Origin of the sequence: Aeromicrobium sp. WCS2018Hpa-31, assembly GCF_031843905.1 — a bacterium.
Lineage (GTDB): Bacteria > Actinomycetota > Actinomycetes > Propionibacteriales > Nocardioidaceae > Aeromicrobium.
In genome coordinates this window covers 278,549-320,098 of record NZ_JAVTJF010000004.1, presented here as the reverse complement: position 1 = coordinate 320,098, position 41,550 = coordinate 278,549, and the positions used below count along the sequence as shown (strand labels likewise).

Below are 41,550 nucleotides of genomic sequence, written 5' to 3'. Positions count from 1 at the left end.
CACGACGGCACCGGGTGGGTGTCGAGTGCGGCGACGCTCATGCTTCCTCCTGCTGGACTACCCCCATTCTAGAGGCAGGATTAGACAAGAAACAAGCATATGTTCGAATACGTGACGAAGGGCCTCGACCGCCGGGACCTCGGTCCCGACGCGCGTCCGCAGCGGAGTGGGCGTACGGTGCCACTGGTCCATCTCGTTGCGGAGATGAACCATGAAAGGGGGAGTGGTGCACGCACTCGCAGGACCGTCCTTGGCGGCCGCGGACGGATCGTTCCGGCTCGACGCGGACTTCTTCGACTACACGATCGTGGCGATCTACTTCGCCGTCGTGCTCGGCATCGGGGTGCTGGCGCGGCGCCAGGTCTCGACGAGCATCGACTTCTTCCTCTCCGGCAGGTCGCTGCCCGCCTGGGTGACGGGGCTCGCGTTCATCGCGGCCAACCTCGGCGCGGTCGAGATCATGGGCATGAGCGCCAACGGCGCCGAGTACGGCATGGCGACCGTGCACTACTTCTGGATCGGCGCCGTGCCCGCGATGCTCTTCCTCGGCGTGGTGATGATGCCGTTCTACTACGGCTCCGGCGTGCGCAGCGTCCCCGAGTTCATGCGTCGACGCTTCGGCACGGGTGCCCACCTGGTCAATGCGCTGAGCTTCTCGATCGCCCAGCTGCTGATCGCCGGCATCAACCTCTACCTCCTGGCCACCATCGTGAACCGGCTGCTCGGCTGGCCGTTGTGGGTCTCGCTCGTCGCGGCAGCCGCCGTCGTGCTCAGCTACACCGCGCTCGGCGGCCTCTCTGCGGCGATCTACAACGAGGTCCTGCAGTTCTTCGTCATCGTCGCGGCGCTCGTGCCGCTGACGATCATCGCGCTGCACAAGGTGGGTGGCTGGCAGGGCATCGTCGACCAGGTGCAGCCCGGCCCGGAGCAGCTGTCGTCGTGGCCCGGCACCGACCTCACCGGCATCGACGACCCGTTCTGGTCGGTCGTCGGCCTGGTGCTCGGGCTCGGCTTCGTGCTGTCCTTCGGCTACTGGACCACGAACTTCGTGGAGGTCCAGCGCGCGATGGCCTCGTCGTCGATGTCAGCCGCACGGCGGGCACCGATCATCGGCGCCTTCCCGAAGATGTTCATCCCGTTCATCGTCATCATCCCGGGCATCATCGCGGCGATCGTGGTCCCCGAGCTGGCTTCGCTGAAGTCCGGAGGAGACGCCCAGGGCGCCACCTACAACGACGCGATCCTCCTGCTGATGCGCGACCTGCTGCCCAACGGCATGCTCGGCGTCGCGCTCGCAGGCCTGCTCGCGTCGTTCATGGCGGGCATGGCGGCCAACATCTCGGCCTTCAACACGGTCTTCAGCTACGACCTGTGGCAGCAGTACGTGGTGAAGGACCGTGAGGACGGCTACTACTTGAAGGTCGGCCGGCTGGCCACGGTCGGCGCGACGGTCACTGCCATCGGCACCGCGCTGATCGCCTCGAACTACGACAACCTGATGGACTACCTGCAGACCCTCTTCGGGTTCTTCAACGCCCCGCTGTTCGCCACGTTCATCCTCGGCATGTTCTGGAAGCGGATGTCCGCGGCGGCCGGCTGGTCCGGACTGGTGGCCGGCACGGCTGCAGCGGTGCTGGTGGCCGTTCTCAGCGAGGACGCCCTCGGGCCGATGAGCCTCGGCGTGATCGGGCTGTCGGGCCAGGGAGCGTCCTTCGTGGCGGCCGGAGCGGCGTTCGCCGTCGACATCGCGGTCAGCGTGGCCGTGACCATGGTGACCGCGGCCAAGCCCGAGAAGGAGCTGGTGGGCCTCGTCTACTCGCTGACGCCGAAGGAGGACCTCGTCGACCCCGACGAGGGCGTGCTTCCCTGGTACCAGTCGCCGGTCAAGCTGGCGGGCATCGGGCTCGCCATCGTCGTCGTCCTCAACGTGGTCTTCCGGTAGGAGCGAAGCATGAGCGAGAAGCACACCGCGGGCGCGTTCGACGTCCGGACCCTCATCGGCGGCCTGCTGGGCGTCTACGGGCTGATCCTCACCTGTCTCGGTCTGTTCCGGGCGACGGAGGAGGAGCTGGCCAAGGGCGACGGGCTCAACATCAACCTCTGGGCCGGGATCGGCATGCTGGTGGTCGCGGCGATCTTCCTCGCCTGGGTGCGCCTCAAGCCGCTCGTGGTCCCGACGCCCGCCGACGAGTCCGCCGGCACCTCCGACGGGTCGTAGGGCCTACTCCTCGCGCAGGCGCGGGACGGTGGCGTCGGCGGGCTTGATGCCGAGCTTGTCGGCGTAGAAGGCACGCACGAGGTCCATGTCGGCCTTCACGTCGCCGCTCGGGCTGAACGTCGGGCCGTAGCCCATCGTCTTCGTCGGCGGGTCGAAGAACGCGAGCGTGATCGGCAGGCCGGTCTGCTGCGAGAGACGGTAGAACCCCGACTTCCAGTACTCGCTCTTGGAGCGGGTTCCCTCGGCCGCGATCACGAGCCGGAAGGGTTCGCCCGACGTGGCCTCGGCGGCCAGGTCGGAGACGACCGTGGCGGCGTTGTCGCGGTCGAGCGCGACACCGCCCAGACGGCGGAGCAGCCAGCCGAGCGGGCCCTTGAACAGCTCCTTCTTGACCAGGACGCGCGGGTGGGCGCCGTCGTGCCACATGACGAGCAGCATCGTGACGAAGTCCCAGTTCGAGGTGTGCGGGGCGCCGACCAGGATCCCCGAGGGCGGTGTCTTCCCCTTCATCGTGTAACCCATGCGACGGATCACGAAGCGGGCGAGGCGTTGACGCATGCGGTGAGCGTAGCGACCGTGCCGGGCAGTGCCGCGACGAGGAAGGCCGCGGGTGCCCACCCCTGGTGGTGGCACCCGCGGCCTCGCCGACGTCGTTCGTGCTCGATGCTCAGTAGCCCGAGCGCCGCCAGTCCGAGATCGCCGTGCTCGTCCCCGGACCCGGGGCGATGAACTGCGTGTAGCGCGTGTCGTCGTCGACCCAGCGCTTCAGCCAGGCGATGGAGTACTTCGCGATGGTGGTGTTGCTGGTGTTCGGCGCGAAGTGGCTCGCCCCCCGCAGCTCGAGGTAGGCCTTCGGCGTGCTCGTCGGGATCCCGGAGTAGAGCGGGATCGCGTGCGACCGAGTGGAGGCCACGCTGTCGTTCTCGGCTCCGACGACCATCGTCGGTGTGCTCACGCGCGACCAGGTCTTGGTCAGGTGCCAGGGCGTCAGCGCGACGGCGGCCTTGAGGCTCGGGTCGTCGCTGGCGGCCTCGATCGCTCCACCGCCGCCCATCGAGTGGCCCATGACGGCGAGCCGCGAGGCGTCCACGCGGGAACGCACGGTGCTGCTCTCGGTCAGGTAGTCCAGGGCGGCCGCCAGCTGGTCGGCCCGGCTGCCGGGCTGGTCGTAGCGGCTGTTGGTGTCGATGGTGAAGACGACGAAGCCCTGGGACGCCAGTCGTGGTCCGAGCCACGAGATCGAGCTCTGTGCGGCGGTGTAGCCGGGCGAGACGGCCACGGCGCCGAACGTGCCGTCCGCCGTCGAGGTCGGGTAGTAGATCGTCCCGCCGCCGAAGCCGCGGGCGGCGAACGACGAGACGGTCGTGCTGGACGTCGCGTACGGACCGCGAGCGGCCTCGATGGACGCGGTGGTCGGCGCAGGCCCCCGCTCGTACGGGTTCTCGGCCGCCGTGGCGGTCGTGGGCGTGGCCAGCAGGCCTGCCAGGACGGCGAGGAGTGCGACGACGGTCGCGACCGCACCCCTGCGTGGACGGACGTGCTCCATGGTGGTTTCCTTCCCCCGATGAGCGCCTAGTTGCACTCTGTGTGCAGAAAGAATGCCCACCCCGTGACCGCGGCGTCAAGAGGTCCGCCTCGGCCGGGACCGTCGACGAGTCGACGTGGCCCGCGCGGCGGCGGGCTCGGGTGCCGGGCCGTGGGCGGTGCGTCGGTAGCATCGTCCGGTGAGCACCACCGACCGCCCATCGACGTCCAGTCCCGTGACGTCGCACCGCTACACCGCCGAGCTGGCCGCCGAGATCGAGGCACGCTGGCAGGAGCGGTGGGCCGACGACGGCACCTTCGACGCGCCCAACCCGGTCGGCGACCTGGCCGGGGAGACGACGGTCTCGGAGTCCACCTACTACCTGATGGACATGTTCCCGTACCCCTCCGGCGCGGGCCTGCACGTGGGACACCCGCTCGGCTACATCGCCACCGACGTCGTGGGCCGGCACCAGCGGATGAAGGGCCGCAACGTGCTGCACACGCTCGGGTACGACGCCTTCGGCCTGCCGGCCGAGCTGCACGCCATCCAGACCGGTGAGCACCCGCGGGCCAACACGCTCGCGAACATCGCGAACATGCGACGTCAGCTGCGTCGGCTCGGGCTCGCCCACGACTCCCGCCGGTCGTTCGCCACGATCGACCCGGACTTCGTGCGCTGGACGCAGTGGATCTTCCTCCAGATCTTCGACTCCTGGTACGACGAGGAGGCCGGGCGGGCGCGGCCGATCTCCGAGCTGCGCGAGAAGCTGGGCACCGACGACCCGGCCGTCATCGATCCCCACCGTCTGGCGTACGTCAGCGAGTCGCCGGTCAACTGGTGCCCGGCACTCGGGACCGTGCTCTCCAACGAGGAGGTCACGGCCGAGGGCCGCAGCGAGCGCGGCAACTTCCCGGTCTTCCAGCGCAACCTGCGCCAGTGGCAGATGCGCATCACGGCGTACGCCGACCGCCTCGTCGACGACCTCGAGCGCGTCGACTGGCCGGAGCCGGTCAAGCTCATGCAGCGCAACTGGATCGGTCGTTCGCACGGCGCCGAGGTCGACTTCGACGTCCCCGCGGTCGACAACGCCACGATCCGGGTGTTCACGACCCGGCCGGACACCCTGTTCGGCGCCACCTACATGGTGCTGGCGCCGGAGCACGAGCTGGTCGACGCGATCCTGACCGACGAGTGGCCCGACGGCACCGACCCCCGGTGGACCGCCGGCGCGGCGTCCCCGTCGGAGGCCGTGGCGGCGTACCGCCACGCGGCGGCCCGCAAGACCGACGTCGAGCGCCAGGAGAACAAGGACAAGACGGGCGTCTTCACCGGCGCCTTCGCGGTCAACCCGGTGAACGGCGAGCGTGTGCCGGTCTTCGTGGCCGACTACGTGCTCGTGGGCTACGGCACCGGCGCCATCATGGCCGTCCCGGCGCACGACGAGCGCGACTTCGAGTTCGCGACGGCGTTCGGCCTGCCGACCCCTCGGGTCGTCACCGGCGGGGACGACCTGCCCTGGACCGGCGACGGGGTCGCCACGGCCTCGGCCAACGACGAGGTCAGCCTCGACGGGCTGGGCGTCGCGGAGGCGAAGTCGCGCATCATCGCCTGGCTGGAGGAGAAGGGGCGAGGCACGGGCACCACCACCTACCGGTTGCGCGACTGGCTGTTCTCGCGCCAGCGCTACTGGGGCGAGCCCTTCCCGATCGTCTTCGACGAGGACGGCCACCCGCACGCCGTGCCCGACCACCTCCTGCCCGTCGAGCTGCCCGACGTGCCCGACTACTCGCCGCGCACGTTCGAGCCCGACGACGTCACGAGCGAGCCCGAGCCCCCGCTCGGCCGCGCGCACGACTGGCTCGACGTCGAGCTCGACCTGGGCGACGGACCGCGCCGGTACCGCCGCGACACCAACACCATGCCCAACTGGGCCGGCTCCAGCTGGTACCAGCTGCGCTACCTCGACCCACACAACGCCGACGCCCTCGTCGACCCGGCCAACGAGGCCTACTGGATGGGTCCCACGGACGCCAAGTCCACCGGCGGCGTCGACCTCTACGTCGGCGGGGTCGAGCACGCGGTGCTGCACCTGCTCTACGCCCGGTTCTGGCACAAGGTGCTGTTCGACCTGGGGCACGTGAGCAGCGAGGAGCCGTTCCACCGGCTGTTCAACCAGGGCTACATCCAGGCGTACGCCTTCACCGACGCGCGCGGGACCTACGTGCCGGCCGACGCGGTGGTCGAGCACGTGGCCGACGACGGCACCACCACCTACACGTACGAGGGCAGCCCGGTCTCCCGCGAGTACGGGAAGATGGGCAAGAGCCTGAAGAACGTCGTCACGCCCGACGAGATGTACGACGAGTTCGGCGCCGACACGTTCCGGGTCTACGAGATGAGCATGGGCCCGCTCGACCAGTCGCGACCGTGGGAGACGCGCGCCGTCGTCGGCTCGCAGCGGTTCCTCCAGCGGGTGTGGCGCCTGGTCGTCGAGGAGGAGTCCGGTGACGTCAAGGTCGACGACGTCGAGCCGGACCGCGACACCCTGCGCGTGCTGCACCGCACCATCGACGGCGTCTCGGCCGACATGGACGCGCTGCGCTTCAACACGGCGATCGCCAAGCTGATCGAGCTGACCAACCACCTGACCAAGGCCTCGGTGACGAGCCGGTCGGCGCTGGAGCCGCTCGTGCTCATGCTCGCCCCGTTCGCGCCGCACGTGGCCGAGGAGCTGTGGTCGCTGCTGGGCCACGACACGTCGCTCACGCGTGCCGCCTTCCCCCAGGCCGACCCCGCGCTCCTCGTCGCGGACACCGTCACGTGCGTCGTGCAGGTGCAGGGCAAGGTGCGGGCCAAGCTCGCCGTCTCGCCCGACGTCACCGACGACGAGCTCACCGCACTGGCGCTGGCCGAGGAGAACGTGCAGCGCTCGATCGACGGGCGCGAGGTGCGCAAGGTGATCGTGCGCGCCCCCAAGCTCGTGAACGTGGTCGTATGAGCGGCGCTGCCGGGAGCCGGCGTCGCATCGCGGTGGTGACCGACTCCACCGCCTCGCTCGACCCCGTCGACGCGGAGCGCGAGGGCATCACGGTGGTGCCGCTCAAGCTGGTCATCGGCGCGTCCACGTTCACCGAGGGTGTCGACGCGACGTCCGACGACGTCGCCTCCGCGCTCAAGGACTTCGTGCCGGTCAGCACCTCGCGGCCCAACCCCGAGGAGTTCGGCGCCGTGTACGAGCGGCTCGCGGACGAGGGCTATGACGCCGTCGTGTCGGTGCACCTCAGCGCGGAGATCTCCGGCACGTTCGACTCGGCGCAGCTCGCCGCGCGCGAGGCGTCGATCCCGGTCATGTGCGTCGACAGCCGCCAGGTGGGGATCGCCACGGGCTTCGCCGCCGGTCGGGCGGCGCGCGTCGTCCGCGAGGGCGGCGACGAGGCCGCGGCGGTCGGTGCCGCGCTGGCTGCGGGGGAGAGCTCGACCGTGCTCATGTACGTCGACACCCTGGAGTACCTGCGTCGCGGCGGTCGGGTCGGGGCGGCGGCCGCCCTCATCGGATCGGCGCTCGCGGTCAAGCCCCTGCTCACCCTGCGCGACGGCATGGTCGAGCCGCTCGAGCGGGTCCGGACCACCAGCAAGGCGGTGGCTCGGCTCGAGGTGCTCACCGTCCAGGCCGCCGAGAAGGCGCAGGACGGGTTCGACATCGGCGTGCAGCACCTGGCCAACCCCGAGCTCGCGCAGCAGGTGGCCGACCGCCTGGCTGCCTCGCTCGGTCGCGAGCAGGTCCCCGTCAACGAGGTCGGTGCCGTCATCGGAGCCCACGTCGGCCCCGGGATGCTCGCCGTCACCGTCACGCCCCGCTGAGACCACCGGTCCGCTCCGCGGCGCCGGGTGTCCGTCCACAGGGTCTCTCGACCCACGTGACGGCTTGTCCACAGTGCTGTGCCGACGGGTGCCGGGCGGCCGCGACGCTGCCTACCGTCGAGGAGTGAGCACACCACGTCCAGCACCGCCCCAGGAGACCCGGGCCGAGGTCGCCCGACGTCGGCTCGCCCAGCTCACCGCATCGTTCGAGGCGACCCACCCGGACGACCCGTTCGACCGGCTCGTGGGTGGCTCCGCCCCGGTGGACCACGACGAGCCGTCCGAGACCACGGCCGCGCCCAGAGGCGGCGGCCGGCGACGAGCCGCCGCGCCGCGCCGTCCGCGCGGGCTGCACGGCAGCCACCTGCGGATGGCCACCACCGCCGCCGTGGCGGCCGGGGTGCTGCTGACCTGGTGGCTGGTGGCCGAACGCCCCCGCACGTCCGACGTCGATCGTCCGCTCCAGGTCTCGGCGCGCGCGGACGCGACCGGCGACGCCCCCGCCGAGGGAGCGGCGTCCGCAGCCTCGGCCGAGGTGGTCGTCGACGTCGCGGGCAAGGTCCGTGACCCCGGGATCGTCACCCTGCCTGCCGGGTCCAGGGTGTTCGAGGCGATCGAGAAGGCGGGCGGCATCGAGGGCACGCTGGAGGAGCCCACGATCAACCTGGCCCGACAGCTCGTCGACGGCGAGCAGATCCTCGTCGGCGTCGAGCCCGCCGACCCGGCTGCCGCCGGTGCCACCGCAGGCACGGGCGGGACCGGCGGGGGAGTGGTCGACCTCAACAGCGCCACCCTCGAGCAGCTCGACGCGCTGCCTGGGGTCGGCCCGGTGACCGCGCAGTCGATCCTCGACTGGCGTCAGGAGAACGGCCGGTTCACCTCCGTCGACGACCTCCTCGACGTGTCCGGCATCGGCGAGAAGACCCTCGAGGACCTGCGCGACCGCGTGACGGTGTGAGCGGCCGGGCCGGGCAGGACCACCGGGTCCGCTGATGGACCTGAGGCTGGTGCCGGCCGCCGTGGCCGTGTGGGCCGTGGCGGCCTGGGCCGTCGGTGCAGGACCGGGGGCCGTCCTGGTCGTCGCGGTCGTCTCGGTGGTCGTGGGCGGGGCAGCCGTAGGTCGGTTCCGCGCGCTCGCCCTGGTGGCGGTCGTGGTGGCGGCGGCGGCCGCGTCGACCGCGTGGCGCCTGGGTGACGTGCAGGCCACCCCGGTGGCCGAGCTCGCGGCGTCGCGCGAGCGGGTGACGGTGCAGGCCCAGGTGGTGCGCGACGGTCGGGTCTTCGAGTCGGTCGGGAGCCAGGGGACGGTCGTGGGGCTCCTGGTGCTGCGGGTCGAGGACCGACATGGTCGGGTGCACGGGGTCCGGGACCCGGTCACGGCGTTCCTGCGTGACGCGCACGAGGACCTCGTCGTCGGTCGTCGGCTCGTGCTGCAGGGCCGTCTCGGACCACCCGGCGACCACCGCGACACGGCCACGCTCCAGGTGACGCGGCGGTCGGCGGTCCAGGGCGCGGCATGGTGGTGGTCGGCGTCGGAGCGGGTCCGCGCCGGCGTGCGGTCGTCGGTCGACCACGCGCCGCCGGCTCCGTCGGCGCTCGTCCCTGCGCTCGTCGTCGGCGACGACGCCGCACTGCCCGATCGGGTCGAGGAGGAGTTCCGACGCACCGGCCTCACGCACCTGCTCGCCGTCTCCGGCACCAACCTGACGATCGTGCTGGCCATGGTGCTGGCCGTCGCTCGTGCCGGGCGTGCGCCGCCACGGTTGCTCCTGGTGATCGGGCTGCTGGGCGTGGTCGGCTTCGTGCTGCTTGCCAGGCCGGAGCCCAGCGTGCTGCGGGCGGCGGGGATGGGCGTCGTCGGGCTCGCCGCGCTGGGCCTGGGGTCGCGAGGCGGGATCCGGGCGTTGTGCGTCGCGGTCGTCGCGCTGCTGTTCTGCGACCCGTGGCTGTCGAGGGCCGTCGGCTTCGTGCTCTCGGTGTGCGCGACCGCGGGCATCCTGCTGCTGGCGCCACCCTTCGTGCGCGCGCTGGAGCGCTGGCTGCCGCGGTGGGCGGCGATCGCCGTCGCCGTGCCGCTGGCGGCCCAGGCGGCCTGCACCCCGGTCATCGCGGCCATCTCGGCCGAGGTCTCGATCGTGGCCGTGGTGGCGAACGTGCTGGCGGCGCCCGTGGTCGCGCCGGCGACGGTCCTCGGGCTGCTGGCCGGTCTCGTGGACCTGGTGTCTCCGGCCGCCGCGTCGCTGCTCGGCACGGGTGCGGCGGCGTGCGCGGGATGGATCGTGCTGGTCGCGCACCACGCCGCGTCGCTCCCTGGGGCGAGCCTGGTCTGGTCACGCCCGTGGTGGTCGCTGCTCGTCCTGGTGCCGGTCGCCCTGTGGTGGGGGTGGCGTGCTGCGCCTCACCCGGTGCTGGTGGTCGGGCTGTGCCTCGGGCTCGTGGTGGCCATGGTCCGCCCACCGAGCCCGGGCTGGCCGCCGCCGGGCTGGGTGATGGTGGCGTGCGACGTGGGTCAGGGGGACGCGACGGTGATCCGGTCCGGTGACGACGAGGCGGTGGTGGTCGACGCCGGCATGGAGCCGGCCGACGTGGACCGGTGCCTGCGCGGCCTCGGGGTGCGGCGGGTGCCGGCGCTGGTGCTCACCCACGGGGACGCCGACCACGTGGGTGGCCGCTCCGGCGTCGTTGCCGGACGCGACGTCGGCGTGGTGCTCGTGGGACGTCCGGGGGTCGCGGTGGACGGGGTGCCGACGCGCACGCTCGCCCGCGGCGACCGGTTCACGGTGGGGGACGTCACGGCCGACGTCCTGTGGCCGCGTGCCGCGCCTGCCGGCAGCGCCCGCGCTCGGGCTGATCTCGACCGCAACGGCGCGAGCGTGGTGCTGCGGGTGCGGGTGCAGGGCGTGGTGCTCATGCTCACGGGCGACGTGGGGGAGGTCGAGCAGGACCGTCTCGCCCGGTCGGGCACCGACCTGCGTGCCGACGTGCTCAAGGTCGCCCACCACGGGAGCGCGGACACGTCGTCCCGGTTCACCGAGGCGGTCGGTGCCTCGGTGGCGACGATCTCCGTCGGGGCCGACAACGACTACGGCCATCCCACCCCCACCGCCCTGCGGATGCTGCGCGACGTCGGCACGCAAGCCCATCGCACCGACGAGGAGGGCGACGTCGCCGTGGTCGTGCGCGACGGCAGGCTGTCGGTGGTCGCGCGGGGGAGCGGTCAGCGGTCGAGGTAGCGGGCCCGGGCCAGGCACCAGACGCCGTAGAGGCCGATCCCGACGGCGATGAGACCGAGCAGCCAGGGTCCGAACGGCTGCTCCAGGACGGTGCGCAGCGCCTCGTCGAGCCCTCCGGAGCGGTCGGCATCGCGGGTGAGGGCAGCGAAGCAGAACAGCGCGCCCACGATCGCGATCGAGACGCCCTTGGCCAGGTGTCCGGCCGTGCCGAGGCGCACGAGCACGTCGCCGGAGGTTCCGCTGAGCCCCTCCGGCTTCAGGTGGTCGCGGTGCTGGTGGCTGAGCCCGCGCCAGGCGGTCCAGCCCCCGTAGCCGATGACCGCCAGGCCCACGATCCCGACGAGCACCGCGCCGGCGGGCAGCGAGAGCAGGCGAGCCGTCCACGTCTCGTTGCCCGAGCCACCCGAGCTCGACCCCGAGCCGGTGACGACCTGCACCGCACTCCAGCCCACGACGCCGTAGATCACCGCCTTGAGCAGGTCGGCGGCACGGTGCGCCCAGAGCGTGGCGCCGTCGTCCTGACGGTGGTCGAGCGCCGCCTCGAGCACGCGCCACAGCACCAGCACCGCCATCCCTGCGGCGACCAGCCACAGGATCGTGCGACCGAACGGCTGCTGGGCCAGCTCGGCCAGCGCCCCCTTGGTGTCGGCCTTGCCGCTCGGGTCGCCCAGGGCCAGCTGGAGGGCGAGGAAGGCCACGACGAGGTGCACGAGCCCGTAGGCCACGAAGCCGAAGCGGACCAGGTTGTCCACCCAGTCGTCGTCGACGTGGGAGGCGACGTCGTCGGCGTCGATCGGCATGGCCGGAGCCTACGCCCACGTGGGCTCCCCGGCCTGTCGGAGACGGACACTAGGGTGGTCCCGTGGCGTCGCCGTTCGGGAAGATCCTGCTCATCACGGGCAGCGCGGAGTACCTGTCCGACCGCACCCGTGCGCGAGCCGTGGCCGCGATCAAGGCCGAGGACCCGCAGTGCGACGTCGCGACCGCCACGTCCGGCGGGTTGGCCGCGGGCGAGATCGCGGGGCTCACCAGCCCGTCGTTGTTCAGCAGCGTCAGCGGGCTCGTGCTCACCGAGCTGCAGGACCTGCCCGACGTCGCCCAGGGCGAGCTGCTCGCGTACGCCGCCGACCCGAGCCCCGACGTCGCGGTCGTCCTCGTCCACGGCGGTGGTCAGAAGGGCAAGGGCCTGCTCGACAAGCTGCGCGCCCAGTCGTCGGTGCACGAGGTCAAGCACGAGGCTCCCAAGTACGAGCGCGACCATGCCCGCTGGGTGGCCACCGAGCTGCGCGAGCTGGGCACCCGCATCGACGAGGAGGCGGCCACGCTCCTCGTCGCGGCCGTCGGGCAGGACCTGCGGGCCTTGGCCGGCGCAGCCGACCAGCTCGCCGCCACGCTCGACTCCGGCACCGAGGTCACCGTCGAGGTCGTGCGGCGCTACTTCGGCGGTCGGGCCGACGTCCGCGGCTACGAGATCGCCGACGCCGCCATCGACGGACGCATCAACGTGGCTCTCGAGCAAGCGCGGTGGGCCGAGACCGCCAAGGTCGCCCCGGTGCTGGTCACCAGTGCGCTCGCCACCGGGCTCCGCCAGCTCGCCCGCCTCGCCGACGCCCCGCCGCGTCTGGGCGAGGGAGAGCTCGCACGCCACGTCGGCGCGCCCCCGTTCAAGATCCGCGTGCTGCGCCGTCAGCTGCAGGGGTGGGACCCGGCCGGCCTGGCCCGCGCTCTCGACGCGGTCGCGCAGGCCGACCTCGACGTCAAGGGTGGCGCGGCCGAGCCCGCGTACGCGGTCGAGCGCATGGTGCTGCAGGTCGCCGCGTCGCGTCGCCGCTGACCCGGGGCGGTCGGCGGGTCGTCCGGGCGGGTCAGAGGTAGGTGACGCACCGAACGACATGGCCAGCGGTAGGTGTGACACCTTTCGAAGTCGCTGATGGGTGCCAGGCCTACCTCTGACGACCGGCATCCGCAGGGTCGAGGTGCCGCAGAGACGACGAAGGCCCCCGGGTCACCGGGGGCCTTCGTGCGAGCTGTGGGGCTACGTCAGAGCGACGCGGCCTTCTTGGCGATCGACGACTTGCGGTTCGCCGCCTGGTTCTTGTGGATGACGCCCTTGCTGGCGGCCTTGTCGAGCTTCTTGCCGGCGTCGGCGGCGAGGACCTTCGCCTGCTCGGCGTCGCCGGACTCGACCGCAGCGTGGAAGCGGCGCACGGCCGTCTTGAGGGCGGAGCGGACCGACTTGTTGCGCTCGCGAGCGGCCTCGTTCTGACGGTTCCGCTTGATCTGCGACTTGATGTTCGCCACGTGGCTGACCTGTTCTCTCGTGCGTGAAGGGCGTGGTGCAAGTGTGAGGGCGCACCGGTAGGCACGCGACCGCTCACACTACCAGCGTCGGGCAGCCGCACCCAAATCGCCCGTGCGTGCTCGTGCCGAGGAGACGCAGGTCGAAGACGAGCCGACCGCGAACCCTTACGATCCGAGTCATGCAGACGCTCTACAACGTGCTCGTGGTGCTCCACATCATCAGCTGGGTCGTGGCCCTCGTCAGCTACGCGTCGGTCGCCCGTCGGCCGCAGATCACGCCCTGGATCGCCCACGGCGTCGGCGCTGCGTTCGTCCTCGGCATCGCCCTCACCGGCATCGCCTCGGCCAGCGACGCCGTCGCGGACCCGAACAACGCCAAGGTCGGCGTGAAGCTCCTGATTGCCCTCGTCGCCGTCGGCCTGGCCCACGGCACGCGTCGGCGGCCGTCGCCGAACCCCGTGGCACACGTCGTCGCCGCGCTCATCGTCGTGAACGTCGCGATCGCCTACCTCTGGACGTGAGCCGCCTCGGTCGACCGAGCCGGGCGGCCGCTCCGACGGGTGTGGTCGGCGGGCTGGCCGCAGATGGGAGGATGGACCCACCATGACGAGCTCCACGACGCCGGGCACGGCGCCCAAGCCGGGATCGACCGACCCGGCCCTCCTGCGCAACTTCTGCATCATCGCGCACATCGACCACGGCAAGTCGACCCTGGCCGACCGCATGCTGCAGATCACGGGGGTCGTCGACGAGCGTGCAGCGCGCGCCCAGTACCTCGACCGCATGGACATCGAGCGCGAGCGTGGCATCACGATCAAGAGCCAGGCCGTGCGCATGCCGTTCACCAAGTCCGACGGCGACGACGCCGGTCGCCACTACGTGCTGAACATGATCGACACGCCGGGCCACGTGGACTTCACCTACGAGGTCAGCCGCTCGTTGGAGGCCTGCGAGGGCGCGATCCTCCTGGTCGACGCCGCCCAGGGCATCGAGGCGCAGACGCTGGCGAACCTCTACCTGGCCATGGACGCCGACCTGCACATCATCCCGGTCCTCAACAAGATCGACCTGCCCGGCGCGCAGCCGGAGAAGTACGCCGAGGAGATCGCCGGGATCATCGGCGGCGACCCCGACGACGTGCTCCGGGTCTCGGCCAAGACCGGGCAGGGCGTCGAGGCCCTGCTCAACCTCATCGTCGACGAGGTGCCGCCGCCCGTCGGTGACGCCGACGGCCCCCCGCGTGCCCTGATCTTCGACTCCGTCTACGACACGTACCGCGGCGTCATCACCTATGTCCGCGTGGTCGACGGCAAGCTCAGCCACCGCGACAAGATCAAGATGATGTCCACCGGCGCGGTGCACGAGATGCTCGAGGTGGGCGTCATCAGCCCCGAGGCCGTGAAGGCCGACCACCTCGGCGTCGGCGAGGTCGGCTACCTGATCACGGGCGTGAAGGAGGTTCGGCAGTCGCGGGTGGGCGACACCGTGACGTCGAACAGCCACGGTGCCGAGGAGCCCCTCGGCGGCTACGCACACCCGAACCCCATGGTCTTCTCGGGCCTGTACCCGATCGACGGCGACGACTTCTCGACGCTGCGCGAGGCCCTCGAGAAGCTGCAGCTCAACGACGCCGCGCTCGTGTACGAGCCGGAGTCCTCGGGTGCGCTCGGCTTCGGGTTCCGCATCGGCTTCCTCGGCCTGCTGCACCTGGAGATCGTCCGCGAGCGTCTGGAGCGCGAGTTCGACCTCGACCTGATCTCGACGGCCCCCAACGTCGTCTACCGCGTGGTGATGGAGGACGGTCGCGAGATCGTCGTGACCAACCCGAGCGAGTACCCGGCGGACGGCAAGATCGCGTCGGTGCACGAGCCGGTGGTCTCGGCCACGATCCTGGCGCCGAGCGAGTACATCGGCGTCATCATGGAGCTGTGCCAGGCCCGTCGCGGCCAGCTCGGCGGCATGGACTACCTGTCCGAGGACCGCGTGGAGATCCGCTACACGCTGCCCATGGGCGAGATCATGTTCGACTTCTTCGACGCCCTCAAGAGCCGCACGAAGGGCTACGCGTCGCTGAACTACGAGGTGTCCGGCGAGCAGAAGGCCGACCTCGTGAAGGTCGACATCATGCTGCAGGGCGAGATCGTCGACGCCTTCAGCGCGATCGTCCACCGCGACTCCGCCTACGCGTACGGCGTGATGCTGGCCGGCAAGCTCAAGGAGCTCATCCCGCGCCAGCAGTTCGAGGTGCCCATCCAGGCCGCGATCGGCGCCCGCATCATCGCCCGCGAGAACATCCGCGCCATGCGCAAGGACGTGCTCGCCAAGTGCTACGGCGGCGACATCAGCCGCAAGCGGAAGCTGCTGGAGAAGCAGAAGGAGGGCAAGAAGCGGATGAAGAACATCGGCCGCGTCGAGGTCCCCCAGGAGGCGTTCATCGCCGCCCTCTCCACCGGTGACTCCACCCCGAAGTAGTCCGCCGGTCCCTTCGGATCAGCGCGCGCCGAGGGCCGCGGCCACCTCGTCGGCGGCTCGCGTGCCGGAGGTCAGCGCCCCCTGGATGGAGGGTGTCTCGCGGTGGTCGCCGCAGACGAAGACGCCGCCGCCGACGTCGGCGGGTCGCCGCAGCTGCAGGGGCGCGAGGGCCCTCGGCAGCGCCCGGCCGACGTCGTGACGCACCAGCAGGTCCCACGCGCCGACGTCGGTGCCCCAGAGGCGGGCCGCCTGCGCCAGTGCCGCCGCGTCGGAGAGACCCGCCCCGGCCAGCGCCGTCACCTGCACCAGGTCGCGCCCCGGCGGTGCGTAGCCGGGCGCGGCCGCCGAGACGACGGCTGTGTTGACCACCGGCCCCCGCTCGCCGTCGACGACCAGCAGACGGTCCTGGGGCATGCCGGTGGGCGCACTGAACCACCACGTCACGAGCCCGCCCACGGGGGGCACCTCCGGCACCGCTTCCAGACCGGCCGCGTCGTGGACGTCGGTGGCGACGACGGCGGCGCGGGCCTCGATCGACCCGGACCCCGTGCGGACCGTGGTGCCCTGCGGGCTGCGGTCGACGCCCACCACCCGCACGCCCGTCTCGGCCGGACGTTGCAGTCCGGCGGCGAGCTGGGCGGGCAGGGCGCGCATGCCGTCGCCCGGCACGGCGGGGGTGCCGAGCAGGAACCACCGGACCAGCAGCCGTGCGTACCGGGACGAGGTGGCGCCGGTGTCGTCGGCCAGGACACCGGCCAGGAAGGGCTCCAGCACCTGCCGGCGCAGAGGCCCGCGCACCCCGGCGGAGTCGAAGGACTCCGCCAGGGTGTCGTCGGCCCGGCTCATGATGCGCTTCTCGCCGCCCAGGATCGGGGCCGCCCAGCGCGCGAGGGCCGCCAGCTCTCGCGGACGCAGCAGACCACTGCGCAGGGTGGAGGCGAGGAGGCCGGGCTCGCGACGCGGGTCGCCGATGGTCGCCACCGAGGATCCGCGGCGGACGCGCACCCCGGCTGCGAACGGCTTCAGGTCCAGCGCCTCGAGGTCGACCAGGTCGCGCAGAGCAGGGTAGGCCGGGTTGAGCAGCTGGAAGCCGACGTCGCAGAGGTGGCCGTCGACGACGTCGGTGCGCACGCGGCCGCCCACGTCGTCCGCGGCCTCCAGCAGGCGCGCGTCGATGCCCCTGCGCTGCAGCCGCGCCGCGCACGCCAGTCCGGCGAGTCCCGCTCCTACGACCACCACGTCAGTCCGCTCTGCCATGGACCCACGATCCCATCCCTGCTCGGGTCCGGCAGGGTTCGTCGCCTGGCCCGCTCTGCCGCTAGCCTCCCTCCCGTGGCAGCGCACCTCCTGTCGGTCAACGTGGGCCGGGTCGTCGACGTCCCGTGGGGGAAGCTCGGGCGGTCGGGGATCGACAAGCGTCCCGTCGTCGGGCCCGTCCAGGTCCACCGCCTCGGGCTCGAGGGTGACGAGATCGCCGACACCAAGCACCACGGCGGTCCGGACCAGGCGGTCTACGCCTACGCCGCCGAGGACCTCGAGCGCTGGTCCGAGCTGGCCGGTCGCACGTTCGTGGCCGGACAGTTCGGCGAGAACCTCACCACGCGCGGGCTGGACGTGCAGCACGCGCGGCTGGGGGAGCGGTGGGCGGTCGGCTCGACGCTCCTCGAGGTGTGCGACGTGCGCATCCCCTGTGCGGTCTTCCAGGGGTTCGTCGACGAGCCTCGTTGGGTGAGGCGCTTCGCCGAGCACGGGGTCGTCGGTGCGTACCTCAGGGTCGTGCAGGAGGGCGTCGTCCAGGCGGGCGACCCGGTGCGGGTCGTCGAACGTCGCGACCACGACCTCACCGTCGGGGCGGCCTTCCGTGCCCTCACGACGGATCGGGCGAGACTGCCGTCGTTCCAGGCCGAACCGAGGGTCTCGGCCAAGATCGCCCGGCAGATCGATGAGGTGCGCAACCACTCGTCCGGTGCCCCGAGAAGCGACCGACCAGTAGGTTAGGGTGAGCGGCACCACATTCCCCCGGAACGTCGTGTGAGGACATCCATGCCTGTGACCGCCACCCCCGAGCAGCTCAAGATCGTCGAGGACCGTGCGCCCAACGTGGCCCGCATGTTCTACGACCGTGTGGAGCAGACCCCGAACCGGGAGGCCTACCGCTACCCCGACGAGAACGAGGTCTGGCACTCGCTGACCTGGGCCCAGACCGGCGAGCAGGTGACGGCGCTCGCGGCCGGCCTGCTGGCGCTCGGCATCGGCCCGGAGGAGCGCGTGGCCATCGCGTCCGGCACCCGTGTGGAGTGGATCTTCTCCGACCTCGCCGTGCTGGCTGCCGGTGCCGCCACCACCACCGTCTACCCGACCACGATGGCCAGCGACGTCGCCTACATCCTGGCCGACTCCGACAGCCGCATCGTCTTCGCCGAGGACGACGAGCAGGTCGCCAAGCTGCGCGAGAAGCACTCCGAGCTCCCCTCCGTCACGAAGGTCGTCGTCTACGACGGCACGCCCGACGGCGACTGGGTCATCGGCTTCGACGACCTCGAGCAGCTCGGCCGCGACCACCTCGCCGCCAACCCGGACGCCGTCAAGGACCGGGTCGCGGCCATCACGCCGCAGTCGCTCGCGACGCTCATCTACACGTCCGGCACGACCGGCCGTCCGAAGGGCGTGCGCCTCCTGCACGACGGCTGGACCTACGAGGGCGCCTGCATCGCCGCAGGCGGCTACCTGACCGCCGACGACCTGCAGTTCCTCTGGCTGCCGATGGCGCACTCCTTCGGCAAGGTGCTCCTCTCGACGCAGCTGCAGATCGGCTTCGCCACGGCCATCGACGGGCGCGTGCCGAAGATCGTCGACAACCTGGCGATCGTCAAGCCCACGTTCATGGGTGCGGCGCCCCGCATCTTCGAGAAGGCCTACGGCCGCATCGTCGGCATGACAGAGGCCGAGGGCGGCGCGAAGCTCAAGATCTTCAAGTGGGCCGAGAAGGTGGGCATCGAGCACTCCCGCGCGGTGCGCGCCGGCAAGCCGATCTCGCCGGTCCTCAAGGCCAAGCACGGTGTGGCCGACAAGCTGGTGTTCTCCAAGGTGCGCGACCGCTTCGGCGGCCGCGTGCGGTTCTTCATCTCCGGTGCCGCGGCGCTCTCGCCCGACATCGCCGAGTGGTTCCACGCCGCCGGCGTCCTCATCCTCGAGGGCTACGGGCTCACCGAGAACTCCGCCGGTGCCACGGTCAACCACCCGACCGACTTCAAGCTCGGCTCGGTGGGCATCCCGATGCCCGGCAGCGAGATCCGCATCGCCGAGGACGGCGAGGTCCTCGTCAAGGGCCCGCACGTCATGCAGGGCTACCACAACCTCGACTCCGAGAGCGCCTCGTCGCTCACCGAGGACGGGTGGCTGCACACCGGCGACGAGGGCCGGCTCGACGAGGACGGCTTCCTCTACATCACGGGCCGCAAGAAGGAGCTCTTCAAGACCTCCGGCGGCAAGTACGTGGCTCCGCCGCACATCGAGGGCATCTTCAAGGGCATCAGCTCGCTGACCAGCCAGATCGTGGTGCACGGCAACGAGCGAAACTTCTGCTCCGCGCTCATCACGCTCGATCCCGACGCGGTCGCCGAGTGGGCCACGGCGCATGGCATGGAGGGCAAGTCCTACTCCGAGGTCGTCTCCTCGCCGCAGATGCACGAGGTGATCTCCGGCCAGATCGACGAGCTCAACTCCAAGATCAACCGCTGGGAGACGATCAAGAAGTTCGCCATCCTGGACCACGACCTGTCGATCGAGTCCGGCGAGATCACGCCGAGCATGAAGGTCAAGCGCAACGTGGTGGAGTCGAACTACAAGCACATCCTGGACGGCTTCTACGCTTAGTCCATGACCTCGACCGAACGGCCCGCTCCCGACACCGGGGGCGGGCCGTTCGGCGTTTACGTCCACGTCCCGTTCTGCTCGGTCCGCTGCGGCTACTGCGACTTCAACACCTACACCGCCGACGAGCTCGGTGAGGGTGCCACCCGCGCGACGTACGCCTCCTCGGCCCTGCACGAGGTGCGCCGCATGGCCGACGCCGTCGGGCCCCGGCCGGTCGAGACGGTCTTCTTCGGGGGAGGCACCCCCACCCAGCTCCCCGCCGACGACCTCGTCGGCGTCCTCAGGTCGATCGACGAGCACCTCGGGCTGCGCCCGGGTGCCGAGGTGACCACGGAGGCCAACCCCGACAGCGTCACGCCGGCGTCGCTGGCACGCCTGCGCGAGGGCGGCTTCACCCGCATCTCCTTCGGGGTGCAGTCCGCCGTGCCGCACGTGCTCGCCACGCTGGACCGGACGCACGACCCCGCCCGTGTCCCCGACGCGGTGCGCTGGGCCCGGGAGGCCGGGTTCGAGCAGGTGAGCCTCGACCTCATCTACGGCACGCCGGGTGAGTCGATGGACGACTGGCGGACGAGCCTGGAGCAGGCGGTCTCCCTCGAGCCCGACCACGTCAGCGCCTACGCGCTCATCGTGGAGGACGGGACGGCCTTCGCGCGCAAGGTCCGGCGCGGCGAGGTGGTCATGCCCGACGACGACGAGACCGCCGACAAGTACCTGCTCGCCGACGCGACCCTCACCGCAGCGGGCCTGGGTTGGTACGAGCTGTCGAACTGGGCTCGCGACGAGGCCGCGCAGTGCCGCCACAACCTGCTGTACTGGCACGGCGCCGAGTGGTGGGGCGTGGGTCCGGGCGCGCACTCCTACGTCGACCGGCGGCGCTGGTGGAACGTCAAGCATCCTGCCGCCTACGCACAGCGACTGGCTGCGGGCGAGCCTGTCGAGGCCGACGGTGAGGACATCGACGCCCCCACGGCCGCCCTCGAACGGATCATGCTGGAGATCCGGCTGAGGTCCGGCCTGCCCGTGGCGGCGCTCGACCCCTCGGTGCGGGCGCAGGTGCCGGTGCTCGCCGCGCGCGGTCTGCTCGACGTCGTGGACGAGCGTCTCGTGCTCACCCTGGAGGGCCGCCTGCTCGCCGACGCCGTGGTCCGGGACCTCACGGACTAGGACGCCCGCCCCAGTCCGAAGGGACTTTCGTCATTCGGATGGCATGACCTAGGACACGGTCCTACGGTGCTCCTGGGAGCAAGGAACAAACTCGGGGGAGTTGGCGAGGGAGCAATGCGCATCGCGCATTGGCCAGCTCTGATCAGCATGCTGATCGGCATGGCCATCATCAGTGTGCCGACGTCTGCGGACGCGGCACCACGCACCGTGCTGTGCACGGGGTACAAGCAGTGCGCCGCCAAGGGGTACACCCACGGCGGCTACGCGTCGGTCCGGTCGCGGTCGTACTGGAACATGACGCCCGGTCGCAGCTGCACGAACTACGTCGCGTACCGACTCACCAAGAACCGACTGGTCGCGCGACCGCCCGGCACCGACGCCGCCCTCACGTGGGGCGCGGCCGCGCGAGCCGCCGGACTGCGGGTCAGCACGTCGGCACCACGCCGCGGCGACGTGGCCTGGTGGAAGGCCAACCGAGCACTCGCCGGCAAGAAGGGGCACGTCGCCGTCGTGGAGCGGGTCCGTGCGGACGGTTCCATCGTCGTCTCCGAGGACAACATGAACCGGACCTTCATGTGGCGCACCGTGCGACGAGGGTCGGGGTGGCCGTCCGGCTTCATCCGCTACCCCACGTCAGACGGGTCGCCGTCGGGCGTCCTGGAGTCGCTCGAGGCGACGGACGGCATGGTGGCGGTGCGCGGTGCGGCGAGCGAGCCCGACCGCTGGGGACGCCCGGTCGCCTACACGGTCGCGCTGGGGGCGCCGCTGGACCGGGCGCCGGCGGAGACCTTCACGTTCTCCTCCGCCTACTTCCGGTTCTCGTGGCGACGCACCGTCCAGGTGCGCGGCGAGCTGCGCGCCTACCTGTACGCCCACAACGCCTCCGGCACCAGGGGCAAGGACGTGCTGCTCGGCGTGGCCGACCTGGAGGTGCGGGACGACGGAACCACTCGGGGCGTCGCCGTGCCACGAGCGGACTGGCTCGACGACGTGGTCGCCCCGGTGCTCGGGCCGGTGGTCGGGCCGGGCTGACGGTCCCCGTCGGTGGGCCTCGGGAGACGCCGTGCCGCTCAGGGAGCGGTGACGAAGTCGATGAGCTCCTCGACCCGGCCCAGGAACTCCGGCTCCAGGTCGGTCCACGACCGGACGCGCGAGAGGATGTGCTGCCACGCGCGAGCGATGTCGGCCTGCTCGGCGTGCGGCCAGCCGAAGGCCGCGCAGATCCCACGCTTCCACTCGATGCTGCGCGGGACCACGGGCCAGGCGTCCACGCCGAGACGTCCCGGCTTCACGGCCTGCCACACGTCGACGTAGGGATGCCCGACGACGAGCACGTGGTCGCGGTCCGAGAGCCTCGCGGCGATGCGCGACTCCTTGGACCCCGGGACGAGGTGGTCGACGAGGATGCCGAGGCGACGGTCGGGACCGGGGTCGAAGTCGTCGACGACCCCGACGAGGTCGTCGACGCCGTGCAGCATCTCCACGGCCACGCCCTCCACCCGAAGGTCGTCGCCCCACACCTTCTCGACGAGCTCGGCGTCGTGCTTGCCCTCGACGAGGATCCGGCTGGGCAGGGCGACCCGTGCACGCTGTCCGGTGACCGCACGCGACCCGGACGCGGTGCGGGCCACGGCCTTGGGTGCCGCCGCGACCGGAGCGACGAGCACGACCGGCTTTCCCTCCAGGAGGAAGCCCGGTCCGAGCGGGAACGACTTGCGGCGCAGGTGGCGGTCCTCCAGCATCACCATGCCGAGGTCGCGCTCCACGCGGACGACCTCGCCGACCCACCCCGAGGTGACCTCCTCGACCACGATGCCGAGGTCGGCGGGGGCCTCGGTGGAGCGACCGCGCGGGGGAGCCTTCCAGTCGCCGGCCAGCACGTCCTGTCCGTAACGCCCCGGGTGCCTGGCCTCAGCCATGCAGCACCCCGAGCAGCGTCTGGTGGAAGTCCTCCAGGTCCTCGCGGGTGATGGGTCCGCTGCTGGTGAGGATGCGGGTCGACGGGCGGGTGAGCCCGACGGCGAGGTCCACGGCGGCCGGCCAGCTGGGCGTGACGGCCGACGGGACCGCGTCGAGCGGGGGAACGAGGTCGCCGAGCGCCACCACGTCGCCGTCGGGGACGACGAGCACCAGCTCGCCGCCCAGGGGGCCGTGGCCCAGGTGAACCACCTCGACGAACAGGTCGCCGAGGTCGGCGGCCCAGACCGAGCTGAGGGTGCCGCCGCGCGACTCGTGCATGAGGAAGGTGCCGTCGGAGAGGGTGACCCGACGAGGTCGGTAGGTGAGGGTACGCGTGGTGCCCGTGACCGAGACGACCTCTCCCTCGCTCCCGATTGCTCCCACCTCGTTAGACTGGCACTTGCCCTGGGTGAGTGCCAAAGCGCCACGCCGCGTCGTCGTGCCCCGTCTGCGCGCCCCGGGGCCGTCACGACCCAGCAGGCCCGATCAGCAGAGAGGAGACCGCCGTGCCGGAGGACCGAAGACTCGCCTCTGACGACCGTCGCCTCGAGGTGCTGCGCGCCATCGTCGAGGACTACGTCGAGACCCAGGAGCCCGTGGGCTCCCGGGCGCTCGTGGAGCGGCACCAGCTCGGTGTCTCGCCGGCGACCATCCGCAACGACATGGCGGCCCTGGAGGACGACGGCTACATCGCGCAGCCGCACACGAGCGCGGGCCGGGTGCCCACCGACAAGGGCTACCGGCTGTTCGTCGACCGGCTGTCCCAGGTGAAGGCGCTCTCGACGCCCGAGCGACGCGCCATCGAGACCTTCCTCGGGGGAGCGGTCGACGTCGACGACGTCGTGCAGCGCAGCGTCAAGGTGCTGGCCCAGCTGACCAACCAGGTCGCGATCGTGCAGTACCCGTCGCTGACCCGCTCCACCGTGCGCCACGTCGAGGTCGTCGCGCTCGAGCACGCACGCGTGCTGCTCGTGGTGATCACCAGCAGCGGCCGGGTGGAGCAGCGTGTCGTCGAGCTCGAGTCCACGCCGGGCGACGTGCTGCTGTCCGACGTGCGCTCCCGCATCATGACCGCCACCATCGGGCAGCGGCTGCCCGAGGCGTCGTTGCGCCTGGCCGAGGTGATCGGCACGTTCGCCGAGACCGACCGGCCTCTCGTCACGTCGGTGGTCACGACGCTCACGCACGTGTTCTCCGACGAGCGGTCCGACGAGCGCATCGCCGTGGGCGGCACCGCCAACCTGGCGCGCTTCGGCCGCGACTTCGACTCCTCGATCCGCCCCGTCCTCGAGGCGCTCGAGGAGCAGGTCGTGCTCCTGAAGCTCCTCGGCGAGGCGACCACCGACCCCACCGTGCGCATCGGCCTCGAGACCGGTAGCGAGGGACTGGCGGGCACCGCCGTCGTCTCCTCGGCGTACGGCACCCCCGAGCAGGCGCTCGCCACGTTGGGCACGCTCGGACCCACCCGCATGGACTATCCAGGAACCATGGCCGCCGTCGGCGCGGTCGCCCGCTACGTCGGGCGACAGCTGGCGGACGGCTGAACAGGACGAAGGACCAATGGCACAGGACTACTACGAGCTGCTGGGCGTGTCCCGGTCGGCGACGCCCGAGGAGCTCAAGAAGGCGTACCGCCGGCTCGCGCGCCAGCTGCACCCCGACGTGAACGACGCACCCGACGCGGCCGACCGCTTCAAGGAGGTCACGACCGCCTACGAGGTGCTCTCCGACCCGCAGAAGAAGTCGGTCTACGACCGCGGCGGCAACCCGCTCGGCGGCGGGGGCGGCGCGGGGGGCTTCGCCGGCGGCGGCTTCAGCTTCGACGACATCATGGACGCGTTCTTCGGCGGCGGGGGCAACACCCGCGGGCCGCGCTCGCGCGTCCAGCGTGGCCAGGACGCGTTGCTCCGCCTGCAGGTCGACCTCGCTGAGGCCGCGTTCGGCGTCACCCACGACATCAAGGTCGACACGGCGGTCGTGTGCACGCGCTGCGACGGCAGCGGTGCCGAGGACGACTCCGAGGCCGTCACCTGCGGCACGTGCCACGGGCACGGCGAGGTGCAGCACGTGCAGCGCACGCCGCTGGGCAGCGTCCGGACCGCCCGCCCGTGCCCGACCTGCCACGGCTTCGGCTCGGTCATCCCCGATCCGTGCCACGAGTGCAACGGCGACGGCCGGGTCCGGTCGCGTCGCTCGCTCACCGTCTCGATCCCTGCCGGCGTCGACCAGGGCACCCGCATCCAGCTGGCCGGCGAGGGCGAGGTCGGCCCCGGCGGAGGACCCCCCGGCGACCTCTACATCGAGGTCGAGGTGGCCCGTCACCCCGTCTTCACCCGCAAGGGCGACCAGCTGCGCTGCCAGGTCACCCTGCCGATGACCGCTGCGGCCCTCGGCACGCACGTCGACCTGCCGACGCTCGAGGCCGACCTGGCCGACCAGGACGGGCCCGACACCGTGGGCCTGGAGGTGCCTGCGGGCACCCAGTCCGGCGAGACCCTGACGCTGCGTGGCCAGGGCGTGCCGCGGCTGCGCGGCCCCGGTCGCGGCGACCTCGTGGTCGAGATGGTCGTCGAGACCCCGGACCGGCTCGACGACGAGCAGCGCGAGCTGCTCAAGCAGCTGGCCGAGCTGCGCGGCGAGGACCGTCCCGAGGCGCAGATGGGCTCGACGCACCGGCACGGCATGTTCGGGCGCATCAAGGACGCCTTCCGCTGAGGTGCGGTAGGAAGGAACCATGAGCCAAGACGACTGCCTGTTCTGCGCGATCGTCGCCGGTCGGGTACCCGCCGACGTGGTGGCCGAGGACGAGCACGCGCTCGCGTTCCGCGACATCAGCCCGCAGGCGCCCACCCACGTGCTGGTGATCCCGCGGGTCCACCAGCCCGACGTCGGCAGCCTCGCCGAGGCCGAGCCGGAGGCGGCGGTCGGGCTGCTGCGGCTCGCGCGTCGCGTGGCGCAGGAGGCGGGCGGCTCCTACCGACTCGTGTTCAACACCGGCGCCGACGCCCACCAGACCGTCTTCCACTGCCACGGGCACGTCCTCGCCGGCCGTGCCCTGGGCTGGCCCCCGGGCTGACGTCCCCGGGTCCCGGGGTCCTCGTCGGCCACGGGACGAGCCCGCGACGCCGGTCGTGGGTTGCGCGCGTGTCGCCTGCCCCCCGTACGATGGTGGGCAGACATGACTTCTGACTTGCCCGGGGACCAGCGACCCCACACCTTCACCGTCCCGACCAGCATCGACACCGTCGCCCTCTACGGTCCGGCCGACGCGTTCCTGCGCATCGTCGAGGACGCCTTCGACGCCACCGTGCACGCGCGCGGCAACGTCGTGACCGTCACCGGCGAGCCCGGCGAGGTGGCCCTCGTGGAGCGGCTGCTCGACGAGCTCGTCGCCATCGTGCGCACCGGCCAGGGCCTCACGGCCGAGACGGTCGAGCGCAGCATCTCGATGCTGCGCACCGAGACCCAGGAGCGCCCGGCCGAGGTGCTCAGCCTGAACATCCTGAGCAACCGTGGCCGAACCATCCGGCCCAAGACGCTCAACCAGAAGAAGTACGTCGACGCGATCGACAAGCACACGATCGTCTTCGGCATCGGCCCGGCCGGCACCGGCAAGACCTACCTCGCCATGGCCAAGGCCGTGCAGGCGCTGCAGGCCAAGGAGATCACCCGCATCATCCTCACGCGGCCCGCGGTCGAGGCGGGGGAGCGGCTGGGCTACCTGCCCGGCACGCTCAGCGAGAAGATCGACCCCTACCTGCGTCCGCTCTACGACGCGCTGCACGACATGCTCGATCCCGAGACGATCCCCAAGCTGCTCACCAGCGGGACCATCGAGATCGCGCCGCTGGCGTACATGCGCGGCCGCACCCTGCAGGACGCGTTCATCATCCTCGACGAGGCGCAGAACACCACGCCCGAGCAGATGAAGATGTTCCTCACCCGGCTCGGCTTCGGCTCCCAGATCGTCGTCACCGGCGACGTCAGCCAGGTCGACCTGCCGTCGGGCCAGAAGAGCGGTCTGCGCGTCGTGCGCGACATCCTCGCCGACGTCAAGGACATCCACTTCTCCACGCTCACGTCGCAGGACGTCGTCCGCCACAAGCTGGTCGGTCGCATCGTCGCTGCCTACGACGCCTTCGAGTCGGCGTCGGGCCCGGGGCAGGTGGACCATGAACGTCGACGTCCTCGATGAGTCGGGGCAGGGCGTCGACGTCGTCGCCCTCACCCGGCTCTGCCGGTTCGTCATGCGACGCATGCGGCTGCACCCGGCCACCGAGCTGACCGTCCGCCTGGTCGACACCGACACCATCGCCGTGCTCAACGAGCAGTGGATGGGCAAGAAGGGCCCCACCGACGTGCTCTCCTTCCCCATGGACGAGCTCTCGCCGGGCCGGCAGGACCGCGAGCCCGAGGAGGAGCCCGAGGGCTATCTCGGCGACATCGCGCTCTGCCCCCAGGTGGCGGCGCAGCAGGCCCCGGCGGCCGGGCACGATCCGTCCGACGAGATCGAGCTGCTCACCGTCCACGGCATCCTCCACCTGCTGGGCTACGACCACGCCACCGCCGAGGAGCACGCCGAGATGTTCGGCATCCAGGGTCGTCTGCTCCTGGAGTGGCAACGAGCGGCGGCCGGCACGGACGTCGAGGAGGGCTCCCTGGCCACCGGGTCCGGAGCCGTCGAGCCGAAGGACACGCCGCGATGACCGTGGCGATCGTCGCGTCGATCGTCCTGGCGATCCTCGCCGGTCTGTTCGCGAGCATCGACGCTGCTCTGTCCTCGTTCTCGCGCGCACGCGCGGCCGAGCTCGGCGACGAGGGTCGCGGTGGTGCGGCGGCGCTCAGCCGCATCCTCGAGGACCCTGCCCCGGCCCTGAACGCCGTGCTGCTGCTGCGGGTCGTGTGCGAGACGGCGGCCATCGTGCTCGTCGCCCTCGTCGTCGACGACTACGTCGACGGGCTGTGGTGGCAGATCGGCGTGGCCGTCGCCATCATGGTCGTCGTCTCCTACGTCCTCATCGGCGTCGGTCCCCGCACTCTCGGGCGCCAGCACAGCGAGTCGGTCGCGCTCGCGTCCGCCGGACCCGTGCGACTCCTCACCGCCCTCCTGGGGCCGGTTCCGCGCCTGCTGATCGTCGTCGGCAACGCCCTGACGCCCGGACGTGGCTTCCGCGAGGGCCCGTTCGCCTCGGAGGTCGAGGTCCGCGAGCTGGTCGACCTGGCGGCGGCCAGCAGCGTCATCGAGTCCGACGAGTCCAAGATGATCCAGTCGGTCTTCGAGCTGGGCGACACGATCGTGCGCGAGGTGATGGTGCCGCGGCCCGACCTCGTGTTCATCGAGCACTCCAAGACGCTGCGCCAGACCATGTCCCTCAGCCTGCGCAGCGGGTACTCGCGGGTCCCCGTGATCGGCGAGAACCTCGACGACGTCCTGGGGATGGCCTACCTGAAGGACGTCACCAAGCGCGTCTTCGACAATCATGTGGCCGAGTCCACCGAGAAGGTTGACTCGATCATGCGACCGTGCCTGTTCGTCCCCGACACCAAGCCGGCCGACGACCTCCTGAAGGAGATGCAGGCGCAGCGCACCCACGTCGCGATCGTCGTCGACGAGTTCGGCGGCACGTCGGGCATGGTCACCATCGAGGACATCCTCGAGGAGATCGTCGGTGAGATCACCGACGAGTACGACACCGAGCCCGACGAGCTCGAGGCGTTGTCGGACGGGTCCTACCGGGTGAGCGCACGCTACGACGTCGACGACCTGGGCGAGCTGTTCGACATCGACCTCGACGACGAGGACGTCGACTCGGTCGGCGGCCTGGTCGCCAAGCACCTCGGCAAGGTGCCGATCCCCGGCAGCACGGTCGAGATCGACGGTCTGCGGCTCGTGGCCGAGGCACCCAGCGGACGCCGCAACCGCATCGGACGCGTGCACGTGTCGCGCCTGGAGCCCGAGCCCGTGTCCGAGCCGAGCAACGGAGGATCCCGTGACTGACCGACCCGACAGCGACCTGGTGACCCTCGCCCCGGAGGACGCCAAGCTGGTGACGCTCGCACGAGCCACGCGAGCACGCACGCAGGCTCCCGCGGGGGCTGCCGTGCGCGACCTCGACGGGCGCACCTACGCAGCCGCCCAGGTCGACCTCCCGTCGGTCCGGGTCGGGGCGCTCGAGCTGGCCGTGGCCATGGCGGTGTCGTCGGGCGCGCGCGGCCTCGAGGCTGCCCTGGTGGTCGCCGACGACCTGCCCGATGTCGCACCCGTGCGCGACCTCGCCGGCAACGGGGTGCCGGTGCTCCTGGCCGACCCGGCCGGTCGGGTCGTCGACAGGACGACCACATGAGCTTCCGGTCCGGCTTCGCCTGCTTCGTCGGCCGCCCCAACGCCGGCAAGTCCACGCTCACGAACGCGCTGGTGGGTGAGAAGGTCGCCATCACGTCGTCGAAGCCGCAGACCACGCGGCACGCCATCCGTGGGCTCGTGCACCGCCCCGACGCCCAGCTCGTGCTGGTCGACACGCCCGGCCTGCACCGACCGCGGAACACGCTGGGACAACGCCTCAACGACATCGTCCGCACCACGTGGGCCGAGGTCGACACGATCGCGATGTGCTTCCCCGCCGACCAGAAGATCGGGCCCGGGGACCGCTTCCTCGTGGCCGAGCTGGCCAGGATCCGGCGGGCGCCCGTGCTGGCCGTCGTCACCAAGACCGACCTCGTGGCACCCGAGCGCGTCGGGCAGCAGCTGATGGCGGTGCAGGAGGCCGGTCGTGCCGCTGGTCTGGAGTGGCGTGAGATCGTGCCCGTCTCGGCCGTCAACGGCGACCAGGTCGGCCTGCTGTCGGACCTGCTGGTGGCCACGCTGCCCGAGGGCCCGGCCCTGTATCCCGAGGGTCAGCTCACCGACGAGCCCGAGACGACGCTGGTCGCCGAGATCGTGCGCGAGGCCGCCCTGGAGGGTGTGCACGACGAGCTGCCGCACTCCATCGCCGTCGTGGTCGACGAGATGACCCCGCGCGAGGATCGTCCGGCCGACCGCCCGCTGCTCGACGTGCGGGTCAACGTGTACGTCGAGCGCGACAGCCAGAAGGGCATCGTCATCGGTCGCAAGGGTGCGCGGCTCAAGGAGATCGGCACGACCTCCCGCGGCCAGATCGAGCGCCTCCTGGGCACGCCGGTGCACCTCGACCTGCACGTGAAGGTGGCCAAGGACTGGCAGCGCGACCCCAAGCAGCTGCGCAAGCTCGGCTTCTGAGCCGGGTCGGGGTCAGACGGTCCTGAAGCCCGACTCGCCCTGCGGCTCCTCGTCGGTGACGACCATCTCGGTCACCGAGGCGCGCGGAGGTCCGCCACGGCACCAGGCGACCATCTGGTCGACGGCGGCCGGCTCACCCTCGAAGACCGCCTCGACCGTGCCGTCGGGTCGGTTGGTGACCCAGCCGGCCAGGCCGAGGCGGCCCGCCTCCTGCTCGCACGAGGCGCGGAAGAAGACCCCCTGCACCCGACCGTGGACGACGACGTGACGGCGGACCATGGGACGACCGTACCCGTGCACTGGCGGCCCCTCGGCGACCGCGACACGATGGCGTCATGGACCCCGTGTCGGCGCTCGACGAGATCGGCTTCTGGCTGGAGCGTGCCCGCGGATCGACCTACCGGGTCGAGGCCTTCCGCAGGGCCGCCCGCACGCTCGCCTCGCGTGACGACGTCGAGCAGCTGGCCTCCGCGGGTCGGTTGCGGACGGTCGACGGCATCGGCGAACGAACGGCCGGTGTCGTCGTCGAGGCGCTGCAGGGGAGGGTGCCCGCCTACCTCGTCGAGCTGCGGGAGCAGGGGGAGGGTCCGCTCGTCCCGGGCGGCGAGCAGGTGCGGGCGACGTTGCGTGGGGACCTGCACGCCCACACCGACTGGTCCGACGGCGGTTCACCGCTCGAGCTGATGGCTCGGACGGCGGCTCGGCTCGGGCACGAGTACCTCGCGATCACCGACCACTCGCCACGCCTGACGATCGCGAACGGGCTGACGGCCGACCGGCTCGAGGCGCAGCTGGAGCTCCTCGCCGAGGTGGACGCCGAGGTCGACGGCGTCAGGGTCCTCTCGGGCATCGAGGTCGACATCCTCAAGGACGGGTCGCTGGACCAGGACGACGCCCTGCTCGACCGGCTGGACGTCGTGGTGGCGAGCGTGCACTCGGACCTGCGGGCCGACAGCATCGCGATGACGCGGCGGATGCTCGGCGCGGTGCGGCACCCGGCCACGGACGTGCTCGGCCACTGCACCGGTCGGCTCGTGGAAGGCTCGCGGGGGAAGCGGCCGCCGAGCAGGTTCGACGCGAAGCGGGTGTTCGCCGCCTGCGCCGAGCACGGCGTGGCCGTCGAGATCAACGCCCGTCCCGAGCGGGCGGATCCGCCGGACGACCTGGTGGCGCTGGCGCTCGACGCCGGCTGCCTGTTCAGCATCGACTCCGACGCGCACGCACCCGGCCAGCTCGACTTCCTGGACCACGGGTGCGCCCGTGCCGCCGCTCTGGGCGTGCCCACCGATCGCATCGTCAACACGTGGCCGGTCGACGACCTGCTCGCCTGGACGTCGCGCCGCCCCTGAACCCACCGCTGCCCGAAGGGCGAGCGGCGCTAGGTCGCGGGGGAGCCGGCGGCCTCGCACACGTCGGCCGTGGCCGCCAGCGTCCTCAGGTAGTCGGCGTGCACGACGGCGGCCTCGGTGCCCCTCGGCGTCGTCGCCACTGCGGCAGCCGCACGGGCCAGCGGTCGGAGCTCGGCGGCGTCGGACGTCGACAGGGTGTCGGCCTCCGCCGTGAGGGCGTCGGCGAACGTGCGCATCGCTGCGACGTCGTCCCGTGGGACGTCGCCGTCCACGTGCTTCTCGACGAGGTCGCACCCCGCTGCGAGGGGGTCGGCGCCACCGGCCGCATCCCTGTCAGCGCCTGCCGAGCACCCCGCCAGCAGCACCACGACCGCGAGGGTGGCCCACGTCCTGGACGTCATCGTCGTCGTGAGCCAGGGCTCACAGGTGGGCGGCGAGGGTGCGGGCGTCGCGTGGCGAGACGGGGTCGGGGACGCGGCCGGTGATCTCGTCGTAGACGTCGATCAGCTCGCCGAGGTCGCGGACCATGCGACGAGCACGCGCCTGGCCGTCGGCGCAGTCGGCGCGGCACTCGCCGGCAGCCACGCGGTGCGCGACGGCGAGCGTCGCGAGGGACCACGCCTCGGGTGCGGTCAGGTCGGGGGCCGCGGCGAACGCCATGATCCGCGACGCGTTGCGGTGGTGGTCGGCGTGGTCCTCGTCGAGGTCGCCCTCGCGGCTCGGGGTCGTCCGCGCGACCTCCCAGGCCGCGGCCACCTGCTCGACGTCCGTGCTGTCGTGCAGGTCGCCGTCGTGGGAGTCGAGCAGCGCGAGCGTGCGGTCCGCGTAGCCCTGTGCGCCGGCCCGTGCCGTGGGATCGACGAGACGCAGCACCTGGCGGGCCTGGGCCAGCCGCAGGCGGGTCCGCAGCTCCACCGAGTCCTCGCTCGTGCCGAAGAGGCGTCCGACGAGCGGGACCAGGCGGTGGCGGTCGGCGTCGCTGGAGAGGTCGTTCGCGACCCTCGCCTCGTGCGCGAGCAGCGGGTGGGTGCACTCCGGGCGGTCGCTCCACGGCTCGCCCGCCAGCACCGAGACGTACTCCATGACGCACGCCTCGCCGGCCTCGGCGTCGTGGGCGCCGGCCGTGAGCGTGGGCAGACCGGTGGGAAGCGTCATGCCTCCATGATCCCAGGAGAGGCAAAGGTCGGCGCGTCGTCCTTCTGCTGCGTTGCGTCGGCTCGGTCATCACGTGCCGCTGCGCTGCTCCGGCTGGGTCTCGACCTGCGGCTGCGTGGCTGTGGGTGGGCCTCGACTGCGGCGGCGTCGTCTCGGCCTGGTCGCGCCTTGCGTCTGCGTCGCTCCGGGCTGGTCGTTCCTTGCTGCTGCTTCGCTCCGGGCTGGTCGTTCCTTGCTGCTGCGTCGCTGTGGCTGCGAGTCGGCTCGGTCTCCGAAAGGGCCTCGACCGGCGGAGGGGTCCGGGGTCGGGTGAGCTCTCGGAGCGTGGCTCGGGGGACGCACGATTCTGCGTTCGTGCGTGAGGGGGCGAAGGATGCTGCGTTCGCTACGGGATCCCGTCGTGAACGCAGCATCGTTCGGGCTTCTGCACGCGAAGGCAGAATCCTGCGTCCAGCGGGGCTTCGGTGCGCGGCGGGTGGGCAGAGATTCTCCCTTTGTGCGGACCGTTCCACGCAGAAGGAGAATCACTGCCCGTACGGGGCCCTTTTCGTCGCCACGATGCTTCATTCGCGTGGCACGGTCCACGCGAAGGAAGCATCGTGCGTGGATCCCGCGCAGAGGAAGAATCGTGGCCGCGCCCCGCAGACCCAACCGGCACGAGACCCCCCGCTCCGGTCGAGGCCCTTTCGGAGACCACGCCCACTCGCAGCCACAGCAACGCAGCAGCAAGGCCAGACCCCCTGCAGCGACGCAGCAGCGAGGACAGACCCAGCCGAGCGACGTCGCGGCACGGGGAGAGCCCAGCCGAGCGACGCAGCAGCGAGCGCCCAAGGCGCGGTCGGAGACTCCGTCAGTCGCTGAGCAGGGCGGCGAGCGTCGCGCCCACCTCGTACGCGGCTGCCAGGTGGTCGTCGTCGACGTCGCCCAGGACCTGCAGGGGCTCGGCGGCCTGGCGCCAGGGGAGGGCCTCGGCGATGGAGCGCAGCGAGCGCACGGCACCCTCCGTGTCGTAGCGGCCGTGCACCACGAGGGCGTAGGGCAGGCGGCCCGAGGCGGGCGCGCCCCCACCGTCGTCGGAGAGGGCCCCGCCGATGTCGAGGAACGTCCGGTCGAACAGGTCCTTCACGAGCCCCGACATGTAGCCGAAGTTCGCCGGGCACAGCACCACGATGCCGTCGGCGGCGAGCACGTCCGCGGCCGACGTCTCGTCGGGAGCCAGTGCCCGCACCTCGACACCCTCGATCGCGTCGTCGTTCGCGCCCGAGACGAGGGCGTCGCCGAGGGCCGCGGTGCCTCGGGTGGGGGTGTGGCGCACCACCAGGAGCGTGGTCACGGCGTCACGTCCGTCCCGGATCGAGGTTCGCAGCGCATCGCCCCAGTCTTGCCCGGCCGGCTGTCCTGCGCCACCGCCTGGCGCGTGCACGCGGGATCGGTGACCCACGTCATAGCGCCCCGTGCGTGACGAATGACCTTCTCGACCCCACTCATCCATGTCCACCCAACCCCGCGACGACTGGAGACCTCCCATGGCTCGACCCAAGCGCAACGCCTTCGCCCTGCTCGGCTGGATCGTCTGGAAGCTGCTCGCGCTCGTCGGGCTTCCGATGGCCAAGCGCAGGCTCGAGGAGAGCAACCGCAACCGGAACCGCAGCCTGAGCCACCGACGTCGCGGCCGTCGCTGACAACCCTGCCACCGACGCACGAACGAGAGGAGCTGCCGTGAGCAGCACGACCCCGCCCACCACCGCCCAACGCCTCGGCGCCGAAGGTCTCGGCACCTTCTGGCTCGTCCTCGGCGGTTGCGGCACCGCCGTCCTTGCCAGCAAGGAGGTCGGGACCGTCGGCGTCGCGCTGGCGTTCGGCCTGACCGTCCTGACCGGCGCCTACGCCTTCGGCCCCGTCTCCGGCGGCCACTTCAACCCGGCGGTGTCCGTCGGGCTGGCGGCGGCTCGCCGGTTCGCGTGGAAGGACGTCCCCGCCTACGTCGCGGCCCAGGTCGTCGGTGCCACCGTGGCCGGTGCCGTCCTGCTGGCCATCGCGCACGGCAAGCCCGGCTTCGACGCCGTGGCGTCGGGCTTCGCGACCAACGGCTTCGGTGACCGCTCGCCCGGCGGCTACGGCCTGTGGGCCGTGGTGGCCACCGAGGTCGTCCTCACCGCCTTCTTCCTCTTCGTGATCCTCGGTGCGTCGGCCAAGCGGGCCGCGGTCGGCTTCTCCGGCGTGGCGATCGGCCTCGCGCTGACCCTCATCCACCTGGTGAGCATCCCGGTGAGCAACACGTCGGTGAACCCCGCCCGGTCCCTCGGCGTCGCCTGGTTCGCGGGTGGTGACGCCCTCGCGCAGGTGTGGGTGTTCGTCCTGGCGCCCGTCCTGGGTGCCGTCGTCGCGGGCATCGCGCACGCCACGCTGCTCGGCGACGAGGAGGCCTGAGCGACGCGACGGGCGGCGGTCGCGCCTCGATCGACCCGGGCGGAAACTCTTCGCTCCTGTGCGCCGTTGAGCCTTGCAGGGGATGATGGTGCCGTCCCGAGAACCCGACCGAGGGAGTCCCATGGACGACGCCCGCGCCGCCGCCCGTCGCGTGCTGGCCAACATCGAGTCCGTCGTCGACGGCAAGCCCGACGCGGTCGAGGCCGCCCTCGTGGTGCTGCTCGCCGAGGGACATCTGCTGATCGAGGACGTCCCCGGCGTCGGCAAGACGGTCCTCGCCCGAGCCCTCGCACGCAGCGTCGACGGATCCGTCCGGCGCATCCAGTTCACCCCCGATCTGCTGCCCTCCGACATCACCGGTGTCTCGGCCTACAACCAGCAGCGCGGGGAGTTCGAGTTCAAGCCCGGTGCCGTCTTCGCGAACATCGTCATCGGCGACGAGATCAACCGGGCGTCGCCCAAGACCCAGTCGGCGCTGCTCGAGGCGATGGAGGAGCGGCAGGTCACGGTCGACGGCCACACCCACCCCCTCGCCACGCCGTTCAGCGTGATCGCCACGCAGAACCCGTACGAGATGGAGGGGACGTACGCCCTCCCCGAGGCCCAGCGCGACCGGTTCACCGCACGCATCTCCATGGGCTACCCCGACGCCGCCGCGGAGCTGGAGATGGTGCGCGACCGCGACGTCGACAACCCGCTCGACCGGCTGCGTCCCGTGGTCACGATCGACGAGGTGCGCGAGATGATCGTCCGCACCCGCGCGGTGTTCGTCTCCGAGGCCGTGGAGCGCTACTGCGTCGACCTGGCCCGGGCCACGCGCGACGACGCCGCCCTGCGGCTCGGCGCCAGCCCACGCGCCACGCTGCAGCTGGTCCGGGCAGCCAAGGCGCGCGCCTTCGTCCACGACCGCGAGTACGTGCTCCCCGACGACGTCGACGCGCTCACGGGCCTGGTGCTGCCGCACCGGCTCGTCCCGGCCCGTGGGTCGGCGCCCGCCGAGGAGACCGTGCAGCGGATCGTCGCCGCCACCCCGGTGCCTCAGGGGGCGGTCGAGCCCCGATGAGCCCGTGCCGCTCGAGGACGCCGTGAGGCGCACGTCGCTGCGCAGCTGGTCCTCCGTCCGCCTCACGCCGCGGGGGATCGGCTTCCTGGTGGCGGCCGGCGTGCTGCTGGTCGCCGCGCCCGCCCTGTCCCTTCCTGCGCTGCTCAGCGTCTCGGCCATGCTGCTGGGCCTGGTGGTCATGGCCGCCGTCTTCGTGGTCGCGGGGCAGTCGAAGGTCGCGATCGAGCGCACCTTCTCGCCCGAGGTCGTGTCGCCGGGGGCGATGACGACGGCGACCGTCCGGGTCTCGAACTTGTCGGTCCTCCCGGCGCTCGAGGCGCGCTGGGTCGACACGGTCCCGAACGGGCTGAGCGCCGAGGCCAGCGGTGTGCTCCCGGCCCTCGGTGGAAGCCGCACGCGCCGGTCCCAGGTCAGGTTCCGATACTCCGTGCAGGGTCTGCGACGTGGACGGCACGCGATCGGCCCGCTGCGCGTCGAGGTGGTCGATCCGTTCGGCCTGGTGCTGCGGCGCCACTCCTTCGGTGGTGCGCAGGACCTCGTGGTGCTGCCGCGCCGGCACACGTTGTGGCCGTTGGCCCCGCACGGTGCCGACCACGACGGCGCCAGCCGCGCCGCGCCCCAGAACGCCGGCATCGGTGAGGACGACGTGGTCGCCCGCTCCTACATGCCCGGCGACGCCCTCAAGCGCATGCACTGGAAGGCCACCGCCCACCGAGGCGAGCTCATGGTGCGCCAGGAGGAGCAGCAGGTGAACCCGCGCGCCGGCCTGGTCCTCGAGACGCGTGCCGGGTCCCACGCGACAGGGCGGGACGGCGGCGACTGGGTGTACTCCCCGGAGCTGGAGTGGGCCGTGAGCGCCACCGCATCCGTGCTCGGGCACCTGGTCCGGGTCGGCTACGCCGTCGCGGTCCGTGCCACGGGGAGCGCCGTCGACCGCGTGCTCGACGACGGGGACGTGCTCGACGACGCGCTCGTCGACCTCGCCGTGCTCGAGCCGTCCACCGCTCCGACCCTCGACGGGATCGACCCGGGGGAGCGGACCGTCTTCGCCGTGCTCGGTCGGCCCGACACCGATCGCGCGGCCGAGTGGGTCGACGCGCTCTCGCACGCCACCACGGTGCTGGCGCTCGTCGGCGCCGGCACGCGTGACGCCGCCCTCGACGTGCTCTCGGCCGCCGGGTGGCGCTACGTCACCTACACCGCCCAGGACGACGTCGCCGAGCTCTGGTCCGACCTGGGGGTGAGCCGGTCCCGTGCTGCGTCCTGAACCCTCCACCCGACGGGCCGTGACCGCGGCCCGACGCCGACCGTGGCTCGAGCACCTGCTGGTGCTCACCGCGCTTGCCGCCCTTCTCCTCGGCTACACGACGGTCGTCGAGGGACGCGACTGGTGGGTCACCACCACGCTCGTCGCGGGGCTCGTGGCCCTGGTGTGCGGGGTGCTCGGGTCGTTGGCCCCACGGCTCGCGGTCCCGGTCGGGGCCGTCGTGCTGGTGCTGGTGCTGGGGTGGGTCTTCGTGCCGGAGACCTTCGCCGGTCTCGTGCCCACCTGGTCGACCCTGACCGGGCTGTGGTCGTCGCTCGAGCGCGCCCAGGTGCTGGTCATGGAGGAGGCCGCTCCTGCCGCGGCCGCCCGGCCGATCGTCCTGCTGCTCGCCGGGGCGTTCGGCGCACTGATCCTGCTGGTGGAGCTGCTGCTGCGACTGCGCCACGGTGCCCTGCTCGTCGGCGCGATCCTGGTCTCGGTGTACGCGGCACCCGCGCTGGTGTCGGGCGAGACTCCCTCGGTGTGGCTCTTCGTCGTCCCGGCCGCCCTGTGGCTCGTGCTGCTGCGGGTCCGCACGCAGAGCGCGGCCCGCGGCTGGTCCACGGTGGTCCCCGCCCTCGGGCTCGGAGGGTCGGCCCTGCTCGTCGGCGTGCTGCTCCCGCCGGTCATGCCCGACGTCACGGCCGTGGCCAAGCCCTGGGGCGAGCCGCCGCCGCAGGTGTTCGGGCGCGGCATCAACCCGATGCTCCAGCTCGGGCAGAACCTGCGCCGCAACAGCTCGGCGGTCGCCGCCACGTACACCACCACGCTCGACAGCCCGCCCTACCTGAAGGTCGCCGTGCTCCGCGACTTCGAGGGGCGCACGTGGCGTCCTGCCCGGTCGCAGGCGGGCGACGCGTTCGAGAGCCGCATCGCCATCGACGACGACATCCCCACGACCGAGGCGACGACCCGCGTGCGCATCGACGAGCTGCGCAGCACCATGCTGCCCGTGCCGTACCCGGCACTCGACATCGACGGGCTGCGGGGGGCGTGGACGTACCAGAGGGCGGGGCTGACGGTCACCTCCCGCTCCGCCACCACCGTGGGCCAGGACTACTCCGTCACCAGCCTCGACCGGCAGCCGACGGCCGAGCAGATGCGCGCCCTGTCCACCGGCACCGGCGTCGGGGCGTCGCTGCAGACGTACCTCAGCCTGCCCGGTGACGTGCCGGCCGTGGTGGGCGACACCGCGCGGGAGGTCACCGCCGACGCCACCAACGACTACGACCGGGCGGTCGCGGTCCAGGACTACCTGCGCGACAACTTCGTCTACTCCGAGACCGCCCCGGTGGCCGAGGACTACGACGGCAACGGCGTGCGCGTCCTGGAGACGTTCCTGGAGGAGAAGGCCGGGTACTGCGTGCACTTCTCCTCGGCCATGGCCGTCATGGCCCGCGAGCTGGGCATCCCCTCGCGCATCGCGGTCGGGTACGCGCCGGGCCAGGCGGTCGGCAACGACGACGACGGTGACGCGGTGTACGAGGTCACGTCCGACGACCTGCACGCATGGCCCGAGCTGTACTTCGACGGCGTGGGCTGGGTGGGCTTCGAGCCGACGCCCGGGGTCGGCGCCCGCACCGGGTTCGAGGAGCCCGACGCCCCCGAGTCCGACACGAGCGACGACACGACGGACGAGTCGACGCCTCAGCGCCAGGCGGACGCGGCCGACCGCGGTGGGTCCGTGACGCAGGAGGCCGTGGGTGTCGACGACGCCGCCCCGACGGCCCCGCGCACGGCGGCCACAGTGGGACTCGGGCTGCTCGTCGCCGCGCTGCTGCCCGGTGCGCTGCGGTACGTCCAGCGACGTCGGCGGCTGGGTGGCTCCGCTCCCGACCCGTGGTGGCGCGAGGTCGAGGCGTCCGCGCTCGACGTGGGCCTGGCGGTCCCGGCGGCCGGCACCCCGCGGGGCCTGGCCGACGTCGTCGCTCCCCGGGTCGACCCCGACGACCTGCGTCGCGTGGTCACCGCGGTGGAGCGGTCGCGGTACGCCCGTCCCGGTACCGACGTCTCCGACGAGCGCGAGAGCGTGCGCCGGGTGGTCGACCAGGTCCGGGAGTCCGGGTCCCGCCTCGAGCGGCTGCGAGCGCGCTTCCTTCCGCGGTCGCTCTGGCGACGCGGCTAGCCCGGTGAGAGGTAGGCAGCGCGCGGAACGGCCGGGTGAGAGGTAGGCAGCGCGCGGAATGGGCGCCCGTATCCGCGTCCCACCTACCTCCGACCGGCAGATGACGCGCACCACCTACCTCTGACGGCCCGAACCGGCGCGCACACGTCAGGCAGGTGCGCCGTCGCCCGCGCCCGCGGCCGTGTCGAGCAGGGACTTCTTCTGCACCTTGCCCATCGCGTTGCGCGGGAGCGTCTCGACGAACCGGACCTCCCGCGGTCGCTTGTGCCAGGCCAGGTCGTCGGCCACGTGGTCCACCAGGCGGGCCGCGAGCTCGTCGGTCCCGTGCCCGGGGGCCACCACCGTGTAGGCGACGATGCGCTGGCCGAGGTCCTCGTCCGGGAGGCCTAGGACGGCGACCTCCAGCACCTCCGGCACGGCGAGCAGCGAGGTCTCGATCTCACCCGCCCCGATGCGGTACCCGCCGGACTTGATCAGGTCGACCGACTCGCGCCCGACGATGCGGTGGAGGCCGTGGGCGTCCTTCGTCGCGAGGTCGCCGGTCGAGAACCAGCCGTCGGGACCGAGCACCTCGGCGGTGACCTCGGGCAGGTTCAGGTAGCCCTCGAAGAGCATCGGACCGCTCACCTCGAGCCGGCCGACGGTCTCACCATCCGCGGGCACGTCCTGCCCGTCCTCGCCCCGCACCCGCGTCCGAGCGCCCGTCACGGGGACGCCGACCCAGCCGGGACGACGCTCACCGTCGGCGCGCGTGCTGAGCGTGATCATGGTCTCCGTCATGCCGTACCGCTCGACGAGCGCGTGGCCGGTCAGCTCGCGCAGCCGCTCGAACACGGGGACCGGCAGGGCTGCGCTGCCCGAGACCAGCAGACGCGCCGGGGCGAGGGCGCGCGCGGCGTCGGGGTCGCGGGCGATCCGCGTCCACACGGTGGGCACGCCGAAGTACATCGTCCCGCCGGCGGCGGCGTAGGCGGCAGGAGTGGGCCGCCCGGTGTGCACCACGCGGGACCCGACGTGCAGCGACCCGAGGATGCCGAGCACCAGCCCGTGCGTGTGGAAGAGGGGGAGCCCGTGGGCGACCACGTCGGCATCGGTCCAGTCCCAGGCGTCGGCGAGCCCCTCGATGCCGGTCCGCAGCGCACGGTGGCTCATGACCACGCCCTTGGGAGCGCCGGTGGTGCCGGAGGTGTAGAGGATGATCGCCGGCGCGTCGTCCTCGGCCGACGTCGGCAGCGCGCCGTCGGACCCCGCCTCGCCGTCGGGCAGGGCGAGGACGGGAAGCTCCACCCCGTCGCGTGGCGGCCCGACCCAGCAGGTGGCGGCGGAGTCGGCGACCACGTGGGCGATCTCGGCCGACCCGGCGTCGGGGGGCACCGGGACCACGGGCACGCCGGCGACGAGGCACCCGACCACCGCCACGACCGTGTCGAGGGTGGGCTCGGCGCAGACCGCGACCGGTCCGTCGTCGGGAAGGTCCCGCGCGAGTGCGGCCGCGGCACGGCGCAGCTCGGACCAGGAGGCGGTCCGGTCGCCCACGCGCACCGCGTCGGGACGGTCGGGTCGCCGTGTGTCGCGGAAGGCGGCGAGGAACGTGGTCGCGTCGGTCATGAGAGCACCATCCCAGGCAGGATCAGGGTGAGGGTCAGGGCGACCGGGCCGATGACAACCATGGACAGGCCCCACCGGGTCAGCAGGCTGGTCATCCGGGGCCGCTCGTCGGGGTCGACGGTGGTGGCGACGTAGGTCGCGCCCACGGTGGAGAACGGTGAGACGTCGACGATCGACGCACACACGCCGATCGCGCAGATCATGGCCCAACCGGGGATGCCGCCGTCGGCGATGAGGGGGAGGGCGAGCGGGACCAGCGCGGCGAGCATGCCCGTGGTCGACGCGAAGGCGGAGATCAGACCGGCGGCGGCGCACAGGAGCAGGGCGGCGACGACGGGGGACCCGACGTCGACCGCGCGCTCGCCGAGCAGGTCGATGACGCCCATCTGGGTGAGCACGCCGACGTAGGTGATGATGCCGCCCACGAGCAGGACCGAGCCCCAGTCGATGCGGGTCATCGCGGCCTTGCCCGCGGCGGGGTCGACGAGTGCGAGGACGGCGCCGAGCCCGAAGCCGATCACCCCGATGTCGGGCTCCAGCCCACCCAGCGCCATCACGATGACGGCGACGACGAGCGCGACCATGCAGACCATGGTCAGCACCTGGTGGGGCTTCGGTCGGCCGGGGTCGCGGGGCGCGTCGTC

The 41,550-nt window shown here is 72.0% G+C and carries 40 protein-coding genes (1 of these 40 running past the window's edge); 27 read left to right on the top strand and 13 right to left on the bottom strand.

What is annotated here, in order from left to right:
• The first annotated feature begins 226 nt into the window (after positions 1-226).
• Positions 227-1,942, top strand: a complete 1,716-nt coding sequence (locus RQG84_RS07260) for a sodium:solute symporter family protein (RefSeq protein WP_396135254.1) — start codon at positions 227-229, stop codon at positions 1,940-1,942.
• Positions 1,943-1,951: 9 nt separating this feature from the next.
• Positions 1,952-2,218 carry a hypothetical protein gene (locus tag RQG84_RS07255; protein WP_311209462.1) on the top strand — a complete coding sequence of 89 codons (267 nt, stop codon included), beginning with the start codon at positions 1,952-1,954 and terminating at the stop codon, positions 2,216-2,218.
• A gap of 3 nt (positions 2,219-2,221) precedes the next feature.
• On the opposite strand, the gene RQG84_RS07250 is transcribed toward RQG84_RS07255, so the two are convergent.
• Positions 2,222-2,776 (bottom strand): 1-acyl-sn-glycerol-3-phosphate acyltransferase, encoded by a 555-nt coding sequence (locus tag RQG84_RS07250; RefSeq protein WP_311209461.1) that lies wholly within the window; start codon positions 2,774-2,776, stop codon positions 2,222-2,224.
• Between the two features lie 109 nt (positions 2,777-2,885).
• The gene (locus RQG84_RS07245; RefSeq protein WP_311209460.1) at positions 2,886-3,764 is read right to left on the bottom strand and encodes a serine aminopeptidase domain-containing protein; all 879 of its coding nucleotides are present in this window, start codon (positions 3,762-3,764) and stop codon (positions 2,886-2,888) included.
• A 178-nt stretch (positions 3,765-3,942) separates the two neighbouring features.
• On the opposite strand from RQG84_RS07245, the gene leuS reads away from it, so the two are divergent.
• The 4 genes from leuS to RQG84_RS07225 all read left to right on the top strand — a co-directional run bounded on the left by leuS (position 3,943) and on the right by RQG84_RS07225 (position 10,840).
• On the top strand, positions 3,943-6,744 hold the full coding sequence (leuS, locus tag RQG84_RS07240; protein WP_311209459.1) for a leucine--tRNA ligase: 2,802 nt from the start codon (positions 3,943-3,945) through the stop codon (positions 6,742-6,744).
• On the top strand, positions 6,741-7,607 hold the full coding sequence (locus RQG84_RS07235) for a DegV family protein (protein ID WP_311209458.1): 867 nt from the start codon (positions 6,741-6,743) through the stop codon (positions 7,605-7,607). The genes leuS and RQG84_RS07235 overlap by 4 nt, the downstream gene beginning before the upstream one ends.
• Before the next feature lie 124 nt (positions 7,608-7,731).
• A complete protein-coding gene (locus RQG84_RS07230; protein WP_311209457.1) occupies positions 7,732-8,565 on the top strand; it encodes a ComEA family DNA-binding protein in 834 nt (277 codons plus the stop codon).
• A gap of 34 nt (positions 8,566-8,599) precedes the next feature.
• A complete protein-coding gene (locus RQG84_RS07225) occupies positions 8,600-10,840 on the top strand; it encodes a DNA internalization-related competence protein ComEC/Rec2 (protein ID WP_311209456.1) in 2,241 nt (746 codons plus the stop codon).
• On the opposite strand, the gene RQG84_RS07220 is transcribed toward RQG84_RS07225, so the two are convergent.
• Complete coding sequence (locus RQG84_RS07220; RefSeq protein WP_311209455.1) at positions 10,825-11,640, bottom strand: DUF1206 domain-containing protein; 816 nt, start codon at positions 11,638-11,640, stop codon at positions 10,825-10,827. The genes RQG84_RS07225 and RQG84_RS07220 overlap by 16 nt on opposite strands.
• Before the next feature lie 62 nt (positions 11,641-11,702).
• Between RQG84_RS07220 and holA the strand changes: the two genes are divergently transcribed.
• Positions 11,703-12,674, top strand: coding sequence for a DNA polymerase III subunit delta (gene holA, locus RQG84_RS07215; protein ID WP_055965253.1), 972 nt, complete (start codon positions 11,703-11,705; stop codon positions 12,672-12,674).
• A 206-nt stretch (positions 12,675-12,880) separates the two neighbouring features.
• On the opposite strand, the gene rpsT is transcribed toward holA, so the two are convergent.
• Positions 12,881-13,141 (bottom strand): 30S ribosomal protein S20, encoded by a 261-nt coding sequence (gene rpsT / locus RQG84_RS07210; protein WP_055965257.1) that lies wholly within the window; start codon positions 13,139-13,141, stop codon positions 12,881-12,883.
• Positions 13,142-13,320: 179 nt separating this feature from the next.
• Here rpsT and RQG84_RS07205 point away from each other — a divergent pair, with 179 nt between their 5' ends.
• Together RQG84_RS07205 and lepA are read left to right on the top strand one after the other, a co-directional pair.
• Positions 13,321-13,662: a hypothetical protein gene (locus tag RQG84_RS07205; RefSeq protein WP_311209454.1), complete on the top strand. Its 342-nt coding sequence runs from the start codon at positions 13,321-13,323 to the stop codon at positions 13,660-13,662.
• An 82-nt stretch (positions 13,663-13,744) separates the two neighbouring features.
• Positions 13,745-15,613 carry a translation elongation factor 4 gene (gene lepA / locus RQG84_RS07200; protein WP_311209453.1) on the top strand — a complete coding sequence of 623 codons (1,869 nt, stop codon included), beginning with the start codon at positions 13,745-13,747 and terminating at the stop codon, positions 15,611-15,613.
• Between the two features lie 18 nt (positions 15,614-15,631).
• On the opposite strand, the gene RQG84_RS07195 is transcribed toward lepA, so the two are convergent.
• Positions 15,632-16,870: an FAD-dependent oxidoreductase gene (locus RQG84_RS07195; RefSeq protein ID WP_311209452.1), complete on the bottom strand. Its 1,239-nt coding sequence runs from the start codon at positions 16,868-16,870 to the stop codon at positions 15,632-15,634.
• 75 nt (positions 16,871-16,945) lie between these two features.
• On the opposite strand from RQG84_RS07195, the gene RQG84_RS07190 reads away from it, so the two are divergent.
• From RQG84_RS07190 to RQG84_RS07175, 4 genes are all read left to right on the top strand, one after another.
• Entirely contained in the window at positions 16,946-17,611 is a 666-nt protein-coding gene (locus RQG84_RS07190) for an MOSC domain-containing protein (RefSeq protein WP_311209451.1), read from the top strand.
• A 45-nt stretch (positions 17,612-17,656) separates the two neighbouring features.
• Positions 17,657-19,489, top strand: a complete 1,833-nt coding sequence (locus RQG84_RS07185) for a long-chain fatty acid--CoA ligase (RefSeq protein ID WP_055965272.1) — start codon at positions 17,657-17,659, stop codon at positions 19,487-19,489.
• A 3-nt stretch (positions 19,490-19,492) separates the two neighbouring features.
• The gene (gene hemW, locus RQG84_RS07180; protein WP_311209450.1) at positions 19,493-20,656 is read left to right on the top strand and encodes a radical SAM family heme chaperone HemW; all 1,164 of its coding nucleotides are present in this window, start codon (positions 19,493-19,495) and stop codon (positions 20,654-20,656) included.
• A gap of 159 nt (positions 20,657-20,815) precedes the next feature.
• Complete coding sequence (locus RQG84_RS07175; protein WP_311209449.1) at positions 20,816-21,688, top strand: CHAP domain-containing protein; 873 nt, start codon at positions 20,816-20,818, stop codon at positions 21,686-21,688.
• 38 nt (positions 21,689-21,726) lie between these two features.
• Here RQG84_RS07175 and RQG84_RS07170 read toward each other — a convergent pair whose 3' ends face one another.
• A complete protein-coding gene (locus RQG84_RS07170; RefSeq protein ID WP_055965283.1) occupies positions 21,727-22,575 on the bottom strand; it encodes a DUF3097 domain-containing protein in 849 nt (282 codons plus the stop codon).
• Entirely contained in the window at positions 22,568-22,999 is a 432-nt protein-coding gene (locus RQG84_RS07165; protein ID WP_055965286.1) for a hypothetical protein, read from the bottom strand. Before RQG84_RS07165 ends, RQG84_RS07170 begins: the two co-directional genes overlap by 8 nt.
• A gap of 122 nt (positions 23,000-23,121) precedes the next feature.
• Here RQG84_RS07165 and hrcA point away from each other — a divergent pair, with 122 nt between their 5' ends.
• The 8 genes from hrcA (at position 23,122) to era (ending at position 29,870) form a co-directional block, all read left to right on the top strand.
• Positions 23,122-24,159 carry a heat-inducible transcriptional repressor HrcA gene (gene hrcA / locus RQG84_RS07160; protein ID WP_311209448.1) on the top strand — a complete coding sequence of 346 codons (1,038 nt, stop codon included), beginning with the start codon at positions 23,122-23,124 and terminating at the stop codon, positions 24,157-24,159.
• A 16-nt stretch (positions 24,160-24,175) separates the two neighbouring features.
• On the top strand, positions 24,176-25,330 hold the full coding sequence (gene dnaJ / locus RQG84_RS07155; RefSeq protein WP_055965294.1) for a molecular chaperone DnaJ: 1,155 nt from the start codon (positions 24,176-24,178) through the stop codon (positions 25,328-25,330).
• Positions 25,331-25,349: 19 nt separating this feature from the next.
• The gene (locus tag RQG84_RS07150) at positions 25,350-25,691 is read left to right on the top strand and encodes a histidine triad nucleotide-binding protein (protein ID WP_055965297.1); all 342 of its coding nucleotides are present in this window, start codon (positions 25,350-25,352) and stop codon (positions 25,689-25,691) included.
• A 102-nt stretch (positions 25,692-25,793) separates the two neighbouring features.
• Entirely contained in the window at positions 25,794-26,810 is a 1,017-nt protein-coding gene (locus RQG84_RS07145) for a PhoH family protein (RefSeq protein ID WP_055965301.1), read from the top strand.
• Positions 26,788-27,321, top strand: a complete 534-nt coding sequence (ybeY, locus tag RQG84_RS07140) for an rRNA maturation RNase YbeY (RefSeq protein WP_055965304.1) — start codon at positions 26,788-26,790, stop codon at positions 27,319-27,321. The genes RQG84_RS07145 and ybeY overlap by 23 nt, the downstream gene beginning before the upstream one ends.
• Positions 27,318-28,613, top strand: a complete 1,296-nt coding sequence (locus tag RQG84_RS07135) for a hemolysin family protein (protein ID WP_311209447.1) — start codon at positions 27,318-27,320, stop codon at positions 28,611-28,613. Before ybeY ends, RQG84_RS07135 begins: the two co-directional genes overlap by 4 nt.
• Positions 28,606-28,959, top strand: a complete 354-nt coding sequence (locus tag RQG84_RS07130; RefSeq protein ID WP_311209446.1) for a cytidine deaminase — start codon at positions 28,606-28,608, stop codon at positions 28,957-28,959. Before RQG84_RS07135 ends, RQG84_RS07130 begins: the two co-directional genes overlap by 8 nt.
• Complete coding sequence (gene era, locus RQG84_RS07125; RefSeq protein ID WP_311209445.1) at positions 28,956-29,870, top strand: GTPase Era; 915 nt, start codon at positions 28,956-28,958, stop codon at positions 29,868-29,870. The genes RQG84_RS07130 and era overlap by 4 nt, the downstream gene beginning before the upstream one ends.
• A 12-nt stretch (positions 29,871-29,882) precedes the next feature.
• On the opposite strand, the gene RQG84_RS07120 is transcribed toward era, so the two are convergent.
• Complete coding sequence (locus RQG84_RS07120; protein WP_311209444.1) at positions 29,883-30,149, bottom strand: acylphosphatase; 267 nt, start codon at positions 30,147-30,149, stop codon at positions 29,883-29,885.
• A gap of 56 nt (positions 30,150-30,205) precedes the next feature.
• Between RQG84_RS07120 and RQG84_RS07115 the strand changes: the two genes are divergently transcribed.
• Entirely contained in the window at positions 30,206-31,219 is a 1,014-nt protein-coding gene (locus tag RQG84_RS07115; protein ID WP_311209443.1) for a PHP domain-containing protein, read from the top strand.
• Between the two features lie 29 nt (positions 31,220-31,248).
• On the opposite strand, the gene RQG84_RS07110 is transcribed toward RQG84_RS07115, so the two are convergent.
• The 3 genes from RQG84_RS07110 to RQG84_RS07100 form a co-directional block, all read right to left on the bottom strand.
• Positions 31,249-31,620, bottom strand: a complete 372-nt coding sequence (locus tag RQG84_RS07110; protein WP_311209442.1) for a hypothetical protein — start codon at positions 31,618-31,620, stop codon at positions 31,249-31,251.
• Positions 31,621-31,639: 19 nt separating this feature from the next.
• The gene (locus RQG84_RS07105; RefSeq protein WP_311209441.1) at positions 31,640-32,374 is read right to left on the bottom strand and encodes a hypothetical protein; all 735 of its coding nucleotides are present in this window, start codon (positions 32,372-32,374) and stop codon (positions 31,640-31,642) included.
• An 850-nt stretch (positions 32,375-33,224) separates the two neighbouring features.
• Complete coding sequence (locus RQG84_RS07100) at positions 33,225-33,707, bottom strand: NAD(P)H-dependent oxidoreductase (RefSeq protein WP_311209440.1); 483 nt, start codon at positions 33,705-33,707, stop codon at positions 33,225-33,227.
• A 193-nt stretch (positions 33,708-33,900) separates the two neighbouring features.
• Between RQG84_RS07100 and RQG84_RS07095 the strand changes: the two genes are divergently transcribed.
• From RQG84_RS07095 to RQG84_RS07075, 5 genes are all read left to right on the top strand, one after another.
• A complete protein-coding gene (locus RQG84_RS07095; protein WP_156364825.1) occupies positions 33,901-34,056 on the top strand; it encodes a hypothetical protein in 156 nt (51 codons plus the stop codon).
• Between the two features lie 37 nt (positions 34,057-34,093).
• Positions 34,094-34,804 (top strand): aquaporin Z, encoded by a 711-nt coding sequence (gene aqpZ / locus RQG84_RS07090; protein ID WP_311209439.1) that lies wholly within the window; start codon positions 34,094-34,096, stop codon positions 34,802-34,804.
• A gap of 121 nt (positions 34,805-34,925) precedes the next feature.
• Complete coding sequence (locus RQG84_RS07085) at positions 34,926-35,867, top strand: MoxR family ATPase (protein ID WP_055965337.1); 942 nt, start codon at positions 34,926-34,928, stop codon at positions 35,865-35,867.
• Between the two features lie 4 nt (positions 35,868-35,871).
• Entirely contained in the window at positions 35,872-37,134 is a 1,263-nt protein-coding gene (locus RQG84_RS07080) for a DUF58 domain-containing protein (RefSeq protein WP_055965340.1), read from the top strand.
• Positions 37,135-37,153: 19 nt separating this feature from the next.
• Positions 37,154-39,298, top strand: coding sequence for a DUF3488 and transglutaminase-like domain-containing protein (locus tag RQG84_RS07075; RefSeq protein WP_311209438.1), 2,145 nt, complete (start codon positions 37,154-37,156; stop codon positions 39,296-39,298).
• Positions 39,299-39,445: 147 nt separating this feature from the next.
• Here RQG84_RS07075 and RQG84_RS07070 read toward each other — a convergent pair whose 3' ends face one another.
• Together RQG84_RS07070 and RQG84_RS07065 are read right to left on the bottom strand one after the other, a co-directional pair.
• Positions 39,446-40,906 (bottom strand): AMP-binding protein, encoded by a 1,461-nt coding sequence (locus tag RQG84_RS07070; protein WP_311209437.1) that lies wholly within the window; start codon positions 40,904-40,906, stop codon positions 39,446-39,448.
• A protein-coding gene (locus RQG84_RS07065; RefSeq protein ID WP_311209436.1) for an SLC13 family permease crosses the window boundary here: on the bottom strand, positions 40,903-41,550 show its final stretch. 699 nt of this gene lie beyond the right edge of the window; the window shows 648 of its 1,347 coding nt (coding positions 700-1,347); the start codon falls outside the window, past its right edge; it ends in the stop codon at positions 40,903-40,905. Before RQG84_RS07065 ends, RQG84_RS07070 begins: the two co-directional genes overlap by 4 nt.

Coding starts and splice junctions, on each gene's coding strand:
- RQG84_RS07235 (WP_311209458.1), top strand. CDS start 6,741: ATGAGCGGCGCTGCCGGGAGCCGGCGTCGCATCGCGGTGGTGACCGAC.
- RQG84_RS07195 (WP_311209452.1), bottom strand. CDS start 16,870: ATGGCAGAGCGGACTGACGTGGTGGTCGTAGGAGCGGGACTCGCCGGA.
- RQG84_RS07105 (WP_311209441.1), bottom strand. CDS start 32,374: ATGACGCTTCCCACCGGTCTGCCCACGCTCACGGCCGGCGCCCACGAC.
- RQG84_RS07135 (WP_311209447.1), top strand. CDS start 27,318: ATGACCGTGGCGATCGTCGCGTCGATCGTCCTGGCGATCCTCGCCGGT.
- RQG84_RS07175 (WP_311209449.1), top strand. CDS start 20,816: ATGGCCATCATCAGTGTGCCGACGTCTGCGGACGCGGCACCACGCACC.
- RQG84_RS07255 (WP_311209462.1), top strand. CDS start 1,952: ATGAGCGAGAAGCACACCGCGGGCGCGTTCGACGTCCGGACCCTCATC.
- RQG84_RS07205 (WP_311209454.1), top strand. CDS start 13,321: ATGCAGACGCTCTACAACGTGCTCGTGGTGCTCCACATCATCAGCTGG.
- dnaJ (WP_055965294.1), top strand. CDS start 24,176: ATGGCACAGGACTACTACGAGCTGCTGGGCGTGTCCCGGTCGGCGACG.
- RQG84_RS07245 (WP_311209460.1), bottom strand. CDS start 3,764: ATGGAGCACGTCCGTCCACGCAGGGGTGCGGTCGCGACCGTCGTCGCA.
- RQG84_RS07085 (WP_055965337.1), top strand. CDS start 34,926: ATGGACGACGCCCGCGCCGCCGCCCGTCGCGTGCTGGCCAACATCGAG.
- RQG84_RS07250 (WP_311209461.1), bottom strand. CDS start 2,776: ATGCGTCAACGCCTCGCCCGCTTCGTGATCCGTCGCATGGGTTACACG.
- RQG84_RS07095 (WP_156364825.1), top strand. CDS start 33,901: ATGGCTCGACCCAAGCGCAACGCCTTCGCCCTGCTCGGCTGGATCGTC.
- RQG84_RS07115 (WP_311209443.1), top strand. CDS start 30,206: ATGGACCCCGTGTCGGCGCTCGACGAGATCGGCTTCTGGCTGGAGCGT.
- RQG84_RS07170 (WP_055965283.1), bottom strand. CDS start 22,575: ATGGCTGAGGCCAGGCACCCGGGGCGTTACGGACAGGACGTGCTGGCC.
- RQG84_RS07185 (WP_055965272.1), top strand. CDS start 17,657: ATGCCTGTGACCGCCACCCCCGAGCAGCTCAAGATCGTCGAGGACCGT.
- RQG84_RS07145 (WP_055965301.1), top strand. CDS start 25,794: ATGACTTCTGACTTGCCCGGGGACCAGCGACCCCACACCTTCACCGTC.
- RQG84_RS07150 (WP_055965297.1), top strand. CDS start 25,350: ATGAGCCAAGACGACTGCCTGTTCTGCGCGATCGTCGCCGGTCGGGTA.
- hemW (WP_311209450.1), top strand. CDS start 19,493: ATGACCTCGACCGAACGGCCCGCTCCCGACACCGGGGGCGGGCCGTTC.
- RQG84_RS07120 (WP_311209444.1), bottom strand. CDS start 30,149: ATGGTCCGCCGTCACGTCGTCGTCCACGGTCGGGTGCAGGGGGTCTTC.
- RQG84_RS07220 (WP_311209455.1), bottom strand. CDS start 11,640: ATGCCGATCGACGCCGACGACGTCGCCTCCCACGTCGACGACGACTGG.
- lepA (WP_311209453.1), top strand. CDS start 13,745: ATGACGAGCTCCACGACGCCGGGCACGGCGCCCAAGCCGGGATCGACC.
- RQG84_RS07225 (WP_311209456.1), top strand. CDS start 8,600: ATGGACCTGAGGCTGGTGCCGGCCGCCGTGGCCGTGTGGGCCGTGGCG.
- RQG84_RS07070 (WP_311209437.1), bottom strand. CDS start 40,906: ATGACCGACGCGACCACGTTCCTCGCCGCCTTCCGCGACACACGGCGA.
- RQG84_RS07110 (WP_311209442.1), bottom strand. CDS start 31,620: ATGACGTCCAGGACGTGGGCCACCCTCGCGGTCGTGGTGCTGCTGGCG.
- era (WP_311209445.1), top strand. CDS start 28,956: ATGAGCTTCCGGTCCGGCTTCGCCTGCTTCGTCGGCCGCCCCAACGCC.
- ybeY (WP_055965304.1), top strand. CDS start 26,788: ATGAACGTCGACGTCCTCGATGAGTCGGGGCAGGGCGTCGACGTCGTC.